Source organism: Pseudomonas sp. C8002 (assembly GCF_013385765.1).
Taxonomy (GTDB): domain Bacteria; phylum Pseudomonadota; class Gammaproteobacteria; order Pseudomonadales; family Pseudomonadaceae; genus Aquipseudomonas.
On the sequence record NZ_JACAPJ010000038.1, the window covers coordinates 1 to 56755 of the forward strand.

Annotated in this window: 53 protein-coding genes; 22 read left to right on the plus strand and 31 right to left on the minus strand. The window is 62.8% G+C overall.

Going from position 1 to position 56755, the window contains the following annotated elements:
- Positions 1–165: 165 nt before the first annotated feature.
- On the minus strand, positions 166–6447 hold the full coding sequence (locus HX814_RS28820; RefSeq protein ID WP_177009734.1) for a non-ribosomal peptide synthetase: 6282 nt from the start codon (positions 6445–6447) through the stop codon (positions 166–168).
- Positions 6448–6933: 486 nt separating this feature from the next.
- Between HX814_RS28820 and HX814_RS28825 the strand changes: the two genes are divergently transcribed.
- Together HX814_RS28825 and HX814_RS28830 are read left to right on the plus strand one after the other, a co-directional pair.
- Positions 6934–7728 (plus strand): helix-turn-helix transcriptional regulator, encoded by a 795-nt coding sequence (locus HX814_RS28825; RefSeq protein WP_008430236.1) that lies wholly within the window; start codon positions 6934–6936, stop codon positions 7726–7728.
- Positions 7728–9209 (plus strand): efflux transporter outer membrane subunit, encoded by a 1482-nt coding sequence (locus HX814_RS28830; protein WP_256344141.1) that lies wholly within the window; start codon positions 7728–7730, stop codon positions 9207–9209. Before HX814_RS28825 ends, HX814_RS28830 begins: the two co-directional genes overlap by 1 nt.
- Before the next feature lie 186 nt (positions 9210–9395).
- On the opposite strand, the gene HX814_RS28835 is transcribed toward HX814_RS28830, so the two are convergent.
- Entirely contained in the window at positions 9396–10736 is a 1341-nt protein-coding gene (locus HX814_RS28835; RefSeq protein WP_177009733.1) for a sorbosone dehydrogenase family protein, read from the minus strand.
- Positions 10737–10921: 185 nt separating this feature from the next.
- Between HX814_RS28835 and HX814_RS28840 the strand changes: the two genes are divergently transcribed.
- Positions 10922–11509 carry an Sbal_3080 family lipoprotein gene (locus HX814_RS28840; protein ID WP_003208266.1) on the plus strand — a complete coding sequence of 196 codons (588 nt, stop codon included), beginning with the start codon at positions 10922–10924 and terminating at the stop codon, positions 11507–11509.
- 244 nt (positions 11510–11753) lie between these two features.
- On the opposite strand, the gene HX814_RS28845 is transcribed toward HX814_RS28840, so the two are convergent.
- The 5 genes from HX814_RS28845 to HX814_RS28865 all read right to left on the minus strand — a co-directional run bounded on the left by HX814_RS28845 (position 11754) and on the right by HX814_RS28865 (position 16324).
- The gene (locus tag HX814_RS28845; protein WP_177009732.1) at positions 11754–12719 is read right to left on the minus strand and encodes a pyridoxamine 5'-phosphate oxidase family protein; all 966 of its coding nucleotides are present in this window, start codon (positions 12717–12719) and stop codon (positions 11754–11756) included.
- A 2-nt stretch (positions 12720–12721) separates the two neighbouring features.
- A complete protein-coding gene (locus tag HX814_RS28850; RefSeq protein WP_177009731.1) occupies positions 12722–13621 on the minus strand; it encodes a LysR family transcriptional regulator in 900 nt (299 codons plus the stop codon).
- The gene (locus tag HX814_RS28855) at positions 13621–14538 is read right to left on the minus strand and encodes a LysR family transcriptional regulator (protein ID WP_003208270.1); all 918 of its coding nucleotides are present in this window, start codon (positions 14536–14538) and stop codon (positions 13621–13623) included. Before HX814_RS28855 ends, HX814_RS28850 begins: the two co-directional genes overlap by 1 nt.
- 167 nt (positions 14539–14705) lie before the next feature.
- Positions 14706–15326, minus strand: a complete 621-nt coding sequence (locus tag HX814_RS28860; protein ID WP_003208271.1) for a glutathione S-transferase family protein — start codon at positions 15324–15326, stop codon at positions 14706–14708.
- 125 nt (positions 15327–15451) lie between these two features.
- Positions 15452–16324 carry a LysR family transcriptional regulator gene (locus HX814_RS28865; protein ID WP_177009730.1) on the minus strand — a complete coding sequence of 291 codons (873 nt, stop codon included), beginning with the start codon at positions 16322–16324 and terminating at the stop codon, positions 15452–15454.
- 191 nt (positions 16325–16515) lie between these two features.
- Between HX814_RS28865 and HX814_RS28870 the strand changes: the two genes are divergently transcribed.
- Positions 16516–17289, plus strand: coding sequence for a glucose 1-dehydrogenase (locus HX814_RS28870; RefSeq protein WP_087692542.1), 774 nt, complete (start codon positions 16516–16518; stop codon positions 17287–17289).
- 13 nt (positions 17290–17302) lie between these two features.
- A complete protein-coding gene (locus tag HX814_RS28875) occupies positions 17303–18349 on the plus strand; it encodes an L-idonate 5-dehydrogenase (RefSeq protein ID WP_177009729.1) in 1047 nt (348 codons plus the stop codon).
- A gap of 61 nt (positions 18350–18410) precedes the next feature.
- Here the strand turns inward: HX814_RS28875 and fetB are convergent, their stop codons facing one another.
- The 3 genes from fetB to HX814_RS28890 form a co-directional block, all read right to left on the minus strand.
- Positions 18411–19205, minus strand: a complete 795-nt coding sequence (gene fetB / locus HX814_RS28880; protein WP_003208279.1) for an iron export ABC transporter permease subunit FetB — start codon at positions 19203–19205, stop codon at positions 18411–18413.
- On the minus strand, positions 19202–19879 hold the full coding sequence (locus HX814_RS28885) for an ATP-binding cassette domain-containing protein (RefSeq protein ID WP_177009728.1): 678 nt from the start codon (positions 19877–19879) through the stop codon (positions 19202–19204). The genes fetB and HX814_RS28885 overlap by 4 nt, the downstream gene beginning before the upstream one ends.
- Positions 19880–20110: 231 nt before the next feature.
- On the minus strand, positions 20111–20575 hold the full coding sequence (locus HX814_RS28890; RefSeq protein ID WP_003208282.1) for a metallophosphoesterase family protein: 465 nt from the start codon (positions 20573–20575) through the stop codon (positions 20111–20113).
- Between the two features lie 193 nt (positions 20576–20768).
- Between HX814_RS28890 and HX814_RS28895 the strand changes: the two genes are divergently transcribed.
- The 12 genes from HX814_RS28895 (at position 20769) to pnuC (ending at position 33681) form a co-directional block, all read left to right on the plus strand.
- A complete protein-coding gene (locus HX814_RS28895; RefSeq protein ID WP_177009727.1) occupies positions 20769–21974 on the plus strand; it encodes a DUF1835 domain-containing protein in 1206 nt (401 codons plus the stop codon).
- A 59-nt stretch (positions 21975–22033) separates the two neighbouring features.
- Entirely contained in the window at positions 22034–22960 is a 927-nt protein-coding gene (locus HX814_RS28900) for a LysR family transcriptional regulator (RefSeq protein WP_003208286.1), read from the plus strand.
- A 111-nt stretch (positions 22961–23071) separates the two neighbouring features.
- Entirely contained in the window at positions 23072–24355 is a 1284-nt protein-coding gene (locus HX814_RS28905) for an NAD(P)/FAD-dependent oxidoreductase (RefSeq protein WP_177009726.1), read from the plus strand.
- 13 nt (positions 24356–24368) lie between these two features.
- Positions 24369–25082, plus strand: coding sequence for an SDR family NAD(P)-dependent oxidoreductase (locus HX814_RS28910; RefSeq protein WP_003208289.1), 714 nt, complete (start codon positions 24369–24371; stop codon positions 25080–25082).
- A 91-nt stretch (positions 25083–25173) separates the two neighbouring features.
- Positions 25174–26523 (plus strand): MFS transporter, encoded by a 1350-nt coding sequence (locus tag HX814_RS28915; protein WP_008433139.1) that lies wholly within the window; start codon positions 25174–25176, stop codon positions 26521–26523.
- An 8-nt stretch (positions 26524–26531) separates the two neighbouring features.
- Entirely contained in the window at positions 26532–26924 is a 393-nt protein-coding gene (locus tag HX814_RS28920) for a Rid family hydrolase (protein WP_003208292.1), read from the plus strand.
- Positions 26925–27071: 147 nt separating this feature from the next.
- Entirely contained in the window at positions 27072–27992 is a 921-nt protein-coding gene (locus HX814_RS28925) for an ABC transporter substrate-binding protein (protein ID WP_177009725.1), read from the plus strand.
- Positions 27989–29107, plus strand: coding sequence for a phosphotransferase (locus HX814_RS28930; RefSeq protein WP_177009724.1), 1119 nt, complete (start codon positions 27989–27991; stop codon positions 29105–29107). Before HX814_RS28925 ends, HX814_RS28930 begins: the two co-directional genes overlap by 4 nt.
- Positions 29104–29976, plus strand: a complete 873-nt coding sequence (locus tag HX814_RS28935; RefSeq protein WP_177009723.1) for a sulfurtransferase — start codon at positions 29104–29106, stop codon at positions 29974–29976. Before HX814_RS28930 ends, HX814_RS28935 begins: the two co-directional genes overlap by 4 nt.
- 126 nt (positions 29977–30102) lie before the next feature.
- Complete coding sequence (locus tag HX814_RS28940; RefSeq protein WP_177009722.1) at positions 30103–32250, plus strand: TonB-dependent siderophore receptor; 2148 nt, start codon at positions 30103–30105, stop codon at positions 32248–32250.
- Positions 32251–32262: 12 nt separating this feature from the next.
- Complete coding sequence (locus tag HX814_RS28945) at positions 32263–33099, plus strand: 5'-nucleotidase, lipoprotein e(P4) family (protein ID WP_177009721.1); 837 nt, start codon at positions 32263–32265, stop codon at positions 33097–33099.
- Between the two features lie 15 nt (positions 33100–33114).
- Positions 33115–33681, plus strand: coding sequence for a nicotinamide riboside transporter PnuC (gene pnuC, locus HX814_RS28950; protein ID WP_177009720.1), 567 nt, complete (start codon positions 33115–33117; stop codon positions 33679–33681).
- 27 nt (positions 33682–33708) lie between these two features.
- Here pnuC and HX814_RS28955 read toward each other — a convergent pair whose 3' ends face one another.
- Entirely contained in the window at positions 33709–34197 is a 489-nt protein-coding gene (locus HX814_RS28955) for a type VI secretion system tube protein Hcp (protein WP_003208303.1), read from the minus strand.
- 188 nt (positions 34198–34385) lie between these two features.
- Between HX814_RS28955 and HX814_RS28960 the strand changes: the two genes are divergently transcribed.
- The 4 genes from HX814_RS28960 (at position 34386) to HX814_RS28975 (ending at position 40226) form a co-directional block, all read left to right on the plus strand.
- A complete protein-coding gene (locus tag HX814_RS28960; protein ID WP_177009719.1) occupies positions 34386–35300 on the plus strand; it encodes an NAD synthetase in 915 nt (304 codons plus the stop codon).
- Positions 35297–35857 carry a hypothetical protein gene (locus tag HX814_RS28965; RefSeq protein WP_177009718.1) on the plus strand — a complete coding sequence of 187 codons (561 nt, stop codon included), beginning with the start codon at positions 35297–35299 and terminating at the stop codon, positions 35855–35857. The genes HX814_RS28960 and HX814_RS28965 overlap by 4 nt, the downstream gene beginning before the upstream one ends.
- A gap of 60 nt (positions 35858–35917) precedes the next feature.
- Positions 35918–36649 carry a UTRA domain-containing protein gene (locus HX814_RS28970; RefSeq protein WP_177009717.1) on the plus strand — a complete coding sequence of 244 codons (732 nt, stop codon included), beginning with the start codon at positions 35918–35920 and terminating at the stop codon, positions 36647–36649.
- A 106-nt stretch (positions 36650–36755) separates the two neighbouring features.
- Positions 36756–40226, plus strand: a complete 3471-nt coding sequence (locus HX814_RS28975; protein WP_177009716.1) for a hypothetical protein — start codon at positions 36756–36758, stop codon at positions 40224–40226.
- Between the two features lie 146 nt (positions 40227–40372).
- Here the strand turns inward: HX814_RS28975 and HX814_RS28980 are convergent, their stop codons facing one another.
- The 13 genes from HX814_RS28980 to HX814_RS29040 all read right to left on the minus strand — a co-directional run bounded on the left by HX814_RS28980 (position 40373) and on the right by HX814_RS29040 (position 49378).
- Complete coding sequence (locus tag HX814_RS28980; protein WP_003208311.1) at positions 40373–41419, minus strand: EscU/YscU/HrcU family type III secretion system export apparatus switch protein; 1047 nt, start codon at positions 41417–41419, stop codon at positions 40373–40375.
- Between the two features lie 3 nt (positions 41420–41422).
- Positions 41423–42235, minus strand: coding sequence for a type III secretion system export apparatus subunit SctT (sctT, locus tag HX814_RS28985; protein WP_177009715.1), 813 nt, complete (start codon positions 42233–42235; stop codon positions 41423–41425).
- A gap of 6 nt (positions 42236–42241) precedes the next feature.
- Positions 42242–42511: a type III secretion system export apparatus subunit SctS gene (sctS, locus tag HX814_RS28990; RefSeq protein WP_003208314.1), complete on the minus strand. Its 270-nt coding sequence runs from the start codon at positions 42509–42511 to the stop codon at positions 42242–42244.
- Positions 42512–42521: 10 nt separating this feature from the next.
- On the minus strand, positions 42522–43175 hold the full coding sequence (sctR, locus tag HX814_RS28995; protein WP_003208316.1) for a type III secretion system export apparatus subunit SctR: 654 nt from the start codon (positions 43173–43175) through the stop codon (positions 42522–42524).
- The gene (sctQ, locus tag HX814_RS29000; protein WP_102369489.1) at positions 43172–44173 is read right to left on the minus strand and encodes a type III secretion system cytoplasmic ring protein SctQ; all 1002 of its coding nucleotides are present in this window, start codon (positions 44171–44173) and stop codon (positions 43172–43174) included. Before sctQ ends, sctR begins: the two co-directional genes overlap by 4 nt.
- Entirely contained in the window at positions 44170–44619 is a 450-nt protein-coding gene (locus HX814_RS29005) for a hypothetical protein (protein ID WP_102369490.1), read from the minus strand. The genes sctQ and HX814_RS29005 overlap by 4 nt, the downstream gene beginning before the upstream one ends.
- 192 nt (positions 44620–44811) lie before the next feature.
- Entirely contained in the window at positions 44812–46134 is a 1323-nt protein-coding gene (locus HX814_RS29010) for a FliI/YscN family ATPase (RefSeq protein WP_102369491.1), read from the minus strand.
- A complete protein-coding gene (locus HX814_RS29015; protein WP_177009714.1) occupies positions 46131–46709 on the minus strand; it encodes a FliH/SctL family protein in 579 nt (192 codons plus the stop codon). Before HX814_RS29015 ends, HX814_RS29010 begins: the two co-directional genes overlap by 4 nt.
- Complete coding sequence (locus HX814_RS29020) at positions 46702–47319, minus strand: hypothetical protein (protein WP_003208324.1); 618 nt, start codon at positions 47317–47319, stop codon at positions 46702–46704. The genes HX814_RS29015 and HX814_RS29020 overlap by 8 nt, the downstream gene beginning before the upstream one ends.
- Complete coding sequence (gene sctJ / locus HX814_RS29025; RefSeq protein ID WP_177009713.1) at positions 47316–48098, minus strand: type III secretion system inner membrane ring lipoprotein SctJ; 783 nt, start codon at positions 48096–48098, stop codon at positions 47316–47318. The genes HX814_RS29020 and sctJ overlap by 4 nt, the downstream gene beginning before the upstream one ends.
- A 4-nt stretch (positions 48099–48102) precedes the next feature.
- Positions 48103–48540 carry a hypothetical protein gene (locus HX814_RS29030; protein ID WP_003208328.1) on the minus strand — a complete coding sequence of 146 codons (438 nt, stop codon included), beginning with the start codon at positions 48538–48540 and terminating at the stop codon, positions 48103–48105.
- A 9-nt stretch (positions 48541–48549) separates the two neighbouring features.
- The gene (locus HX814_RS29035; RefSeq protein ID WP_003208330.1) at positions 48550–48780 is read right to left on the minus strand and encodes a hypothetical protein; all 231 of its coding nucleotides are present in this window, start codon (positions 48778–48780) and stop codon (positions 48550–48552) included.
- Between the two features lie 31 nt (positions 48781–48811).
- Positions 48812–49378, minus strand: a complete 567-nt coding sequence (locus tag HX814_RS29040; protein WP_102369493.1) for a type III secretion protein — start codon at positions 49376–49378, stop codon at positions 48812–48814.
- A gap of 48 nt (positions 49379–49426) precedes the next feature.
- Here HX814_RS29040 and HX814_RS29045 point away from each other — a divergent pair, with 48 nt between their 5' ends.
- Positions 49427–50191: a tetratricopeptide repeat protein gene (locus tag HX814_RS29045; protein WP_134326973.1), complete on the plus strand. Its 765-nt coding sequence runs from the start codon at positions 49427–49429 to the stop codon at positions 50189–50191.
- A 473-nt stretch (positions 50192–50664) separates the two neighbouring features.
- On the opposite strand, the gene HX814_RS29050 is transcribed toward HX814_RS29045, so the two are convergent.
- The 7 genes from HX814_RS29050 to HX814_RS29080 all read right to left on the minus strand — a co-directional run bounded on the left by HX814_RS29050 (position 50665) and on the right by HX814_RS29080 (position 56362).
- Positions 50665–51045, minus strand: coding sequence for a hypothetical protein (locus tag HX814_RS29050; protein WP_003207261.1), 381 nt, complete (start codon positions 51043–51045; stop codon positions 50665–50667).
- Positions 51046–51059: 14 nt separating this feature from the next.
- Positions 51060–52340: a type II and III secretion system protein family protein gene (locus HX814_RS29055; protein WP_008433173.1), complete on the minus strand. Its 1281-nt coding sequence runs from the start codon at positions 52338–52340 to the stop codon at positions 51060–51062.
- Positions 52337–54475: a type III secretion system export apparatus subunit SctV gene (gene sctV / locus HX814_RS29060; protein ID WP_008433174.1), complete on the minus strand. Its 2139-nt coding sequence runs from the start codon at positions 54473–54475 to the stop codon at positions 52337–52339. Before sctV ends, HX814_RS29055 begins: the two co-directional genes overlap by 4 nt.
- Positions 54472–54807, minus strand: a complete 336-nt coding sequence (locus tag HX814_RS29065) for a lipopolysaccharide assembly protein LapB (RefSeq protein ID WP_003207267.1) — start codon at positions 54805–54807, stop codon at positions 54472–54474. Before HX814_RS29065 ends, sctV begins: the two co-directional genes overlap by 4 nt.
- The gene (locus tag HX814_RS29070; protein ID WP_177009712.1) at positions 54807–55163 is read right to left on the minus strand and encodes a hypothetical protein; all 357 of its coding nucleotides are present in this window, start codon (positions 55161–55163) and stop codon (positions 54807–54809) included. The genes HX814_RS29065 and HX814_RS29070 overlap by 1 nt, the downstream gene beginning before the upstream one ends.
- Before the next feature lie 28 nt (positions 55164–55191).
- Positions 55192–56085, minus strand: a complete 894-nt coding sequence (locus HX814_RS29075; RefSeq protein ID WP_102606208.1) for an FHA domain-containing protein — start codon at positions 56083–56085, stop codon at positions 55192–55194.
- Positions 56086–56200: 115 nt separating this feature from the next.
- Positions 56201–56362, minus strand: coding sequence for a hypothetical protein (locus HX814_RS29080; RefSeq protein WP_003207273.1), 162 nt, complete (start codon positions 56360–56362; stop codon positions 56201–56203).
- Positions 56363–56755 lie beyond the last annotated feature (393 nt).

Genomic DNA, 56755 nt, shown 5'->3' on the forward strand with positions numbered 1-56755 from the left:
GAACCGGGCCGGAGTGCGGGCATGCCGAGCCTAGGCGAGGCACCGAGTGGTGGGGCAGAGCCCTTTGCTTACTTTGGGGCTTTTCCAAAGTGAGCCGCTGTAAGAGCGGAACCATAGGTGGCCGTTACCGAAGAAACGGATATGCACACCACACCACACCACCACTCAAATCCTGCGTCTACGCCCCAACTGCGGAATCCCCAAAGCAGGCACCACCTCCACCCGCTCCACCCGCCTCCCAACCACCCCCGCCAACCCCACCACCGTCGGCTGACTGAACAACGAGCGCGCATCCACCTCCAACCCCGCCTTACGCATCCGCGCCACCACCCCCACGGCCAACAACGAATGCCCTCCCAACTCAAAAAAGTGATCCTGACGCCCCACCCGGTCCAGCTTCAACACCTCAGCCCAAACCCCCGCAATCACCGCCTCCACCTCCCCCCGAGGCGGTTCATAGGCACGACTCAAAACCGCCTCCACCCCAGGCTCCGGCAACCCCTTGCGATCCAGCTTCCCCGCCGGATTAAGCGGCCACGCCTCCATGTGCACAAACGCCGAAGGCACCATGTACTCAGGCAACCCCTCCACCATGTAACTGCGCAACGCCTCAAGCCCCGGCACCGCATCACGAACAGTGAAATACGCCACCAACCGCTCATCCCGAATCAACGCCGCCACCTCGCGCAATGCAGGATGCGCCGCCAACCGCGCCTCAACCTCCCCCAGCTCCAGCCGCACCCCACGCAGCTTCACCTGAAAGTCATTGCGCCCCAGAAACTCCAGGTTCCCGTCCGGCAAATACCGCACCAGATCCCCCGTGCGATACAACCGATCCCCCGCCACAAACGGGCTATCGATAAACCGCTCCGCCGTCATCTGCTCCAACCCCAGATACCCGCGAGCCACGCCCACCCCGCCGATATGCAACTGCCCACTGCACCCCAGCGGCACCGGCCGATCATGCTCATCCAATACGTAAAGCCGGGTATTACTGATGGCCCGCCCAATCGGCAACTGCAACCCCGGCACCGGCGCACCCGGCTCCAGCGTCCAGGCACTGCTGTCCACCGTCGCCTCGGTCGGTCCGTAGACGTTATGCAAGCGCACCTTGGGCAACCGCGCCTGAACCCCACGGGCCAAGGCTTCTGTCAGCTCCCCGCCACCGCATAAAACGTCGGTAAGGCTGGTACAAAGCGCAGACTCCTCCAGCTCCAGAAACTGCTGCAACATCGCCGGCACAAACTTGATCACGCTGACCTGTTGCTCACGAATCACCTGCGCCAGGTACGCCGGCTCACGGTGCCCATCGGGACGCGCCAGGACCAGGCGCATGCCATTGGTCAGCGGCCAGAACAGCTCCCACACCGAACCGTCAAAACTGAACGGCGCCCGCTGCAACAACGCGCCACCCTCGGCATTCGGGCACAGTTGCGAGCCCCAGTGCATCAGGTTGCCCAGGCCCCGATGCTCGATCATCACGCCCTTGGGCGTGCCGGTGGAGCCGGAGGTGTACATCACGTACGCCAGGTTGCGTACGCTCAGCCCCGGCACTCGCGGGTTGCCTTCAGGCGCCTGCTGCCAGGCGCCGTGGTCGAGGTCGATCACCGGTATCGACACCTCCCCCGGCAAATCGCGGGTCGCGCCGTGTACCAGCAAGGCGACCGGCGCGCTGTCTTGCAGCATGTAGGCGAGACGCTCGCGAGGGTAGCCCGGGTCCAACGGTACATAGGCGCCCCCCGCCTTGAGGATGGCCAGCAAGCCCACCACCAGGTCCAACCCGCGCTCGACACACAAGGCCACCCGCGAATCCGGCTGCACGCCGCGCTCGCGCAGGTGATAGGCCAGGCGGTTGGCGCGCTCGTTGAGCTGGCGGTAAGTCAGTTGCTGCTCACCGGCCTGCACCGCCACCGCGTGAGGTGTGTGCCGGGCATGGGCTTCGAACAGGGCGTGGACGGTCTGGTCCTCGGGGTAGTCGGTTTCGCTGGCGTTGAAGTCCACCAGTTGCTGTTGCAGTTCGGTCGCGGGCAGCACCTGCACATCGAACAGCGGCGCCTCGGGCGTCTCCACCAATCCCGCCAGCACCGTGCCAAGGTAGTCCAGCAGGCGCTGGGCACCGACCTTGCGGGGCGCCTTGGCCTTGAGCCGGAAACCGCTGGCCAGGTCGTCCACCGTCAGCATCAGTGGGTAGCTGAGGATGTCTTCGCTGCTCAGCAATTCGATGCCGGGCTGCAGCACCTCGAGTGCCTCGACCGAGACATGCCGGTAATTCAGCAGGCTGTTGAACAGCGGTGTGACGCCGCTGCAACGCTGGGCCAACGCCAGGGACGCTTGCTCGTGGGCGAGCAAGGCGCTGAGTTGCTGCTGCGTCTGCCTGATCGCCTCGCGCACCGTCACCCCGGCCAGGCGTACCCGCAGTGGCAAGGTGTTGATGAACATGCCCAGGGCACGGTCCGCGCCCTCACCGGCCTGCAGGCGTCCCAGCAGAACCGTACCGAACACCACATCGTCACGGCCCGAGACGCGACCCAGTACCTGGGCCCACGCCAGATGAAACAGGCTCGCCGCGCTGACACCCAAGGTGCGGGCCTGCTCGCGCAACAACTGGCCGAGTGCGTCGGGAAGCAGCACGTCGGCTTCCTCGGTGTCACGGCGATCCGCCTGGCGTTCCTGTAAACCGAAGGCCAGGGTCGGCTCGTCGACATCCGCCAGCCGCTCGCGAAAGAACGCTTCGTGCCCGGCCTGGCGTTCCGCCGACCGGGCCTGGGCGACCACGTTGCGATAGGGCACCGGCGCCGGCAATTGCTGTTGCTGGCCAAGCAGATGAGCCTGGATTTCCGCCATCAGTACTTGCGTGGAAGTGGCGTCGTTCACCAGATGATGGAAACGCAGCATGCCCACCCAACGGCGGTTCTGCCGGTCTTCGGCGTAATCCAGGGCCATCAGCGGCGCCTTGCGCAAGTCCAGTGGCCGCTGGCGTTCGCGCAGTTGTTCGAGAATTGAGTCCCCCTGGAGGGCCACCGGTTGCACGTCCAGAATCGCCTTGCGCCACACCACTTGCATCGGTTGTTCGAGGGCATCCCACGCCAGGCTGGTGCGCAGGATGTCATGGCGGTCGATCACCTGTTGCAGCGCCTGGGCGAACGCTTCCAGCTGTTCACGGCGGGCAAAGCTGAACATCGCGTGTTGCTGGTACGGATCGCGCTCGTCGGTGATGTGGTGATACAGCAGGCCTTCCTGCAACGGCGCCAGCGGGTAGATCTCCTGCACATTGGCGGCGCCGCCGGGGATCGCGGCGACGATGCGTTCTATCGTCGGCGGGTCCAGTTCGGCCAGCGCCAGCAGGTCCGGAGTAATCAATTGGCAACCTGCCGGAACACGGTTGGCCGGCACATCAAGCTCGGTGCCCTGGCCGACCGCTGCCGCCAGTGCGGCCAGGGTCGGCTGGCCGAACAGCACCTGCACGTCGGCCTGCAACCCGACCTGGCGCATGTGCTGCACCAACTGGACCGCCAACAGCGAATGGCCGCCCAACTCGAAGAAATGGTCATGCCGCCCCACCCGCTCGACGTGCAGCACGTCGGCCCAGATCTGCGCCAGGGCGATTTCCGTAGCACCTTCTGGGGCCTCGTAGACTCGACTGATAAATGCATCGGCACCGGGTGCCGGCAAGGCCTTGCGGTCGAGTTTGCCGTTGGCCGTCAGGGGCAACGCGTCCAGCTTTACGTAGGCCTGCGGCACCATGTAATCCGGCAAGCGTGACTTGAGATGGGCGCGAAGCGCTTCAATCGCAACCGGCGCGTGCTCGGTGAACCAGGCCAACAGCTGCCCCTCGCGTACCAGCACCACCGCTTCGGTGACCCCTTCATAACCCGCCAGGGCGGACTCGATTTCCCCCGGCTCGATACGCACGCCGCGAATTTTTACCTGGTCGTCGTTGCGGCCCAAATATTCAATATTCCCATCCGGCAGCCAACGCGCCAGGTCGCCGGTGCGGTACATGCGGCCTGGGTTGAATGGGTCATCAAGGAAGCGCTCTGCGGTCATGTCCGGGCGGTTCAAATAGCCCCGCGCCACGCCTTTCCCGCCGACGTACAACTCGCCTGCAGTACCGATGGGCACCGGCCGCTGTTGCTCATCCAGCAGGTAGACCGCGGCATTCGCGATGGGTTTGCCGATGTGCAGCGCCTGCCCGGCCTCAACGAGGCCCGAGGTGGCAACCACGGTGGCTTCAGTGGGACCGTAGTTGTTGATCACCGTGAAACTGCGCGCCTGGTTGAACTGGCGCAGGCGGTCGCCACCAATCAGCAGCGTGCGCAAAGTCGGGTGTTCGATATTCTGGCTGAACGCATACTCGGCCACCGGCGTGGGCAGGAAGCATACGTCCAGTGGTTGCGCGCGCCACCAGGCCAGCAGCGCGTCGATGTCTTCGGCGCCGTCGTGGGCCGGCGGCAAGTGCAAGGTCGCGCCCACGCACAGCGCTGGCCAGACCTCCCAGGCCATGGCGTCAAACCCGAAACCGGCAACGCTGGCGGTATGGCTGCCCGCGTGCAAATCGAAGGCCTGGCAATGCCAGTCCACCAGGTTGGCCACGGTGTGGTGCTCCACCATCACGCCCTTGGGCAGGCCGGTGGAGCCCGAGGTGTAGATCACATAAGCGAGGTTGGCGGGTGTCATCGCCACTTGCGGGTTGCGCGCCAACTGCGCCGTGGCGTGATCCAGATTGATGACCGGCACGCTCAATACCGGTAGACGCTCGAGCAAATCCGTCTGCGTCAGCACCGCCACCGGCGCGCTGTCATCGAGCAGGTAGTGCAGGCGCTCGGCAGGATGGGCCGGGTCCACCGGGACATAACAGGCACCGGACTTGAGAATCCCCAGCAAGCCCACCAGCGTCTCCAGGCCGCGCCGGGCGACGATCGCCACACGGTCGTCGGGCTTTACCCCCAGCACCAATAGCTGCCGCGCCAGGGCATTGGCCCGTTGATTCAATTGGTCATACGTCAATCGCTGCCCCTGATACACCGCCGCCACCGCATGCGGGGTCACCGCGGCCTGGGCCTCGACGCGCCCATGCAGGGTTTGCGCTGCGGGATAGGCCTGGGCGGTGGCGTTCCAGCGTTGCAACTGCGCGGTTTCCTCGGGCGTTATCAGCGAGAAGTCAGCCAGGGGCAACGCGGTGTTTTCCAGCCCCTGCTCCAGCACATACACCAGGCGATCAGCCAGGGCCTGCACCTCGTGTACCTGGAAATACGCCTCGTTGTAGACGCAGTGCAGGCACGCCGTGTCGTGGTAGCGATTGCTGCGCAAGTGAATCGCCAGCGGCAACGGCTCATGGTGGTTGGACACCTTGATCGCCCGGGCCGATGCCTGGCCGTAGCGAAATTCATGGTCGTCCTGCTCATAGGACACCGACAGGTCGAACAGTTGGCCGCGGTCGGCGCGCAGCAAACCCAGCTCGCGATTCATCTCGCTCAGCGGGAAACGTTGATGTCGGAAATCCTGCTGGAGCTGGTCGCGCACGCCACGCACCAGGGCGCTGAAAGGCAGGTCGTCGCTGAACTGCAAGCGCACGGCACTGACCTGGGTGAACAGCCCCAGGGTCGAACGAAAGCGTGCATTGGAACGGTTGAGTATCGGCAGCCCCACCACCCACTCCTGGCGCTGGCCGGTGCGGCTGAAGTACAGGTACATCGCCGCCAATAACACATGGAACGCCGACGCCTGGTAATGGTTCGCCGCCCGCGCCATGCGATTGAGCAGCGCCGCCGGAAACGGTGCTACCAGGGTGTTGCTCGGCGCATCGCCCTTGGCCTGGTAACGGCGCGTCAGCAGCGGCTCTGGCAGCGCCTGGTATTTGTCCAGCCAGTAGCTGCGGTCCCGGGCGTAACGGGCCGACTCGCGATAGCGTTCATCGTTGTCGATGAAGTCGATATAGGACGGCGCCGACAGGTCCGGTTGTCGGCCCTGCTCCAGGGCGCTGTAGATCCCGGCAAGGGATTGCAGCATCTGGCCAAAGCCCCAGCCATCGAGAATCAGGTGGTGAGCCTGGGTGCCGAGGCGGTAATGCTGGTCATCGAGCTTGACCAGGAAGAAGCGGAACAACGGCTCGTCGACCAGCGCATAGGTTCGCGCCATCTGCGCCTGCAACAAGGCCTCGGCGGCCGCGCGGGGATCCGGCTGGCGCGAGACGTCATGCTGCGGCACCGATACCGCCATGGCCCCGGCAAACGCCTGCCGTGGCAAGCCATCGGCCGCCACTTGCAACACCGTACGCAATGCGTCGTGCTTGGCCACCAGGTGCTCGATGGCTCGCTGGATCAATGCGGGATTCACGGTGCCCGTGAGTTCGATATAACCCCCGATGTTGTACAGCGGCGAGTCACCGAGGCGCAGTTGGTCGAGCCAGATATCCCGCTGGGCGGCGGTCAGGGGGAAATACGTCATAAGATCCTTCTCATGTGAGGTGTCGATAAGGCGCACAACGCCCCATTGAGGCGAAATCAACGGGATTTAAGCATCGCCCCGGAGGGCCGTATGTCACCCGAAACCCGGACAGCCCGGGTACCGCGCCGGGGTTGGCTGATGGTTCAGTGCTGAAACGATTAAATGGATGTAGGAGATTGGCTACATCTGGCCGATGCCATATAGCCGGGCATGTCGAGAAAATTGAGTAAATATGTTTTATATCAACTAGTTAACAAACTCTAAAATCCTTTTACCCTGCAGCTTCAGCCTATATCCCTGTCGGAAATGACGAAATAATGGCGCGCTTTTTATGGCAGGTTGTGTCCCTCGTTTCCGCTACATACGTAGGACAAATCCACGTGGCTAAATGAAGCCTCGAGCACCGACCCAGGTTCAAGGAGAACGGGAGGCCTGCACACGTAAGGGCAACCGTTGACGGTTTTCGACATCAAGGATGAGATGGCTATGAGTCTGACCAGCAGTATTCGGAATATGGAAAATCCGCATTTTTATTTCGAGTTGGGAGAGTTGATTTCAAGCACCGGCACTGAACACTTCGCAGCGAACATGCTGCAACTGGTCAACAAGCTGGTACCGGTTCACTTGGTGGACCTCAGTGAATGGACCCTCGACGAGCACCAGGCCTGCGTGCTCGATATCAAGTTACTTGGCAGCGACGGGTTGAAGCAGGACCTGCCGCCACCACGCACCCTGCATCACCGCGACGATCATCCGCTGCTGAAAAAAATGCTCGGCATGAACGACCCGCTGTTGATCCAGATGAATGCCAAGGCCGACAGCACCCACACCCGCGGCACCTCCCATCAGTGCAACCTGGTATCGCGCCAGGCCAATCGGCGCTGCGTGATTTCGTTCTACCGGCCCCACACCCAACGCGCCTTTTCCCTGGCGCAGCTGTCGTTTCTCAAGAGCCTTTCGGAAACCTTGCTGCCGTTGATCGAGCGCCACGCGCAGATCAATCGACAGGCCCCGCCGGTAGCGCCCGAGCCCTCTAAAACTCCGTTGGAGCAGTCGCAATTGCAGCGCGAATTCTATAAACGCCTGTCACTCAGTGACATCACCTTATCGGCGCGGGAACAGGAGGTTTGCCTGGGGTTGTTGACCGGCGGAACCGTACCGCAGATGGCCGAGAAACTCAGCGTGAAAAACAGCTCCATCGAAACCTACCTCAAGCGCGCGGCGGCCAAACTGGGCGTGAGTGGCCGGCATGGCCTGGCCAAATGGATGGTTGGCGCGTGATGAAAAAACTGATGCTCGGCGTGGCGTGTGTGCTTGGCGGGTGTTCGTTGATCCCGGACTATCAGCGGCCCGAGGCACCGACCCCGGCGCACTTCCCGGTGTATAACGCGGACCGGGTGGGGCCATCGGCCGCCGGGCCTGACTGGCAACAGTTGTTCCGTGACCCGGTGATGCGGCAGTTGATTGGCCAGGCCCTGGTGAATAACCGTGACCTGCGGGTGGCGGCGCTGAATGTCGAAGCGTTCCAGGCGCAGTACCGCATCCAGCGTGCCGACCTGTTCCCGGCGGTGTCTGCCACGGGTGCCGAAAACCGCCAGAAAGTCCCGCGGCGCGCCACTACCACCGGCAAGTCTGCGATCACCTCTACCTATTCGGCGACATTGGGCGTCAGCGCCTACGAGCTGGATTTTTTCGGCCGTGTACGCAGCCTCAGTGAGCAGGCGATGCTGCAATACCTGGCCACTGAAGAAGCTCGGCGCAGCGCGCAACTGAGCCTGGTGGCCAACGTCGCCAACGCTTACCTGACCTGGCGCGCCGACCAGGAACTGCTGGCCCTGGCCCGGCAGACGCTGGCCTCGGACGAGCACAGCCTGCGTCTGACGTCGCGCAGTAAAACGGCGGGCAAGGCGACGTCGATTGATGTGATCCAGGCCCAGACCAGCGTCGAAAGTACCCGGGCAAGCATTGCGCGCTACCAGCGGCAGGTGGCCCAGGACCTCAACAGCCTGGCGTTGCTGGTGGGTGGGCCGGTGCCGGATTCTTTGCCGGCACAGCCGCTGTCCGACGACCTGGTAGCCCGGGTGCCGGCCGGGTTGCCGTCGGACCTGCTGCAACGGCGGCCGGATATTGTGCAGGCCGAGTATCAGCTTCAGGCGGCCAACGCGAATATTGGCGCGGCGCGGGCGGCGTTTTTTCCTTCGGTTACGCTGACGGCCAACGCGGGCACCTCGAGTAAGGATCTGTCGGGATTGTTCCAGGGGGGCTCGGGGAGTTGGGGGTTCCAGCCGCAGATCAATCTGCCGATCTTCAACGCGGGCAGCCTGCGGGCCAGCCTGGATTACGCGAAGATTCAGAAGAACATTTATGTCGCGCAGTATGAGAAGTCGATTCAGACCGCGTTCCAGGAAGTCTCGGACGGGCTGGCGGCGCGGCAAACGTATAACGAGCAACTGGCGGCGCAGCGGGATTTTGTTCGGGCCAACCAGACGTATTACGACCTGGCTCAGCACCGGTATCGCAGTGGGGTGGACAGTAATCTGGTGTTTCTGGATGCGCAGCGCTCGTTGTTCAGTTCGCAGCAGGCGTTGATTGTTGATCGGTTGGCGCAGTTGGTGGCGGAGGTGAATTTGTATACGGCGTTGGGTGGGGGGTGGGAGGGTGATTCTGCTGGGGGTGGGGGTGGGGGCATATCCGCTTCTTCGGTCACGGCGGCTTATGGTTCCGCTCTTACAGCGGCTCACTTTGGAAAAGCCCCAAAGTAAGCAAAAGCAAGAGCACGGCGGCCTGAAAGCCGACCTGAGTGTTAAAAGCAAAAGCAAAGCCGCTTTGCTGTAGGAGCTGGCTTGCCGGCGATGCAGACACCTCGGTGCATCAGGTACACCCAGTTGATGCCATCGCCGGCAAGCCAGCTCCTACAGTGGACCGTGAGCCGCTGTAAGAGCAAAACCCTAAGGTCTTACCCGTGCCACCCGCCACACCTTGTTCCCCACATCATCCGCCACCAGCAACGCGCCCTGCCCGTCCAACGCTACACCCACCGGGCGCCCCTGAGCCTCTCCATCACCATTTAAAAACCCAGTCAGGAAATCAACAGGCACACCCGACGGCTTTCCGTCCCGGAACGGAATAAACACCACCTTGTACCCCGCCTGCGGATTACGGTTCCAGGATCCATGCTCCCCCACAAACACCCCATCGGCAAACACCGCTGGCATCCCCCGCGCATCGGAAAAAGTCAGGCCCAACGGCGCAACGTGAGTCCCCAGCGCGTAGTCCGGTGCAATCGCCTGGGCGACCTTGTCCGGACGCGGCGGCTGCACCCGGCTGTCAACGTGAGCCCCGTAATAACTCCACGGCCAACCGTAGAACGCGCCGTCCCGCACCGACGTCAGGTAATCCGGCACCAGATCGCTGCCGATCTCGTCGCGCTCGTTGACCACCGTCCACAACTGCGTAGAGCCGGGTTTCCACGCCAGCCCATTGGGATTGCGCAACCCACTGGCGAACAGACGCTTCTGCCCACTGGCAAGATCCAACTCCCAGATCGCAGCACGCCCTTCCTCGGCCTCAAGCCCATTCTCACCCACATTGCTGTTGGACCCGACGGTCACATAAAGCTTGGTACCCTCAGGATTGGCCAGGACGTTTTTGGTCCAGTGATGATTGATCCCGGCCGGCAGATCAGTGACCTTCACCGGCACGGCATCGATGTGAGTCTGGCCCCGAACATAAGGCACCTTGACCACCGCATCGGCATTGCCGATATACAACTCATCCCCCACCAACGCAATGCCAAACGGCGACGCCAGCCCACCGAGAAACTCACTCTTCACCTCGGCACGCCCATCACCGTCGGCGTCCCGCAGCAGCGTGATCCGGTCGGCGCTCGGCGTATCGGCACCGACCCGCCCCATCACAAACCCCATCGCGGTACGACGCGCCCAGGCGAGCAAACCCGTGCCGCCGTCCGTGGCACCTTCAGGCATGGGCGGATGGTTACTCTCGGCTACCAGCACGTCGCCATTGGGCAAGGTGTACACCCAGCGCGGATGGTCAAGGTCCGCGGCCAACGCCGTTACCGTGAACCCATCGGGCGCCGTTGGCTGGGCATTACCGGGCCAGCCGACAGCCTTGGAAACCTTGAGTGTCGGGATCAGTGATGCAGTGGGTTCGGGCAGTTGCGGGCTTGGCCCCACACCGGCCTGAAACGGCAGTTTGGAGGAATCGCCACAGGCGCTGAGGGCAGCCGTGGCGGTGATCAGCAGCGCAAGGCGGCTTGGTGCATTCATTGGGAAACCTCGGGACAGCCCTTTATCGGGCAGGCAAAAACCGCTGCAGTATTGCGCCCGCAGGCCGCACCAAACACAGGGTACAGCGCAATTCAGATTTGCCGCAGAGGCACGAATAGTCCTTACGAGATAAGGAGGGAAAGCAGTGCTATCATCCAGCCACTATTGATGACATGGAGGCCGCTATGCGCATACCCCTCGCTCCGATACTGATCGCTATGACCCTCACCATCACGGGTTGCAGCATCAAGCAAACCGTCGCCCCGGCCACCCTGTCCAACGATCAGCCACCGGAAATTTGCCTGATTCCTGCCGAAGGCCTGCGTGCCGGATTCAATACCACCTACACGGCACAGCTGAGGAGCAAAGGTTTCCAGACACGCGAGGTGGCAGCCGGCAGTCCACCCTCTGTATGCACGCTGTCGACGACCTACATTGGCAAGTGGACATGGGACATGGCGCTGTACATGTACTACGCCGATATCCGTGTGTATGAACAGGGCCGTCAGGTCGGCCAGGCGGAATACGACGCGTCGTGGGGCGGTGGTCGCCTCGACAAGTTTATCGATGCGCAGAACAAAATCATCGAGCTGACCGATCAACTCTTTCCCAATCCGGTATACCGGGCAAGCACACCACCAGCGGCCAGTTCCAATGCACCACCCGCACTCGACAAAGCAGCCTACAAGAAGAAAAAGCTTGAGCAGTTGATGCAGGAAAGCACGTCTTACGACGATTACCAGAAACGTTATCGCGAGATCCTCGCGGAATAAATTATCGCCATGAATCAATGCAATCGAGTCAAGGAGCAGACATGCTGAATGCAGTAATGGCTGGAAAGAGGCGTGGCACCGGCCTGGAAAACCAGAAGCAGGCGCTGGGCCTGGCACGGCCTGCGTACCCATCCGATGTGACAAACTCGACAGACCTATCGGCCGGCCTCGCTAGGCCCGCCTATACACTCCCCCTCGTGCGGCTGAGTTAAAGCTCAACTGCGCGAGGGGTGCAGCCCCCCACTCAGGCTTTCCACGGCCCCAACGCCAGGCTGTAGGGAGAAAACCCCTCGAACTGCCAACGCAGCGCCAGCGCCGCATCCCTTCGGACCACGTGTTCCACGGTCACCTTCCACAACCGCTCAGCCCCCTCGAACGTGGCCACTTCATCTCCTTCAAGAATCACCTCGGCCCGCCCGGCCACCTGCAACACATCACCCGTAGCAAAATCCACAAACAGCAAGCCCGCAACCGGGTTGACCTGCACATTGCCCAAGGTGTTGAAAAACGAGTTGCCGGTAAAATCGGGAATCGTCAGCACCTCTCCCTCCAACCGCACAAACCCACTGTTGCCGCCTCGGTGTGAAACGTCCACCGAACGCTTGGCCGCATCTCCTTCCAGGTCCACATAGCTGGCGACGAAAAACGTATCAGCGCTGCGAATCAGCGCCCGGTCAGCGTCATCGAGCGAGTTCGCGCGCCGCACAATACCTCCCGCAGCGCGCTGCCCCCGGGCACCCGGATCCACCGCACGCAACTGGATGTACTTCGGGCAATTTCCAAACGTGTGCACCACCGCCACGGTAAAACCGTCGACGCCGGCAGCCCCGATAACCCCGTTCATGCGATTACGCCGCCGCGTATTCAGGTCAATGCCCAACAGCCCGACCGACGCGCCTTGTTTCAGCCCGCTCCCGGCGGGGTCACTCTCCGCAGGCAGGCTGTCGATACGCAAGCTGTAGGGGTCCGGCGAATACGCAAACCCCGGCGTGCCCTCCAGCAGCGTGGCCCAGGGCAGCCCCTGCTCATCCACGGCCCCCACCACCAGATAGGGCAACAACTCATAAAAAGCCCGATGCTGCTCCGGCAAGTGATCCCGTATCACCTTCGCGCCGATCACCTCCATGCGCCCGGCCACGCCGGCACTTTGCTGCAACTGCCGCTCGCCGGCATGCCATGGCGAAACGGGGGACGCGTCCTGGTGATTCATGATCAAGCCCTCGGTGAATGAAACGCCGGATGTTCACGCAATGCCGCCACGCTGAAATCGACAAAACTGCGCACCCGCATCGAAGCGTTGCGCCCTTCGCGGTAGACCACATGCACCGGCAGCGGCGGCGGTTCATGGGCCTGCAATACTCGACACAGTTGCCCGCTCGCCAGGTGCTCGTGCACCGGGTAGCTCAAGCACCGGATCAACCCTGCGCCCTGCACCGCCGCATTGATCGCGCCCTGCACCGTGGTGCAACCGAGACGCGCCCGGGCCTTGATGCTGGCGCCCTGGAAATCCCACTGCACCCAATTCGAATACGCCTGGCTGGCGACCAGCCGATGCTCCTTGAGCGCCTCCGGTTGCATCGGTTCGCCATGGCTTTGCAGATAGCCGGGGCTGGCGCAGACGATGTTGCGCACATGGCCCACGGGCCGGGCAATCAGGGATGAACCGGGCAGTTCTCCCACCAGGACTGCCACGTCCAGGCCGTCTTCATTCAGGTTCGGATAATGATCGTGGTAATGGGCAAACAGGCGGACTCCGGGATAGCGCTCCAGGTAGCCGGCCAACAGCGGCGCCATCACATAACGGCTGAACAGCAACGGAAAAAACACCCGCAGGTTTCCCTCGGCCTGCGCGTGCGCACCCTGGGCAGACGCTTCGGCGGCGCTCACGCCGTCAAGGATCCGCGAACAGTCGGCCATGAACGTCGCCCCGGCTTCGGTGAGGCGAATGCCCCGGGTGCTGCGCTGTACCAATGGCACGCGCAAGCGCACCTCCAGCCGGTCAATCGCGCGGATCACAGTGGGTCCCGAGATGCCCAGGCAGCGGGCTGCCGCGGCCAGGCTCGGCTGCCGGGACAGCGCCTGGAAGATCTGCATGTCGCGATAACGGTCCATCAGGCCGGCCGCTGCATCGATGGGTTGAGCGCAGCATCCTGCCCCAGCCGGCTGACCAGAAAATCCACGAACGTGTTGACCTTCGCCGGTACCCGGGCGTTGTTCTGGAACACCACATGGATCGGCAAGGCCGGCGGTTCGAAGTCTTGCAGGATGATCTCCAGTGCGCCTGCACGCACATCGCTGGCCACCTGATAAGACAACACCCGTGTGACGCCCCAGCCCAGGCGCGCGAGGTTGATCGCCGCGTTGTTGGCGGTGACTACCAGGCGCGGCTCAACGGCCACGCTCAACGGCTGGCCGCCTTCCCTGAACTGCCATTCGCTGACCAACTGGCTGGAAGACGACGTGACAATCTTCGCCTCACGCAGTTGCCCGGGGTGCAGTGGCCGGTGCCGCTCAAGGTAAGCCGGCGCCGCGCACACTACGCGACGCACCTCGCCGACCTTGATCGCCTGCTGGCCGGGTTCCTGCAAATGCCCGATGCGCACGGCCACATCGACGCCTTCATCGGTCATGTTGACCACACGGTCCACCAGCAAGGCGTTGATGCTGACCTGGGCAAACAGGTCCAGGTACTCCCCCAGGATTGGCGCGACGAACAACTCGCCGAACAACACCGGCGCGGTGACCGTCAGGTGCCCCCACGGGATCGAGAAGCTGCCTGCTGCCGCTTCTTCGGCCTCAGTCAACTCCGCGAGGATGCGCCGGCAATCGTCCAGGTAACGCTGGCCGGCCTCGCTCAGGTGCAGGCTGCGGGTGGTGCGCGAAAGCAACTGGGTGCCAATACGCGCCTCCATCGCGGCAATCGCGCGGGTCACGCTGGGGGGCGAGATATTCAGGCGCCGGGCCGCCGCGGCAAAGCCCTGTTCTTCGGCGACGGCGAGGAAAATCTGCATTTCCTGGAAACGGTCCATGAGTCCCCTTAATCGAATGGAGTACACCAGCCCAGTGGCTTCGCAGCTGTGGTGGCGAGGGAGCTTGCTCCCGCCGGGCTGCGTAGCGGCCCCAAAATCCTGGGAGCGCTGCGCACTGGCGCGCCAACCCGGTCCAGCGGGAGCAAGCTCCCTCGCCACAAAAATCTTCAAGCCTTGGCCAAGCCCACAGCCGTGCGTTGCATACCGATAAAACCCGGCAGCGCCTCGATACTGCCCAGCCAGGCGCGAACCTGCGGATAGTCGTCCAGCGCGACATTCCCCTCCGGCGCATGGGCGATGTAGGTGTAGTGCGCGATATCGGCAATCGTCGGCAGGTCACCGGTGAGAAAACGGCTCTGCTCCAACTGGTGCTCTACCACTTTGAGGAATGCGTGGGAGCGGCTGATGGTCGCCTCGGCATCCAGCGCGGCACCGAACACAGTGATCAATCGCGCCGCAGCCGGCCCGGTGTGCAGCGGCCCTGCCGCAGCCGAGAGCCAACGCTGCACACGGGCCTGGGCCAAAGGCTCGGTCGGCAGCCACTGGGCGGTGCCATATTGGCCGGCGAGGTACACCAGGATCGCGTTGGAGTCCGCCAGCACCACACCGTTATCATCGATCACCGGCACCTGGCCGAAGCTGTTGAGGGTGGCCAGGAACTCAGGGGTTTTGTGCGCGCCTTGCTTCAGATCGACGTGCACCCGCTCAGCGGGCACGCCCAGCAGCGACAGCATCAACTCAACCCGGTGGGAATGGCCAGACAAGGGGTAACGGTACAGTTTGATCATGACGGGCTCCGCGATGTGCCAGGGACTCGACCCGGTGATCGGGTCGATAACGCTTATGTTCCACCGCTACGGCACGCAGCAGAATAGCCAGTTTTTACAATCCAGCATTTCACCGGATGAAACAATCAATCGCCAAACAACTCGTCGATCAGGTTGAACAGGGTGGTTTTCACCGGGCTGTCGAGCTCGGTCCACGCCAGGCCGGTCCTGGCCCGGAACGCCCCCAACGCCAGGTGCCTGGACACGCAATTGGCCGGCAGCGCCCGGGCCGCCTGCAGCGGCAACACACCCACACCCAGCCCGGCCGAGACCAGCGCCAGCATGGTGGTGAACTCGCCGAGTTCGGAGGCGATCTCCAGCGGCACGCCCATCGCCTGCACGAATTCATCGTAGAAACCCGGTGCATAACGCCGGGCCAGGATGAACACCGGCACCTTGAGCAAGTCCGTCGGCTGAATGGTTTCCTGGGTCGCCAACGGATGCTCGCCGGGCAAGGCGACCACGAAGCTTTCCTGCAGCACCTCAAGGGTCTGCACGCCGGGATAGGCCGCCGGCAAACGCATCAGGCCGAAATCCAGCTGGCCGTTTTTCAACGCAGCCGCCTGATCCGGGCCGGGCATGTCCTTGAGCTCCAGTTCAATTCGCGGGTAGCGCTGGTGCACCGCACGAATCAACCCGGGCAGCAATTGCGGCAATACCGACGAGACAAATCCCAGGCGCACCCGGCCGATCTCCCCGCGGTTCGAAGCCCGGGCGGCATCGGCGGCGCGGGCAGCCTGGTGCAGGGTGGCGCGGGCTTCCGGCAGAAACACCCGCCCGGCTTCCGTCAGTGTGACCGAGTGCCGGTTGCGGTCGAGCAGGCGCACGCCCAGGCCGCTTTCGAGCAGTTTGATCTGCATGCTCAGCGCCGGTTGCACGATCGACAACTGCGCGGCCGCCCGGCCGAAATGCAGTTCCTGGGCGAGCACGACAAAGGCGCGCAGGTGCTTGAGTTCCATCAGGTTGGCTCCGGTTATCACGATTATTGATCACCCCATCACAAATGAAAATTGGACGCCGGGCCCGGGCTGCGCTGAAGTAAAGCCCGTGATGCACGATATGACAGGGTTTGACGTATAACAATGAGAGCGGCGCCCCGCACTCGGATTGATAGTGTTGATCACCTGTCTCAGTCTTCGGAGATCGCCCCATGCAGCGTGTTTTAGACAGTTTCCGCCTCGACGGCCGCCTGGCCTTGATCACCGGCTCCAGCGCCGGCATCGGCCTGGCCATCGCCCGTGGCCTGGCCCAGGCTGGCGCACGGGTAGTGCTCAACGGGCGCAACCGCAGCACCTTGCGTGACAGTGCCGCGTTGCTGGCGGCGGAAGGCCTGGAGGTGCATACCCAGGCGTTCGATGTCACCGACGGCGCGGCGGTGTTGGCCGCCGTGGCGGAGATCGAAGAGCGCCTGGGCCCGCTGGACATCCTCGTCAACAACGCGGGCATGCAACGTCGCGGGCCGCTGGAGGACTACAGCGAAACCCACTGGCGCGAGTTGATGAGCACCAACCTGGACAGCGCCTTCCTGGTCGGCCAGGCCGTGGCCCGGGCGATGATCCCGCGCAAGCGGGGGCGCATCATCAATATCTGCTCGGTGCAAAGCGAACTGGGGCGCCCGGGCATCGCCCCGTATGCCGCCAGCAAAGGCGCGCTGAAAATGCTCACCAAAGGCATGGCCATCGACTGGGGCCCCCACGGGCTGACGGTGAATGGCATCGGCCCCGGCTATTTCAAGACCGAACTGAACGCCAACCTGGTGGCCAACCCCGAATTCAGCGACTGGCTGGTGCAGCGCACACCGAGCCGGCGCTGGGGTGACGTCGCCGAACTGGCGGGCGCTGCGGTATTCCTTGCCAGCGACGCGGCAAGTTTCGTCAACGGTCATATCCTGTACGTGGACGGTGGCATCACCGCCTCGCTGTAACCTGGAGAATTTCATGCACGCGATTGTCTGCCATGCCTCGAAAGACCTGCGGGTAGAACCGCAAACCGAACCCCAGGCACTGACGCCCGACCAACTGCGGGTGCGCATTGCCCGGGGCGGGATCTGCGGCTCGGACCTGCATTACTACCAGCACGGCGGCTTCGGCACCGTGCGGTTGCGCGAGCCGATGGTGCTCGGCCACGAAGTATCGGCGGTGATCGAGGCGGTAGGCCGTGAAGACGGGCCGTTCAAGATTGGCCAACGCTTGTCGGTCTCGCCGTCGCGGCCTTGCGGGCGTTGCCGTTATTGCCATCAAGGGCTGCCGAACCATTGCCTGAACATGCGTTTCTACGGCAGCGCGATGCCCTTCCCTCACGTGCAGGGTGCGTTTCAACAAAGCCTGGTGATCGAAACGCACCAGGCGCACCCGTTGGCCGATCATGTGAGCCTTGCCGAGGGTGCAATGGCTGAACCGTTGTCTGTGGGTTTGCATGCCATCCAGCGTGCCGGGGTGGTGTTCGGCAAACGGGTATTGGTCACCGGGTGCGGGCCCATCGGCAACCTGTTGATCGGCAGCCTGCGGGCAGCGGGCGCGGGGGAAATTGTTGCGGTGGACCTGGCCGCCGGGCCCTTGGCCTGCGCCGAAAAAATGGGCGCCAGCCGTACTCATAACCTGGCGGAAGACGCCGACGCGTTGAAGCGGTATACCGCCGAAAAAGGCTACTTCGACGTGATGTTCGAAGTCTCCGGCAGTGCCCAGGCCCTGCGCAACGGCCTGGAGTGCATGGCCCCGCGCAGCGTGCTGGTGACGGTAGGTCTGGGTGGCGAGGTCTCGCTGCCGTTGAATATGCTGGTGAGCAGGGAGATCGACTTGCGGGGCACCTTCCGCTTCCATTCGGAGTTTGCCCAGGCGGTGGATTTGCTCAATCGCCAGGTGATTGATGTGCGTCCGGTGATCTCCCACACCGTGCCGTTCAGCGAGGCGGTGCAGGCGTTTGAACTGGCGGCGGACAAGAGCCAGGCGATGAAGGTGTTGCTGGATTTTGGTGTGGGTGATTGAACCGGATCTCGACAGCTCCCACAGGGTTGCGGTGCATTTTGGGGATCCGATGGTGCCTGCGCTACACCCGCTCTTCGAGCCTGAACCGCAGGAATCGATGGCTGGCTGAAAACAGTCGACGGTAGGTCAGCAACACTGCACCTACCGTGCCCAACGCCGACGACGCAGCGATCAAAAACATAATCACAATCTGATAACGCACCGCGTCCACCGGACTTTCCCCGGCCAGCACCTGGCCAGTCATCATCCCCGGCAAGCTCACAATCCCCACCACCGTCATCTGGTTCAGCGTCGGAATCATCCCGGCCCGCACAGCCTGGCGAATCGCATCCTGCGCCGCCTCCCAGCGTGAACCACCGAGGGCCAGAATCATCTCGATGGTATTGCGACCGGAGGTCAGCTCCTGAGTCATACGCTCAATCCCCAGAGACACCCCGGTAAGCGTATTACCCAGAATCATCCCAAGGATCGGAATCGCATACTGCGGCTCGTACCACGGGTGAATCCGGATAATCGCGAACAGGCCAACAGCCGTCACCAACCAGGAACTGCCCCACACCGACACAATACTGTCGGCCCGCTGCCCCGCATAGGTCCGCTTCCCACGCCCGGCAGCCGAGAGCCCGGCGATCAGAGTCATCAGGCACATCAGCGGCAGCACCACATACCAGTAGGCAAATTCAAAGACCCAGCCCAGCAGGTAACCGATCGCCAACAACTGCACCACCGTGCGCACAGCCGCCCAGAACAGCTGACGCTCCAGCCCCAGCCGCAACAACAGCGACAGCGCACCGTTGATCAGGATCAGCGAGGCGGCGATGGCCATGTCCAGTGCTGTGAGGTCGTGATAATTCATGGCTGCACGGCCCCCGTCAGCACGCCGGCGTCCATATGCAAATGGGTGGTGCTCATGCGTTGCGCCTGCTCAAGGTCGTGGGACACCCAGATATAGGCGTGAGCGCTATCCGCTTCGGCCCAGGCACTGATCAACGCCTCGACCTCCCCGGACGATGCCGGGTCGAGAGCGGCGGTAGGTTCGTCCAGCAACAGCACATCGGGATTGAGTTGCAGGGTACGGATCAGTGACACCACCTGGGACTCACCACCGGATAAATCCCCGGCATTTTTTGCCAGAAAACCCGATTCCTTGCCCGCGTGGGCCAGCAGCGCCTTGACCGCCTGCGGGTCGAAACTCAGGTGATGCAAGGCCTTGAGGCTGTAGGGGAAACGCAAGTTGTCTTCCACCGTGCCTTCGATCAGCGCCGGGCGTTGGGAGAGGTAGCTGATGCGGCTGCGATACTGCGGGACTTGCGCGTTGGCGATGACCTTCCCGTTCCAGAGGATATCCCCTGAGGTCGGCGCGTCGAGCAAGGCGAGTGCCCGAAGGAATACACTTTTGCCGGAGCCGGACGAGCCGGTGATGGAGATGCGGTCGGCGCGGTGCAACTGGAAGTTCGTGGGCTGCAGCAGTTGCAGCTGGCGGCGCTCGTCCATCCGCGTGAGCGCCCGGGTTTCGACTAATACGCTCATGGCGTTGATGATCCTTGTTCCTGATTCAGACGCAAATGGTAAGACAGGGCACGTCCCCCGTGGCGAGGGAGCTTGCTCCCGCTGGGCGGCGAAGCGGCCCCAATAAAGCCACTGCGATACACCTGAAAAAACACCGTTAATTTCTTGGGGCTGCTGCGCAGCCCAGCGGGAGCAAGCTCCCTCACCACAGCAGCTCCCTCACCACAACAAGCCCCCTCGCCTCAGCGTTCTTCAGCGCTTGGGTTCCAGCGACACCAGGCGCGGCTTGATGGATTTCTCGCGCACCTCAAGCAACGCCAGGGTCACCGGCAACTTGAAACGTCGCCGCCCTGCACTGCCAGGGTTGAGAAACAGCCGCTCGCCGTGCCACTCGATCAATGGTTTGTGAGAGTGGCCAGTGATCACCAGCCGGATGCCCGGATCAAGCTCCTTCGGCACATCGGCAATGTCATGCACCAGCAACGCCCGCCAGCCGTTCAAGTCAAAATCCAGCCGGTCAGCCAAATGCTCTGCCCACGCGGCGTCGAGGTCGTTATTGCCGCGCACCACATGCAATGGCGCAATCGAGGCCAGCAACTCAAGGATCTCCGGGCTACCGATGTCCCCGGCGTGAACAATCTGCTCGCACCCTTCCAGGGCCGCCAGGGCCTCGGCACGGAGCAAGCCGTGGGTATCGGAAATCACACCAACTTTCATGAACGTCTCCCGTGCAAAACCCCGGCGCTATCCACCGGGCGGCTTGCAATCAATCATTGCACTGCCTATATTTCCCGCCTGGCGCCATCTACGCCACCATCCGCGGAAAGGGCTGCGCCCAAGACCTTGACTGAATATCACATTTCTACGACTCCCAACCTTAAAGCGGACAAGGTTTGTACAAGGAGATCGTATGTCGCAATCATTCTCGTCCACTAACGGCCGTATCAACCTTGAGCAGCAACGCAAGCGCGCCAAGGAACTTTTGCAGCGCCTGAAAAGCGCCGATGCCGCCGCAACCCCGACCTTATCCGATGCCCAATGGTCGATCGCCAAGGAACTCGGTTTTCCCAGCTGGCCCAAGCTCAAGGCCCACGTCGATGCGGTGGATTTTGCCGCCCGCCATCCAGGTTTCGACGCCAGCGATGAAGCCCGCACCACCCACTGGCGCTGCGGCAACGATATCGCCCACAGCCTGGGCGTGGCGGGGTTCAAGGGCCGCTTCCGGATGCTGATTGACCCATTGTGCATGGGCCCGGTGCAGGACCTGCCTGCCGAGCAATACCAGGCCGTTCGCAGCCGCTATATCAGCCAGGTGTTTGCCATGGATGAGACCGAAGTGGCGCGCCGGCATGCGGACGAATATCACCATCTTGAACAACTGGGCAGCGCCGGCCACAGCGTGTTGTGGTGTGAGGCGGATGCGTACGATCAGTTGTTCCTGATTCGCGCGCTGGCTGGGCTTGAGCATCTGCCTGAAAAACTGGAGTTGATCGAAGTCGATCGTATCCCCGGCGTGCAGCGTTTTATCGGCATCGGCCAACTGGCGCCTGAAGTATTGGCGTGGTTGTGGCCGCAGCGCCGACAGGTCGACGAGGACATGCTGCAACTGGCGCGACAGGCCTGGCTGGCGTATTGCGCCAGCTCGCCGATCAAGCTGGCGGAACTGGCCCGGAGTAGCTCCACCTCCCTGCCCTTCCTGGCCCCGGCATTGCGCCGACAGTTGCAGGAGTTACCAGGTGTGCAGGACGGTTTGTCCCTGACCGAGCGCCTGTCCCTGCAATACGTGGATGAAGCCGGGCCGGTGCCGTTTGGCCGGGTGTTCGCCGAGCTGATGGGCAAGCGTGAACCGCTGCCGTACCTGGGAGAAATGATGTTTCATGCGCTGATGCGGCCGTTGATCGATGGCGAGAATCCCCTGTTGATCGAGTCCGGGGCCCAGTTGCCATGGCCGCAGCGGGTGTTGGCGCTGACTGCGCTGGGTCGCCAGGTTCTGAACGGCGCAGCCTACTGGCCGGATCATGCAACGGAAGAACGCTGGGTGGGTGGCGTCTGCCTGCGACCGCGCCACCCGCACTGGACAATTGACGAACATGGCATGCCCGTGTGGCGTGATTGATTCTTCGCGACAGCTTTGATCTGTGTCATGTTGAGCCAAACAGGTAACGGTTCAGCGCGATGACCTTACAACAGCTCAACTACTTTCTCGCCGCCATCGAGCACGGTACGTTCTCCAAGGCGGCGGAAAGCCTGCATATTTCCCAACCCTCATTGTCCGAGCAGATCCTGCGGCTGGAGGAGCACCTGGGTACCCACGTGTTCATCCGCACCAATCGCCGACTGATGCTCACCGAAGCCGGACGCCGCCTGCAGCCGTTTGCACAAGGCATGGTGACGTCAGCACGCCAGGGCTATGAAGCGGTGCAGGCTGTGCGTGAACTGTCCGGTGGCGTGGCCAGTTTTGGCACCTTCGGCACCGCCCACCACTATTTCCTCACGGACCTGATCGAGCAGTTCCGCACCCAGCACCCGGATATGCGGATCAAGATCGTCGGCTATAACTCCTCGGAAATCGCCGAGCTGGTGAGCCAGGGCGAAATTGAAGCGGGGCTGGTGATGCTGCCGATCAAGCAGCAGAACCTGACCGTCAGCGAGCCGGTCTGGTCGGCCCAGGTCGGCTATATCAGTGCCGACCCGGAGCGACTCAAGGGCCCGAAAACCATCAGCGACCTGGCGGTGGCACCGTTGATTCTCACCGAGGCGCGCTGGCGCACCGCCGACCCGATTCGCCGGTTGTTGGGGCAATTGGCGTCCAAGGGCGGCGAGGTGCTGGACCCGATCATCGAAGTGGAGCACCAGATCACCGGCTTCGAGCTGGCTGCGCGCGGGCTCGGCGATGTGATTGCCACGCGCCCGATCCTGCATCAGCTGGGCTTCAATGATCGCTTGGGCTGGGTGCCGATCAGCCCGGCGATCTTCGAGGTATTCGGCTTTATCCATCGCCACGACACGCCTATTTCGCCGCCCACCCGGGTGCTGATCAACCTGATGCGCAGCCACTTGAGCCGCATCCAGAACCTGTATGCGCACCTGGAGACGCTCTAGCCATAGGGATCACCTATAGGAAACACATGACTTAGCCCATTCATCCACCTCTTGCCGAGCGGGATACTCCAGCCACCGACGCCACAACAGGCGCTTGAATGGGGAGCCAGCATGTCCAATCACTACTGCATCATTGGTGCCGGGGCCGCAGGGCTGGCGGCGCTGAAGACCATGACCGACGCCGGTTTCGAGGTGGACTGCTTCGAAAAGTCCGCGAACATCGGCGGTCACTGGAACAGCGACTACGATGCCTTGCACCTGATCACCCCCAAGAGCAGTTCCTTCTTTGACGGGTTCCCGATGCCCGCTGACTATCCGGTGTACCCGAGCCGCGATCAGGTCAAGGCGTACATGAACGCCTACACCGACACCTTCGGCCTGCGCGAAAAGATCACCTTCAACACCGAAGTGCGCAGCCTGAAGCCCCTGGACGAGAACGGCGAAGCGGGCTGGCAGGTGACCCTGGCAGACGGCACCCACAAACACTACAGCGGCGTGCTGGTGGCCAACGGTCACCTGTGGGATTGCAAGATCCCGCAAGTAAGCAAGGGGTTCACCGGCGTGTCGATTCACTCCGGCGAATACCGCAACGTGCAGCAGGTGCAAGGCAAGGTGCTGGTGGTGGGGTTTGGCAACTCCGGATGCGACCTCGCAGTGGATGCCGCCCAGGCTCGCCTGGACACCACCATTGCGATCCGACGCGGCCAGCTGTTCCAGCCCAAGACCCTGTTCGGCCTGCCCCGGGGCGAGCTGCCGCTGCTGGGGCAATTGCCGCCAGAACAGCAGAACATGCTCATGAACATGCTGATCATGGCCAGCGTCGGCACCCACAAGAATTACCCCGGGCTACCGGCACCGGATACCTACGACCTGGATGCGCAACCGCCGGTGGTCAACACCTTGCTGCTGTACTGGATCCAGCACGGCCGAATCAAGGTCGCACCGGGTATCGAGAGCATCCAGGGCAAGACTGTCACGTTCACCGATGGCAGCCAGGTCGATTACGACACCATCGTCTGGGCTACCGGTTTCAACACGCGCCTGCCGTTCCTCGATGAACGCCTGCTGCAATGGCGCGACGGTGTTCCGCTGCGTACCGCCGCGATGACCTTGCCGACCAACCTGGAAGGCCTGTTCTACATCGGCCTGGGCGCCCCACGTGGCCCGCAATGGCCGGTGTATTGCGAGCAGACCCGGCTAGTGATGCGCTTTCTCACCCTGCGCGAGCGTGGCATGCAAGGCCTGGCGGCGAAGTTTGCCCAGTTGCAGCCGGCCGACTCACGCATCGATATCGTCAAGCGCGAATGGCTGAGCAACTACCAGGAGACCCAGCGCCAACTGGATGTGCTGGAACTGGCTCTGCAACCCGGCACCCCTCTTCCTCAATACGCCTGATCGGATAGCCCTTATGAACACTGCACCGCACTCCAGCGTTATCGTCACCGGGACTTCCTCGGGCATGGGCCAGGCCGTCGCACAGCGCTTTCAGGCTGAAGGCTGGCACGTCGTCGCTGTGGACGTAACACCCAGCACACAGCCGGCGAGCCCCTTGTTTTCGCCAGTGGTCGGCGACATCACCCAGGAGGCCACACTGGCCCGTACCCTCGATGCCGCCCTGGACGGCAAGGCACCGCTGCGAGCCGTAGTGAATGCGGCGGGGATCTTTCCCACGTCATCCCTGGATAGCTTCAGCGAAGCGCTGTACCGCAAGATATTCGACATCAACGTGCTGGGCTCACTGAACATCGCACGTATCGGCACCCGTCACCTGAAAGCCGCCGGCGGAGGCGCTATCGTGTTCTTCGCCTCGGTGGATGCGTTCACCGTGTCGAAAAACCAGTTGCTCTACAGCGCCTCCAAGGCTGCTGTGGTGTCGATGACCCGCTCCCTGGCCATCGAACTGGCCGGCGACAATATTGTGGTCAACGCACTGGCCCCGGGCTGGGTGGACACCGAAGGCACCCGTGCCGGCGGGCGCATCGAGGCCGCCATCGAATCGATCCCCTTGAAACGCGCCGCGCGGGTCGAAGAAATCGCCGACTGGGTCTGGCAACTGAGCGCCAAACCCTCCTACATAACAGGCGAATCATTGTGCATCGCCGGGGGCGTGTATATGCGATGACCCCAGCCTCCGCAGGCCCCGCGCATCAGACGTGGGCCTGCCACTCCCTATTGACTGCTGCCTCACTACAATTATTCCAGAGGGCAATATCATGGGCGAAGTTCACGCTTCCTCGATTCATCAAGGGTTTCCCGCCGACCGTGCATCGGCTGAACCCTCACGCAAACGGCTGACCAAAGCGGTCGTCGGCGTGACACTGGGCAATATGGTCGAATGGTTCGACTTTGCGCTCTACTCCTCTCTCGCCGGCATCATCGGCAAGACGTTCTTCCACAACGACAACCCGACCACCCAGTTGATGGCGATCTACGCCACCTTCGCGGCGGGCTTCCTGATTCGGCCACTGGGCAGCCTGGTGTTCGGTCCCATTGGCGACAAGTTTGGCCGGCGCACGGCGCTGTCGCTGAGCATCACGCTGATGGCCGTCGCAACCTTCGCCATTGCCTTGATCCCGAGTTACGCGAGCATCGGCCTGTTTGCGCCCGTCCTGTTGATTCTCATGCGTCTGCTCCAGGGCCTGTCGGCGGGTGGCGAGTACGGCGGCTCCTGCACGTTCATCGCCGAGCATTCGCCGGACGAGCGACGCAGCTTTTTCACCAGTTGGCTGGAATTCGGCAATATCTCCGGGTTCCTGCTGGGCGGTGCAGTGGTCAGCCTGTTTACCCTGGGCCTGGGCGAACAAGCCATGCAGGACTGGGGCTGGCGCGTGCCCTTTGCGATTGGCGGCCTGCTCGGCCTGATCGCCCTCTACTTGCGCCTTGGCCTGGAAGAAACACCAGTGTTCAAGGAAATCCAGGCCAACGAAAAACTGCGAAAGGCGACGGGCGCCGAACCCAGCCTGTTCAGCTTACTGGTCAACGAATGGCCGAAAATCCTGCAATGCATGGGCCTGGTCACCGTGTTCAACGTGACCTACTACATCATCCTCGGGTACATCCCGGGTTATCTGGAAAACGTACTCGGGTACAGCAATACGTTCGCCAGGAACCTGGGGATGGCCGCGACGCTGTTCATGCTGGTGTTGATCCCGGTTTCAGGCTTGCTGGCCGACCGACTGGGCCGGAACCGGATGATCATTACCGGCTGCGTGCTGCTGATCGTCATGGCGTTCCCCTGCTTCATGCTGCTGCATACCCAGAGTGTCGGGTTGCTGCTGGCCGCCCTGCTGATCCTGACCCTCGCCCAGTTGTTTTTTGAAGGAGCGATGCCGGCCACCATGACTTCGCTGTTCAAGGCCCGCGTGCGCTACAGCGCCCTCGCCTTGAGCTACAACGTCGCGGTCTCGCTGTTCGGAGGCACGGCCCCGCTGATCAATACCTGGCTGATATCGATCACCGGCAACCAGATGATTCCCGCCTGGTACCTGATCGGCGGTGCCGTGGTCGGCCTGATTTCGATCCTGTTCGTCAAGGACTCCACCGGTAAACCCCTCCCAACATGAGAACCACCATGACCAGTAAAACCACAGCGCGGCAAACTATTTCCTCGGGCGGTCAGTACGAAAACGTGTTCGGTTATTCCCGCGCCGTTCGCGTGGGCAACCACCTGCACATCTCCGGCACCTGCGCCTCACCCGATTACGAACACAGCAATGCTTACGAACAGGCCCAGGCCATTCTCGTCACCGTCAACAAGGTGTTGGCCGAGGCGGGCATGGGCCCTGAAGACGTAGTGCGCACCGTGGTCTACCTGCGGGATATCAACGATGCCGCCTCCGTCGCCAAGGCACACAGCGAGGTGTTCGACGCTATTCGCCCGGCCAGCAGCCTGATTCAGGTGGATTCGATGCTGCGCCCCTGGCAGAAAGTCGAAATCGAAACGTACGCCATCGTTGCCGATTGACCCAGGCGATGAGTAAAAAACCGCGGCTTGGGCCGCGGTTTTTTTTGGTCCCGGTTATATCCATAGCAACAAACGATATTGGTATATACCAGATTGCTCCCTTATAAATCGCCCCCATCAAAAGACTGTAGGCTGGAGAAGCAAGCGATGGTGTCGGTAAAGGTAATGCTGGAGTACTTTCATCCCTGGCCGAATTCGGCGGGTTTGTACCTGGCGCGGGAACGCGGCTGGTTCGCCGAGCTGGGCCTGGATGTGGAGTTGGTGGTGCACGACCCCTACCGTGGCGACACCCTTGAGCACCTGCTGACCGGCGCGGCGGACTTCGGCATTTTCCCCAGCAACCGCCTGCTGGTCCGGCGCGGCCAGGGGCAAGCCCTACAAGGCATCGCGGCGATCAATCATGCGGGCCTTGAGTCGATTCAAACCCTGACCGACTCCGGCATCCGCCGCCCACGAGACCTGGTGGGCAAGCGCCTGGCGCTCAACCCCACGCCACGGGGTTTGGCGATGGTGCGTCACCTTGTGAGCAACGACGGTGGCGACCCTGATGGCGTGATCCTGGTGGACAGCGGCGTACGTGAGTTGCGGCCCGAACAGTTGGCCGAAGGCATCGCCGATGCCAGTTTCGGCGGCTACTGGGCCTGGGAAGCGTTGATGCACAGCCCCATCGAAGCGGAACGCCGGGTGGTGTTGCCGGTGGATCAGATTGGCGCACCGGCGTATCACAGCTACCTGTTGGGCGCCCACGAACAAACCCTCGCCGAGCAGCCCGGGTTGGTGCGTGATTTCCTCGCGGCCACCGCCCGTGGCTATCTCGCCGTGGCCGAAGAGCCAGCCATCGCGCTGGCGGCCTATGAGCACACCACACCGTATTTCCCGGCGGAATTGCTCAGCGCATCCCTGCACAAAATCGCTCCGACCTGGCTGCATGACGGTCGTTGGGGCGAGCAACGCCAGGCGCTGCTGAAACCTTATGCCGAGTGGCTGCACGAGCACGCGGTGCTCGACAATCCGCAGGTGTGGCAAGGGGCAACCAGCAACGCCTATCTGCCCGGGGCGACGGCATGAATCCACAACGCACCGCCCATGGCCTGGGGCTTGATCCGGTAGCTGCCGACTGGCCAGCGCTGCACGAAGCAGATATCCAACAGCTGCTGCACGAGTACCCGCAACTGGGTCAACTGCGCAGTTTGCATTGGCACAGCCCGCGACCGTTCTCCGCTGCCGGGCTGATCAATACCGGCAGCGCCACCCTGTTCGTCAAACGGCATCACCGGCACGTGCGCCAAGCCGCATGGCTGGAAGAAGAACACCGCCTGATCGCCCACCTGCATCGCCACGGCGCACCGGTTGCCGCAGTGGTGCCGAACCGCCACGGTGCAACGGCCACGACGCAAGGTGAATGGACCTACGAGATTCACCATGTCGCCGAGGGCCTTGACCTGTACCGCGATGCGCTGTCGTGGTCGCCCTTCCAAAGCACTCAACATGCGCAGGCGGCGGGTGTGGCGCTGGCTCGATTGCACCTGGCAGCCGAGCACTACAGCGCACCCCGCCGTCAAACAGAAGTGCTGCTGGCCAACGCCCGGGTGATCGAACAACCCGCGCCACTGGCCGCGATCGCCAACACCCCCGCGCTGACCGAGTACCTCGCCGACAAGGATTGGCACGCACGGCTGACCGAGCTGTTGTTGCCCTGGCACGCGCCCCTGCAACCCTTGCTGCACCAACAACCGGCGCTCTGGACCCATAACGACTGGCACGCCTCGAACCTGCTGTGGCATGCAGACGGCAACGTCGCCAGCGTGCTGGACTTCGGCCTCGCCGACCGCACCTTCGCCCTCTACGACCTGGCGACCGCCATCGAACGCAACGCCGTGCCCTGGCTGGACCTGGACAGCGGTGGACTGGCAGCAGCGGACCTCGACAGCGTCGACGCATTGCTCACCGGCTATCATCGGGGCCGGCCATTGAGCGCCCAGGACCTGCACACCCTGAGCGCCCTGCTGCCGTTGGTGCATGTGGATTTTGCCCTGTCCGAAATCGCGTACTACCAAGGCGTAGTGGGTTCCACCCGCAGTGCCGACGTGGCCTATCACGCCTACCTGCTGGGCCATCTGCAGTGGTTTACCGGTGCCCAGGGGCAGCGATTGCTCAACCACCTGCGGCGAAAATCCGTATGAGTATCCTGGTCGATACCGATTGGCTGCATGCCCACCTCGGGGAGCCCGGGCTGGTGATACTGGACGCCACCGTCGTCCTGCCGTCCCCGCGTTTTGACGGTGATTACCGGGTCGCCAGCGGTCATGCCGGTTGGCTGCACGCACATATCCCCGGCGCACGGCATGCCGACTTGCTGACCGATCTGGCCGACGTTCAAGCGAGCTACAGCTTCGCCCTGCCAACACCACAAGCCCTGATTCAGGCTCTGGCGAATCTGGGTGCAGGCGCCGGCAGCAACGTGGTGATCTACGATCGCGCCGACGGTTTCTGGGCCGCACGCCTGTGGTGGATGCTGCGCGGGCTGGGCATTCACGCCGGCGTGCTGGACGGTGGTTTCAACGCCTGGCAACGGGCGGGGTTACCGCAGCACAGCGGGCAGCCTGCGAACACACCCGTCGTCGAACCCTGGCCGATCAGCACCTACGCACCACTGTGGATCGACCGCGCAGGCGTTGAGGCGGTGGCCGCAGGACAAGCACCCGGCGTACTCGTCTGCGCGTTGGGCAGCGCCTTGTTCGACGGCACCGCAGCCACCCGCTACGCCCGGCGCGGGCACATTCCCGGCAGCCACAACCTGCCGGCACGCACGCTGTTTGATGCACAGGGTCGCTACCTGCCCAAGGACGCCCTGGCCGTGGCTATCGGACCCACGCTGCTGCACAGCGACGGTCCATTGATTCTGTACTGCGGCGGCGGAATTTCCGCGGCGGCCAACGCCCTGGCCCTGACCCTGCTGGGTCGCCAGGACCTCGCACTCTACGACGGCTCGCTGCAGGAATGGGCCGCCGACGCACGCTTACCAATGACTACCGGAGCAGCTCCGGCCTGACGCCTTTTGCGGCGACCCCGGCTTTTTAATTTCGTACTGGCAACCCGTCCGTTGCGCAGCGCAGGGCCCCTTTGCGCCCAATAAAGCGCGAGGCGCCAGCGGGCAGGCCCTTGGAGCGCTCCTTTTATGGCAACACCGTACCGTCACACCCTGCTCGCCCTGAGCATCACCCTCGCCGCCACGGCCGCCCACGCCCAGGACGCGACTCTGGACACCGTCACCGTAGTCGGTGAACAGGCCACCGACTACCAGGCGAAAAAGGCCGCTGTCGCCGGCTTCGATAACGCCACGCTGCTGGACACCCCGGCCTCGGTGGCGGTGATCACCGAGGCTCGCCTGAAAGACCAGCAAGCCCGCCTGCTCAGTGAAGTATTGAAGAACGACGCCTCGGTCGGCGACAGCTATGCGCCGGTGGGTTATTACGAGAATTTCGTGGTGCGCGGTTTCTCGTTGAACCCGGCCAGCAGCTACAAGATCAACGGTCGCACCATCACCGGCGAACAGAACGTCGCACTGGAAAACAAGCAGCAAGTGGAAGTGCTCAAGGGCTTGTCCGGGCTGCAAAGCGGCGTGTCCGAACCCGGCGGCTTGATCAACTACGTAAGCAAGCGCCCGGAGAACGTGCGCTCGGTGACTGTCTCCACCAACGAACACGGCGAGCGCTACCTGGCCACCGACGTCGGCGGCTGGCTCGGTGCCGAGCAGCAGGTGGGGGTGCGGGTCAACCTGGCCCACGAAGACATCCGTTCCTACGTCGACCACGCCGACGGCCAGCGGGATTTTGCCTCCCTGGCCCTCGACTGGAACATCAGCCCCAACGCCCTGCTGCAACTGAACGCCGAATACCAGAACCGCGAGCAACGCTCGGTGCCCGGATACCAATTGCTCGGCGGCACCACCGTGCCCCACAACGTGTCGCCACGGGATCTGCTGGGCTACCAGAGCTGGTCGAACCCGGTGGGCATCAAGTCGCTGAACCTCGACGGCCTGTTCGAATACCGCTTCAACGAGGCCTGGAAAGCCAGCTTCAGCGCCTCCCGCAGCCGCGTGGTGATCGACGACTACAGCACCTTCGCCTGGGGTTGCTACGGCGCCGCCAGTTGCGCCAACACCGCAGTGCCCAACCACTTCAGCGCCGAGGGTGACTACGACATCTCGGACTACCGCAGCCCCGATGACACCCGCAGCAACGAAGAAGCCCAGGCCGCCCTCAACGGCCAGTTCGATACCGGTTTTCTCAAGCATGACCTGACCTTCGGCACCACTGCCTTGCGCCGCCTGGTGGACCGGCGTGAATCAGTCAACGAATACATCGGCGAGGGCAATATCTACGAAAAGCCGCCGGTGCTTGACCCCTACGAGGGGCCGCTGGGCCATACCTACCGGCGCCTGGACAGCCGCCAATACGGGCTGTTCGCCACCGACCGCATCAGCTTCAACGAGCAGTGGCAAACCATTCTCGGCGGGCGCCAGGTGCGCCTCGACGAAGAAACCTACGACCAGGCCGGCGACACCACCCGCCATACCCAGCGCAGCGTATTCCTGCCCCAGGTGGCGCTGATCTACAAGCCGCGCCCGGACACCACCCTATACGCCAGCTACAGCAAGGGCCTGTCCCTGGGCGGCACCGCGGCATGGTTCAGCAGCAACGCCGATGAGGTCTTGCCACCGACCACCTCGCGCCAGCTGGAAGTGGGGATCAAGCGTGACTTCCAGCGCCTGAGCCTGACCGCCGCGCTGTTCCAGATCACCCAGGACCTGCAATACAACCGGCCCAACGATGACGGCAGCATCACCTTCGTACAGCAGGGCCAGCAGAAGAACGTCGGCCTGGAGCTTTCGGCCAATGGTCGGGTGACCGACAACCTGCAAGTGTCCGCCAGCGTGGCGGCGATTCGCGCCCGGGTGAGCGGCAGCGGTACCGACGACTACGACGGCCACCAGGCGATCAACGTGCCAAAGCTGCGCGCCAGCCTGCACGGCGACTACAGCATTCCCGGAATCAAGGGCCTGGCCCTGCTCGGCGGCGTGCAATACAGCGGCAGCAAGTACGCGAACCGCGAGGCCAGCGTGAAGGTCGACGACTATGCGGTGTTCGATGTCGGCGGACGCTACAGCACCAAAGTCGGTGATTACGATACTGTGCTGCGCCTGACCGTCGACAACCTGTTCGACAAACGCTACTGGCGCGATGTGGGTGAATCGGCGGGCGATGGCTACCTGTTCCTGGGCGCGCCACGCACCGCGCGGTTATCCGCCACCGTCAATTTTTGAGGCTGACTGTTCATGCGTAATCTGATTTTTGCCAGTGTGTGCCTGCTCTCCACCGCCCTCGTCGGCTGCCAGCAGCAACCGCCCGCCAACGACCAGCTGGATGCGGTGCTGTGGACCCAGACCTCCATCGAGCACGAGCTGATCTACCGCCAGGTGTTCGCCAACGCCACTCGCCAACTGGACGTGGCCCTCAAGACCCCAGACTGGGACGCCCTGCCCTTGCCAGCGCGCAATCTGGCCGGGCTGCCGCCAGCGGTGATCGTCGACATCGACGAGACCGTGCTCGACAACATCCCGCTGAATGCCCGGGACGTCGTCAACAACCAGGTCTACTCCTACGACCGCTGGAACACCTGGGTCGACCAGGCCAAGGCCCAGGCGCTGCCGGGCGCCGTGACGTTCCTGCAGGCCGCCAAACACAAAGGCATCACGGTGTACTACATCACCAACCGCGAGCAAAGCCAGGTCCAGGCCACCGTCAAAAACCTGCGCCTGCGGGGCTTTCCGGTGGACAGCGAGCAGCAGGTACTGGCTGCCGGCACGCCCATTGGCGGCTGCGAACACGCCGGCTACGGCAAGAACTGCCGACGCCAATGGGTCGCCCAACACGCCCGCGTGCTGATCCTGGCGGGTGATTCCCTGGGGGATTTCGTGCAGGCCGAACACAACACCCTGGACGCCCAGCGCAAGGCCGCCGAACCCTACCTGGGCTGGCTCGGCCAGCGCTGGTTCGTGCTGCCCAACCCGACTTACGGCAACTGGTACAGCGCGCCGTATGGCGACCAGGAAAAACTGCCCTTTGAACGCAAGCGCCAGCTCAAGCAACAGGCGCTGCACCTGCAAAACTGACCCTGAGGGGACCGTATGACGCCGCTGGAAATAGTCGCTGTGATCTTCAATATTGCCGGGGTGTGGCTCACCGCCCGACGGGTGCGCTGGTGCTGGCCGGTCAGCGTGGTCGCGGTGTTGCTGTACGGCTGGATCTTCTTCGACGTGAAGCTGTATTCCGACATGCTCCTGCAACTGGTCTTCGCTGTGTTGCAGGGCTACGGCTGGTGGCGCTGGAGCACCGGGCGCATCGACGCGGGCAAGGTGCGGGTGGAACGGCTGCCGGTCCAGGAAGCATGGCGGCACCTGCTCGCCGGGATGATCGGCGCGCTGCTGCTGGGCGCCGCCATGCACCACTTCACCGATGCCGCACTGCCGTGGCTGGACTCGCTGCTCACCGCTTTCAGCCTGGTGGCCAGCCTGTGGGCGGCGCGCAAGTATGTGGTGAGCTGGTGGCTGTGGATCGTGCTGGATACAGTCTACGTGGGGCTGTTTGTGTACAAGGACCTGCAACTGACCGCTGCGCTGTATGCCGGGTTTGTGGTGCTGGCGGCGTATGGGTTGGTGTCGTGGCAGCGTGACCTGCGCCAACAGGAGCAGTGAGTGAGCGGGCCAAGCCCGCTTCACCCTTTAAATCTTGACGTTCTGCCGGATGTTCCAGCCAAATTTTACCGGGCCACCTTCCTTGCCACCGTCGGTTTTTTGCGCCTGGTAGCTGACTTCCACACTGGCAAAATTCAGGGCAATGCTTTCCTGAAGTAGTTCACTGTCATCTTCAGTACGGATGTCGTAGCCGCACACCAGCACCTCCTTCAGGGTGATGATCAAATACTCCACCGCGCTTGGACCACCAGCCTTGCGCACCACCAGACGCGCCTCCGGATAATGCTTGCCACTGGCACACGCCATCATCAGATTGGGGCTGGATTTATCCAGCGCTTTCTTGAGATTGAGGTTGGCAACGCTGACCTTGCCCGCCCCACCGCCGGTGCCGGCATGCATGGAACCCTCCTGAGATAAACCCCATGCCCAGTTGGCGATATCGATCTCGTCGCGATGGGTCTGGTCCCGCGACTCACCCTTGATATCTCCCAGTTTCAAAAACATATCAGTGGCCATGCTTACTCCCTGTCTTGGTTTTCGCCGTTAGTGGCGAGGGGGCGCACTCTTCCTTATGCGGTGTGGTATTCACAAGACGCCCAAGAGGGATCAGGAAGCGCCTGTCCTGAAAAGACGAACGCTCCTACATTCATTTGCGTCACGCCCTCTCTACTCTCTCGGCTCTCGCAAACTCCAGGAGTTAAGGAATGGCTGCCTCCCTGCTGAAAGACGGATTCCCTTCAGCCCATCTCACCACCCGCCAACGGATTGAAAGCAGCCTCGACCTGCACCGGTTGTTCTTCGCCATCGACAGCGATCCGGCACTGATCGGCGCCGGTGTGGTGTACATCGATGAGCAGTTCAACGTGGTGACGCTGCGCGAATTCCAGCCGATTTGCAGCGTAGTGCCCAAGAAGGTGGTATTGCGCGAAGCGCCCAGGTACGTGGGGCCTTCAGAGTTCAAGCGGATGCTGGCCCATGAACCTCGGGAGTCAAAACGGATGGCCGAGGCGCTGAATACGGCAGTGACGTGCACCGGAGCGATACTGAGCTGGGTGGTGATTTCAAGTGGGATTGCGCTGATGCCGTTTACGGCCGGGACCAGTGCGGTGATTACGTTTATTGGCAAAGCCGCTACCGCAGCCAGCAGTGTCCAATGTCTTATCGGGTTAGGTCGGACGGGTGCTGAAGCATTCGCTCCACAGGCTCTTGATCGCCTGGACAGCAACACGTGGTTTGAAGCGGTAACCGTTGCTCTGGATGGGGTTGCTATGCTGGGAGTCGCTACGTCGACATTGACCACAGTAAAGGCCATCCAGGTCACCACGAAAGTAACCGGAAAACCCATTCAACAGGTACTGAAAGGCCTTACCCGACAAGAGCGGGTCAAGCTGAATGATGAGTTACTCAAAATCCGGGACCCGCGGCTGACGTCAAAACTGCTCAAGTTGAAACAGGCTTCCGGTGCTGCCACCAAACGCATCAGTGCTACGCAAATGCAGCAAGCGACCACCAACCACATCAGAGACGCCTTGGCTGCAACGCTGGGTTTCACCAGCAGCGCGGTATCGGGAAACGTCAAGACGCTGGCAATCGGAATCTATGAAGAGGTCAGCCAGTGAACATACGCAAAAAGACAAAAGATCTGAGCAATGTGAACGGCGACGTTAAAGACTGGAAAACAATGAGCGGAAAAGACCTCTACTATTCATTTTTTTTCATTGAGGATCCGCGACCACTGCTGAAGCGCTATATGCCGACCATTGCGAGCTGGATGCTTGCAGGATGTTTTTCCATCGCAATGATGGGGATCCTGGTTTTAGTGACCTACCTTGACAGTGCCCTCGAGGATCGCTCGCTACGTAATTGGTTTTTTGGCGGATTGGCTGTGAGCATATTGTTTTCCCTGGCGCAGATTCAGGTTGTGTACGGGCGGCCTCATTGGGTCTGGATAAACGTAGGGATCTATTTCGTCTGTCTGCTGATATCTCTCCCTGCCATCACCTACCGCCCCAACACCTACCTCTACTCCATGGCCCTTCTTGGCCCTCTGGTGGGCTTGCTTATCCTCAACAGCAACCGCTGCCGGGAAATGCGCCAGAAAATGCTTGAGATCCGGCACAAACGTGAAGCGATCATTGCGACGCTCAAAGAACAGGGAAAATGGAAGTGGTGGTGACCTGCGCCAACAGGAACGGTAGAGTCACGCCCACGCCAGGCCTGCACACGGAACCCCAGGATGCCTTTCGACCCGATTTCACCGCACTACCAGCGCATTCGCGAACAGATCGCCCACGATATCGCGGCGGGTGTGCCGCAGGCGGATGAGAAATTCCCGTCCGAACGGGAGATGATCGAGCGCTTCGGCTGCACCCGGGTCACCTTGCGCCAGGCCTTGCAGCAACTGGAAGCCGAGGGCCTGGTGTACCGGGAAAACCGTCGCGGCTGGTTTGTCAGCCCCCGGCGCATCCGCTATGACCCGACGCGCATCAGCGGCTTCATGGATTACGTAAGTGCCCAAGGCCGTACGCCGCGCACCGAATGCCTGCACGCAGAGCTGCGCCCCGCGGGCGACTGGCTGGCCAGGCGGATGGGCCTCGCGTCGACGGATGAGCCGATGTTTTTCCTGCAACGGCGGCGCTGGATCGACCGACGGCCGGTGTTGCTGGAGTTCAACGCGCTGCTGGCCAGCTGGTGCCCTGGGCTGCTGGAGGCTGACCTGAATACCTCGCTGACCCAACTGCTGCGGGAGCGGTTTTCCCGGGTGCTGTCGCGGTGTGAGCTGGAGATGCACATTGGCACGGTGAATGAAGAGCAGGCGGAGTTGCTGCAATTGTCCACCGGTTCCACCAGCGTGTATCTGGAACGCTTGAACTTCGGCGAGGATGACCAGCCGGTGGAGTTTGACCAGGAATTCTGGCGTCCGGATGCATTGTCCGTCGTGATGGAGACGCGCTACCCCGGGACGTGAATTTCACACCTGTGAAAGCTTGTGACTTGTTGCCAACGAACCCGTTTTCACTCGCTTGCAGCCCCTACTATCGAGTCCTCGTGCGCCCCTCACATGGACTGAACCGATGATCACCCGCCCCGAAAAATCCGCGTCGCCCCGCGTCGATCAACCCAACGCTCCCGAGCGGGTTTTCGACGCCGTCCTGAACAAAGCCAAAATCCTTGCCAGCACCGGGCCGGGCGACAAAACCCTTAAGCCCGAGGACTACAAGGAAGTCACCGCCCTCCCGGCCAAGCTCGACATCGACAAGCTCAAGGTCATTTCCGAAGACAAGGACGCCGGGGTGATCTACTTCGAACAGGACGGCGCCAAATACAAGATCAGCGCCGAGGGTGCGGCCAACGCCCAGGACGGCTTCGACGTATTGAAGAACCTGCGCTTCGGCCATGCCGTAGCCCCGGTCAACCAGGGCGGGCCCGACGAAGGTACCCCGCTGTACACCTTCCTCCAGACCCTGGCCGAAACCCAGGGCACCCCGGCCGGCAAGGCCATCGTCGAAAGCCTGAAGAACCCCGACCAGCAACTGCTGCGCGAAGACGGCGACGGCGTGCGCCTGGCCAACATCAAATCCGTGGGCAAGGCTGAAGACGGCATCCTCAAGGTCAGCCTTGAAAACGGCAAGACTCTGGTCATTTCCGAATTGCTCACGCCCCAGGCGTTCAGCACCTACACCCAGGCCGGGGTGACCAAGGAAGCCCTCAATAACGGCAAATCCAAAGGTTATGAAGAAGTCACCAGCCTGCCGGGCGACCTCGATTTCAGCCAGTTGAAAGTGGTGTCCGAAGACAGCAGCGCCGGAGTGATCCTGTTCGAACACCAGGGCCACAAGTACGCGATCAGCAAGTCCGAAGCCGACCTGCCGCAGCCCGGCGCCGACCTCAGCAACCCCAACCCCAACGCGGGCGGCACCTTCTACAACTTCCTCCACGCCGTGCACGCCAGCGAAGGCTCGCAGGCCTTCGACTACATCAAGAACGCCCAGTCCCTGCCCGGCCAGGAACTGCTGCGCAAGGACGAGGCCAGCCTGAAGCTGGGCGACATCAGCAAGGTCGACGCGCCCATGGACGGCATCCTGGTGGTCAACCAGGCCGACGGTAAACTGCTGGTGGTGTCCAAGGACATCACCCCCGAAGCCTTCGCCGCCTACACCAGCAAGGGCCAAACCCTGGCCGGCATCGAAAAGGCCAAGGGCGACGGCTACACCCTCGCCGCCCCGGACGCTTACCTGGCCTCCACCGAAGACATCATGAGCGTCGGCGGCGCCGGTGATTATGGCCCGGGCCTGATCGCCTTCACCCAGCACAAGCCGGGGGGCAGCGAAGAGAAAATCGTGGTGTCGCAAGACAGCAATCCACAGATGTTCGAGCAGATTTCCGGCTACCGCAGCGACATCGCCGCGCAAACCACCGACGTCGACAAGCTGCGCACCGACAACGGCCTGCCGCCCCTCAAGGACGTCTCCGTCGACAACCTGACCACCACCGAGAAAGATGACAGCGGCAACCCGCTGTCGGTGCAGGACCTGTCGATGAAGACCCTGGTGGACAGCTACCGCGCCGGGGTCAAGGACGGCAGCATCGGCAAGGACGACCCGCGCGCCAAGTTCCTGCGGGCGGTGGAAGCCAGGAGCATGGCCGACAATGGCATGTCGATCATTCCCGAGCACGGCTTCGGCAACCAGGGCATCGCCACCACGCCCATCGACGTGACCTCGCGGGATGTACGCGACAACATCTTCGACACCAAGGCCATCGACCAGACCATCAACGACCTGCTCGGCGACTCGACCATCCAGCACGACATCAAGGCCAACCACGACGCAGCCCTGGGCAAGGTCGACGGCGGCCAGGCGAAGGTCGATGAGACCAGGCAGCGCCTGATCGACAGCACCTCCTCGGAGAACTTCACCCAGTACATCAAGTCCCTGCAGGACAGCGGCAAGACCGAACTGGCCACCCAGGAAATCCAGACCGCCTACACCGCCCTGGCCGATATCGACCCGGCCAAGGCCGACAACTTCCTGCAAAACCTGCAGATCGACGGCTACACCGATGCCGTTGAAAAGCTGATGGACGATCCCACCAAGATCTCCGACGACAACACCGCCCTGGCCACCACCGACAACACCATGGCAATCCTGTCGATGCTCAAGGGCAGTGCCGACGGCCTGCCGCGCCAGGCGCTGGGTGTGTATTCGAAGTTCGTCGACCAACTGCTCAAGGACAAAAACGCCGCCGCCGATTTCGGCAAGGCGATGATTTCCCTCGGCGACACCTGGCAGAAAAACGGCGTGATCAGCTTCAGCGACATCGACAAGGCCGTGAGCAAGGAGATCATGCCGGGCCTCAGCGAAGAGAACCGCAGTTCGTTCGTGAAGAACCTCAACTTCCTCAAGGACAACGGCGTACTCGGCTCTGTGGGCGGCGCAATCGGCATGGGCCGTATCGTCTACCAACTCGCCGGGCAAGGCGGCAAGCTGGCGGATACGCCGATGAAGCGCCTGGGCATCGCCAACGACTTCCTCGGCTTCCTCGGCACCGGCTCGCACTTCGCCACGCTGGGCCTGAAGGTCTACGACAAATTGCGCGGCACCAACGCCTACAAGCTGATGGGCTTCGACCGTTCCCTGCCCGACCTGTGGGCCAAGCCTGGCGAGGGGTACCACGCGCTGCCCAAGGACGCCGAGGCGGTGCAGAAAAAGTACTTCGAGATCGTCGACCAGGCCATGGACGACGGCAAGGACGTGGGCAAGGCCCTCAACAGCGGCGGCTGGAGCGACGAAGGTGCGGCGAAGATCCAGGAAGGCATTGAAAAAGGCATTGCCAGCCGCGGCGGCGTGGCCGGGGCCGGTTTTGGCGCGAAGTTCGCCAGCAGCGCGATCAAGGTGATCGGCATGGCCACCGACGTGGCAGGCGGCGTGATCAGTGTGGTGCAGGCGGCGTTTACCTTGCGTGATGGTGTGCGCGAGAAAGACCCGGTGAAAATCGCCTCGGGCTCACTGTCGATGGCCGGTGGTGTCAGCAGCCTGGTGGGCGCGGCCGGCGGCGTGCTGGGCACGCTGGGGGTGACCGGGCGGATCATTCCGTTCCTGGGACCGGTGGGTTTCTTGATCTCCGGCGCGTTGTCGTTTGTCGGGGCGATCTTGAGCACGGTGCAGTCCCACAAGCTGCACAAGATCTCGATGCAGAACTGGGACCAGATCCAGGACTTCAAGCAGGACGGGCTGCTCAAGCCCAACGGGGATGAAGCGTACGTGTGGTTGCAGACCTACCTGTCCGACTGGGGCCAGCGGGATGCACCGCAGGACCAGAGCATTTTTGATTTCCGCAAGGAAGAGTGGGATGCGCGGTCGAGTATCCGCGGGGGCGACCATCGGCGGGACCACCCGGACTTTATCGGGGACGGGAATAACCGTAACTCAGAGGACTACAAGTACTCGCTGAAACCGTCGGAATGGACCAATGAGAACCACGACATTATCTGGCGGGTGGGGGATGGGTATGGGGGTGAGTACCATGATGTGGACAAGCCATAACTGAACTTCCTGACACCCGGCAGAACCCATGTGGGAGCGGGCTTGCTCGCGAAGGCGGTGTGTCAGTCACTGAAAATGTTGACTGACCCACCGCCTTCGCGAGCAAGCCCGCTCCCACATTTTGATCGGTGTTCGGCTCAAGATCGTCAGATCAACCGCGCCGCCACCAACCAGTCCGCCACCGCCTGGAACGAAGCATCCGGCACCGGATCCCCCGGCACCGTCTTGCGCGCAATCGCTTCCGCCAAGCCCTTGTCCGGCGCTTGCGGTATCCCTAAATCAAACGCCTCCTGCAACATCCCCAACGCTTCCTCCGGCGAAGCGCGGCACACCACCACCGGCACCGGCGTTTCACCACGCACATAACGCACGCCTATCACCCAGCCATCGGTGGTGCCGATCATCATCGACGCCCGGCCCAACCCCAGCTTGGTGGCCAGCGCCTGCATCTCCTGGCGCTGGCGTCGCCGTTCGCTCTTGATCAACGGGTCGCCGTCAATGTCCTTGCGCTCGCGCTTGGTCTCGCTGCGGGTCATTTTCATGTCGCGGCCGAACAGCCAGCGTTGCATCAACACATCCACCCCGCCCACCAGGATGAAGGCCGCGAGTACGGTAAACACCAGCGGCTTGAGCACCAGGAAAAACGTCGACTCGATACACCCCGCGCCACACCGCGACGACTCCATCAACGCCTGCAACGCATGCCGCCCCACCACGTAGAACGCCACAGCCAGCACATGCACCTTGATCAGGCCCTTGATGAACTCCACAAAGTTGCGCAGGGCAAACAGCTTCTTGAAGCCTTCCGCCGGGTTGATACGCTTGAACTCCGGCTTGATCGGCTCCACGGAAAACACAAAGCCACGCATGGTGATGATATTGGTCAGGATCACCACCCCGGTGGTCACCGCCATCACCGGCAGGGTAATGCCGATCACCAGTTGCTCGGCATGGTCCAGCACCCGTGGCCAAACCGTGGCGAAGGGTTCGATGTAGATCTGCGCAGTCAGGTCGATCAGCGCCGTGACCTGGGCCTGGGCCCGGGGCGCGAGGATGGAAATGCACAGGGTGCAGAACAGGATGACCATGCCCGAGACCAAGTCCTGGCTCTTGGCGACCTGGCCTTTCTTTCGCGCGTCCTTGAGTTTTTTATCCGTGGCCGGCTGGGACTTCTCTTCGCTGGTATCGCCCATGCGCTACTCCATGCCCGCGAGGGTTTTCAGCAGCTCCACCGTGCCGCGAAATTCCGCCAACTGGTCCAGCATCAACGGAATCAGGAAGCCGATATAGATCACCATCAGGATCGAGAAAAACAGGTTTTTCACCGGTAACGACAGGTCGAAAATATGCAGGTTCGGCGCCATCCGCGACAGGTACGCCAGCATCAAATCAGTGACCAGCAGCGAGATGATCAGCGGCGACACCATCAGCACTCCGACGCGCAGGATCTGGTCGAGAATCGACAGCACCGCCAGCAACGCCGAGCTGGCAAACACCGGGGTAAACGCGGTCACCGGCCACAGCTGGTAGCTGTGGTAATAACCGTCGACCATCAGGATAAAACCGCCGGACATGAAGAACAGCGTGATCAACATCACCGTCAGCAAGGTGGACATCACACTCGACTCCCCGGTGGACAACGGGTCCACCAGTTGCGCCATGGTCGAACCGCGCTGCAGGTCGATCAACTCCCCCGCCACTTCCGCCGCCCAGAACGGAATGCCGAACAACAGGCCGATCAGGATGCCGATCAGGAATTCCTTGATCAGCAACCCGGCGATAAACAGGCTGCCGTGGTTGGGCATCGAGGTCATGGCGTCGAACACCGGCATGAACATCGGGATCGAAATCGCCACGGCCACGCAGCCGCGAATCATTCCGGTGAGCCCGAGGCGGTTGAACGCCGGGGTGATCACCACCACGCCCATGGCCCGGCAGGCCGCCAGCGAGGCCGAGCTGATCACCGGGTAGGCGACTTCGAGAAACTGTGCGGTAAGGCTGGCATCCATGGGCGGTCAGCGCGTCCACAAGGGAAAATTGTCCAGCACCTGGCTGCCGAGTTCCGCCACTTGCCCGGCGAGCACCGGGCCGAGGAACACGATAGTCAACAACACCGCCACCAGCTTCACCACCTGGGGCAGGGTCTGGTCCTGGATCTGGGTCAGCGCCTGGAACAGGCCCACGCTCAAACCCACGATGATCGCCACCCCCAATGCCGGCGCGGAGAGCATCAGCACGGTCATCAGTGCCTGTTTCATCAATGACAGGAAAACGTCCTGGCCCATGGGTCGTGCCTCAGCCGTAACTCAGAATCAAACCGTGCATCAGGCGCGACCAGCCGCTCAATGACACGAACAGGAAGATTTTCAGCGGGATCGAAATCAGGTTCGGCGAGACCATCGACATGCCCATCGCCATCAACACGTTGGACACCAGCAAGTCCACCACCAGGAACGGGATGTACAGCAGGAACCCGATCTCGAAGGCCCGGGTCAGCTCCGAACTGACAAACGCCGGGATCAGCACCACGAGGTCGTCATCCCGCAGGTCGGCACGGGCTTCCGGCGACCAGATGGTCTCGGTGGCCTGCACAAAAAAGCCGCGCTCGGACTCGTTGGCAAACCGTGCCAGGTGCGCCTGTAGCGGCGGGCGCAAGGCGTCGCCGAGGTCCTTGAGTTGCTCGACGTGCTCGATATTCAGGTCGCGGCCCTCTACCTGGCGGTACATGTCGCCAATCAACGGCGTGGTGACGTACACCGAGAGAATCAGCGCGATGCCGTACAGCACCAGGTTCGGCGGCGTCTGCTGCACGCCCAGGGCGTTGCGGATCAGGAACAGCACCACCGAGATTTTCATGAAGCCGGTAAGGGTCACCACCGCCAACGGGATCAACCCGATGGTGGCAACCACCAGGATGATCTCGATCAGGTTCGGCTGATAACCGGTCATGGGGTGGCGAAACTCAGCAGGCGCACGCCCAGGCCGTCACCGATTTTCACCAGTTGGCCCTGGCCGACGCGACGGCCGTTGACCATCAGGTCGACGCCATCCACGGTCGGCGTATTCAGTTGCAGCAGGCTGCCCGCCCCCAGTTCCCGCAGTTGCGCCAGGGTCAGTTCCAGGCTGCCGACCTGGCACACCAGCTTGAGGGGCAAATCGTCCAGGGCCGCGGCGGCATCGACGTCAGTCATTGTGTTCTCCATGTCCAAAAGGGGCGTGTTCAGAGGTTCCTGCACCTGCAGCGACGAGCCGTCGCGCTGGCAGCGGGCTTGCAGGCGGCCCTCAAGGTCCAGCAGCCAGCCGCTGCCAGGTTCGAGCATCAGCACATCGCCGGGCTGCAGGCTGCGCAGCTCGCCGAGGCTCAACCATTGCCGCCCGGCCACTACTGACAGCGTGTGGCGCAACGCCGGCAACGGGTCGGCGTCGATCTGGCCGTGCTGCTCCAGCAACTGGCCCACCAGCACTGCAGCGCTTTCACTCAAGTCCAGTTGGGCGGCCATTGGCGGGTTGTTGCCGAAGGTCAATGTCAGTGCCAGATGCACTGCATAAGGCCGCAGGTCGTCACTGGTTTCGAGCAGTTGCACGGGGTGGCCGAGCAACGGTTCGAGGCGCTCGATCAGGTCCAGCACGGCCAGTTCCAGCAGCAGCGAACGCGGTAATGCCGGCAGCACTTGCGCGTCGAACTGCAACGCCAGCGGCACCAGTACTTGTTCCAGGGCGGCAGCCGAGAGTCGCAAGCGCACCGGTGACTGGCCGAGCAACAGCAACACATCCCGGGGTGTTTTCAGCGGCTGGGGATCGGCGGCCCAGGCGACGCTCAGATCCTGCCCGGCGCAGCGGCCCTGCCACGCATGCCGCCGGCGGTGCAATTGGTTATGCAGCGTGAGCAGCGCCGGGTCGTAGTGCTCAAGCCAGGGCGCCAACGGGTCGGCAAGGGCCACGATCATGTGCCGAGTCCTTGTTCTTCACGCAGCTCGCCGGCCACCCGTTCGCTGCTTTCACGCCCGTCCAGCAGGCTTTGCCAGGCATCGGACTGGCGCTGGCGGCTCAGGCGCTCCTGACGGAACAGGTCGCGCTCACGCTCCTGGGTTTGCAGGGTACTGGACACGTGGCTGACGTCGCCTTCAAGCACCTGCTCATCGTCGGCCAAGCCACGCAGGCGATCCTGGGCGGCCTGCCAACTGGCCACCGACAGGCCTTCGGTCAGCGAGGCGTAAATCTCGCCGGCTTCATGAGCAACGGCCTCACGGTGCAGGCGCAGTTGTTCCTTGGCGTCGGTCAAGGCGCCGTGGGTTTGCGCGCAGCGTTGCTGTTGCGCCGCCAACTGGCTCGCCGCCCGCTGTTCGCGCAGCACCCGCAGGGTTTGCAGGGTGCGCAGTTGTTCAGTCTTCATCGGTTCTTTTCTCCATCGTCATACCAACAGCGCACTCACTGAGTGCATGAAGATCGAATGTGGGAGCTGTCGAGCCCCGGCGAGGCTGCGATAGCGGTGGGTCAGGCAACATTGATGTTGGCTGTGCTGACGCCATCGCAGCCTCGCTGAAGCTCGACAGCTCCCACACTGGAGCTTGCTGCGCTTTCGGGCTCATGCCAGCACCTGGCGCATGCGGATCAAGGTGTGTTCGGGGCTGCTGGGTTCGTCGGCGTTCTGGCGCAGGAAGGCTTCGATTGCCCCATGGCGGGTGATCGCTTCGTCGGCCAGCGGGTCGCTGCCGGCGGAGTACTCGCCGACGCGGATCAGCATTTCGATCTCGCCGTAGCGCGCCATCAATTCACGGATGCGCATCGCCAGGCGCTTGTGTTCGTCACCGGCGACCTGCTCCATCAAGCGGCTGCGGCTGCGCAGCACGTCCACCGCCGGGAAATAGTTGCGCTGCGCCAGTTCGGCGCTGAGGGCGATATGCCCGTCGAGGATCGACCGCGCTTCCTCCGCCACCGGATCGCTGGCGGCGTCGCCTTCGGTGAGCACGGTGTACAGCGCGGTGATGCTGCCGGCAGGGCCCGGGCCGGCGCGCTCGAGCAACTTGGGCAAGGTGGCAAAAAACGACGGCGGATAACCGCGGCGGGTCGGCGGTTCACCCACGGCCAGGCCAATTTCGCGCTGGGCGCGGGCGAACCGCGTGAGGCTGTCCATCAACAGCAGTACATTGCGGCCCTGGTCGCGGTGGTACTCGGCCAGGGTGGTGGCGACAAATGCCGCGCGCACCCGCTCGGCGGCCGGGCGGTCGGAGGTGGCGACGACAGCAACGGTGCGCGCGCGGGCCGTGGCGTCCAGTTGCACATCCAGCAGTTCGCGCACTTCCCTGCCCCGCTCGCCGATCAAACCGATGACAATCACATCGGCCTCGCTGTTGCGGATGATGCTCGCCAACAAGGAGGATTTGCCCACACCGGGCTCGCCGAAGATGCCCATGCGCTGGCCCTGGGCGAGGGTCAGCAAGCCGTCGATGGAGCGGATGCCCAACGCCATGGAGCGCACGATCAATTGCCGGGAGAACGGGGCCGGTGGCTCGGCATGCAAGGGGTAGGTCTGCAGGTTCAGGGTTGGCGGTACACCGTCACCGTCGAGAAACTCGCCCATGGGGCTGATCACTCGCCCCAATTGCGCATCGCCCACGGCCACACCCAGGCTTTCGCCGGTGGCAGTGATTTGCGTGCGGGTCGACAGGCCTTCCATGGAACCGATGGGCGACAGGATCGCTTCGTCGCCATCAAAACCGATCACTTCGGCGCTGAGGCTGCGACCACTGACCGGGTCGCGCAGGTGGCATAGCTCACCGATGCTCGCGCCCGCCACGCTGGCCCGCAGCAACACCCCGCGAATGCTCAGCACCGTGCCCTGCATCGGACGCAAGCGGGCCTGGGACAGCCGCTCGGTCAGGCGCGGCAGCAGTTGATCGAGGTTCATGCGACGCCTTCTTCGGCAAAGGGCAACAGGCTGCGGCGCAGGCTTTGCAGTTGCGCCTCCAGCCCCAGCTCAACCGAACCCGCCGGGCTGCTCAGGCGGGCCTGGCCGGCGCCCAGTTGCGCATCGGCCTCCACGGCGATGCCGTCCTTGAGCAACTGTGGGCGCAGGGCATTCACGTCGGCGGGCGGCACCCACAACGTCAAGGCCTGGCCCTGGCGAAACGCGCTCAGGGCCTGGCGTGTACAACGCACCACGCGGTCGGTGTCATCCAGTTCGCCGAGTACTTCACGCACGATGCCCAGGGCCAGGTCCGCTAGCGACGCCTCAAGCCCGGCCAGGTAATGCTGGACTTGGGCCTGGGTTTCCAGCAGCAACTGTGCAACCTGTTCGGCACCTTCGCGGCGCGCACTTTCAAAACCCTCGGCGCGGGCGGTGTGCAGCCATTGGTCGCTGTCGGCCTTGATCTGCTCGGCGTGCGCCCTGGCGGCTTGCACAAAGGCAAAGCCATCGGTCCATAACGCCGCTTCATCGGCGCGCAAAATCCGCGCGGCCGGACGGCTGGGTAATTCACTCATGGGCAAGCTCCTCGGCGAGTAACCGGGCGGCGACGGTCTGGACGATCTCCAGGTCGCGGGGCAAGCGCCCGCTGTAGCCCTTGGGTGCGACAAACCGCAGGGGCAGCCAGCCTTGCAACTCGGCAGGCTGGGCTTGCAGCCAGGCGGCGACACAGGTGAGGCCATCGCGGTCGATGGCGTCGATCAACTCGGCGGGCTCGCGCAGCAGGTCGGCCGCGCCGCCCAACTGCCGGTGCGCGAGGGCCAGGGCAAAGGCTTCCTGGCCAAGGCCCTCGCGCAATTCATTGACCACTTCGCGGCGGATCTCCCGGCTCAGGGTCGAGCCATGCCAGATCGCACCACACAGCCTGGGCAGACGCGCAAATTGCGCCGGGCTCAGCAGCAGCACCGGCAAATCAGCGGCGGGCGGCGTGACCAGATGCGCCAGCGGCGCCAGCTGATAATGGCTGGCCAGCAGTTGCTCCAGCCGCGAGCGAAAACGCGGCTGCCCATGCAGGGCTTGCAGCACCTCGACCGGCAGGCCTTCGCCAAAACACTCGCCAAGGCTTTGCTCGCGCACAAACTGCAACGGCTGGGCGATCAGCCCCTGCCAACGCTCAACCAGGCTCATTCACCCTCCTTGAGCACATACAACGCCTGGGACTGGCGCCGCGCCCATTGCTGGCGGGCCAACACACCACCCGCGCCGAGGGCGAGCAGCAGCAAGCCACCGAACAGCAACCGCGCCTGGTTGAGGTTGTCTTCCAACAGCCACAGGCCCATGAAACGCGCGAGTCGCGGTTGCGCCGGGTTCTGGCTGATGGACACCGCGGCCTTGATCGCGGTCACCGACACACCGTCATAGCTCAGGCCGGAAATGCCGTTAGCCACCAGGGTCTTGATCTGCGGAATCAGCGTGTTGATGTCGGTGCCCGGGTCGTAGCGCACCAGCACCGAGGCCGACGACGGCGAAATCACCCGCTTGAGCAGGTCATTGTCCGGCAGCACCACGTGCACCCGCGCCGAGACGATGCCGTCGATCTGCGACACCGAGTGGGACAGTTCTTCGCTCAAGGCATAGATCATCTGCGCCCGCTCCTGCACCGGCGACGACACCAGGCCATTGCCCTTGAACACCTCGCCCATGTTGGAAAAGCTCTGCTGCGGCAGGCCGGCGTTGTCCAGCAGGGTCATGGCCTCGGCGAAGCGCTGTTCGTCGACCACCACTTTCAACTGGCCGTTGTCCTGCACCTTGCGCGTCGCCGGGATGCCGTCGCGCAGCAGCACCGCGACCATGGCGTTGGCGTCGCGCTCGCTGAGGTTGGTGTAGAGGTCCATGTCGCAGGCCTGCAAGAGGCTGGCGAGCACGCCGATCAGCAGCAGGCGCAGGGCACGATTCGGGCTTGGCATGGCGTTATTGACCCTTGAGCAGCGTGTTGGCGGAACCGGAAATCTGCGTCGCACCGCGCACCACCATCTGGGTTTCGATGGAGTAGTCGAACATCTTGCCCAGTGAATGGACGATCTGGTCGACCTGCTGCTCGGCAACTTTCTTGCCCGGTTCTGCGGTGGGCGAGGCACCCGAGGTGCGGATATCCGCAGCGGCCACTTGCGGCGGCGCCGAGGGGTTATTGGTGAGCAAATCGGCGCGCTCGGAAAAGGTCCGGGAGCGGTCGATAAAACTGTTCAGGCGCTCCATCAGCCCCGAGCCGATCTGATGGGGGCTGGCGCCCTCGGGCATGCCCTTGGCCGTATTGGCCATGTGCTCGAACAGATTCTGCGAGGCCCCGGCGGGCCCCGCGCCGGCGGACGGCGGCAAGGCCGTGGCGCTGGCAGCGAGACTGATGGTCATGGGTGCGCCCTACTCTTCGTCGTCATCGGACATGGCGTCATTCAGCATTTCCTGGGCCTTGGGCATGATGATGAATTGGCCGCCGATGGTGACTGCCTGAGTGATCAGGGCATCGGTGAATTCGGCGTCGGTCATCTCCGGTTTATCGGCGCTCTTGGCGTTGTCCACCGCGGCGTTGAACTTGGCTTCAGGGCTGGCGCCACCGGGGGCGAGGTTGCTGTCTACGGCGGTTACGGACATGGTCATGCTCCTTTACTGGGGTTGGGGTGAATCAAGGGGTTTCAGTGCTCACCTGGGCGCCGCGAAACACCCGCACGCCGTGCTCGCGCGCCACCACCGGCGCGGCGGCCTTGGGCTGCAGGTGATCCACATGCTGCTGGACCAGCGCCAGGTACGGCGGCGGCCCGGAGACGAAGACTTCATCGCCCTCGGGGCCGTTACGCATCGATAACTGCTGGCCGAACACATCGAGGTTGTTCAGATAGGCCTGCAACTGATCCAGGTTCAGGGCGTTGGCCTTGAACAGCCTGGTGGTGATTTCATCGCTGGCATTGAGGTACAGCAGGTTGCCGTCGAAATACCAGGTCAGGCCATTGGTGCTGCACAGCGTCTGCAAAAACTCCCCGGCGGTGGCTGCACGCACGGTGCTGCGGGCCTTGCCGCGGACCTTGTCGGAGAGCACCAGCGGGATATCGAGGTTGTGGCCGAACTCTTCGAGGGCGGCGCGCACGTCCTGGTCCACCAGCACATAGGCGTAGGGTTTGGCGAACCATTCGGGCTCTTCGTCGGCGTGGGCGATCGAGGCACCCAACAGCACCGACAGACATAGGAGCGCCATGGAAAATATGCTTACATGACGTCCGCCTTCGCCCAACGAGTTGTGACGATGACCAAACACTTTTTGCTTGCCGGCAGCCTGTTGCTGGCTGCCTGTTCCAATACTGCGCCGAGCGATTCCGACCGCTCGCTGAAGCTGGCCGACGACCTGAACAAACGCGGCGACTACGCCAGCGCGGCGGCGCTGTACGAACGTGCGGCCCAGCAACCGGGCGCAAGCATCGACTTGTGGCTCAAACTCGGCCAGGCACGGCTCGACGGCAACGACGCGGTCGGTGCCGAGCGCGCCTTCCAACAGGCCCTCGGCCTTCAAGCCCACAACGCCGACGCCCTGCTGGGACTGGGCACCGCGCAACTGCGCCTTGGCAAAAGCCAACGCGCCGTGACCGCCCTGGGCCAGGCCGCCGAGGCCAGCCAGTCGCCGGTCGCCTACACCCGACTGGGCATTGCCCAGGTGTTGAACGGCCAGGCCGTCGCGGCACAAACCGCGTTCGCCAAAAGCCTGAGCCTGCAACCCGACGACCTCGACAGCCGCTGCAACCTGGCCCTGGCCTACGCCCTTGGCGGCCAGGCGCAGCAGGCCTTGGACACCATCGCCCCCGTCACCCAATCGCCCCGCGCGTTGCCACGGCATCAGCGTAATGAGCTGCTGGTGCTGGTATTGGCGGGATACGAACAACGAGTGGCCAGCTTGCCGCTGGACGATATACCGGCGGCTGAGCGCGCACGCCTGATCACGGAGGCCAACCGCATCAAAGCCATCAGCGATCCGATTGCGCAAGCGCGGGAATTGGGGCTGGTGGATACGCACTAAATCCAACTGCTTTTGATCTTGCTGTTGCCCTGCTTTTGACGTTGCTTTTGATCTATCAGGCCCCGTTAAACCACGCTGGCCGAACGCAGGCTTTGGAGCGTGGGTAACCCGGCAGGACGCCGGGTTAGCCGCGCTGGGCCAAGGATGGCCCATCGCGGCGGCCCACGGTCCAAAGCCGGAGTGAGGGCACACCGAGCCTGAGCGAGGTGCCGAGTGGTGGGGCAAAGACCTTTTGGTTACTTTTGGGGCGTTTGCCAAAAGTGACCCGCTGTAAGAGCGGAACCCTAAGTGGCCGTTACCGCAGGAATGGATATGTACGCGGTAAGCTTCAAGATCCGGGTCGCCTATCAGTCCGCTTTCGCGAGCAAGCCCGCTCCCAGATTTGGATGGTGGTGTGGCAGATGGATCTGCTGGGCCTGGAATACCGCTATCGCAGGCAAGCCAGCTCCCACAGAGGACATGTGAACGCAGGTTCATTGCTCCGCTCCCGGAGCGCCCGCCTTGGCCTCTTGCTGAGCCTGACGCCGCTGCAACTGCTCCCGATCAAACCCCTCGATATACACCTGCGCCGCCCGCCCAACCGGCGCCGCCATCGCTGGCCCGGTGGCCCGCCCCTGATTCAAATCCTGGCGCTGCTCCACCATCTGCATCAAATTCAGATTATTGGCGCAGCCTAACGGCAAGGTCGCCTTGAAATCCTCGTCCAGTCCAATCTCGTCCTTGGCCGGCGGCTGCTGGCACTGGCTTGGCACCCCGTCCGCCTGATACTGCGGCGAGTAATACACCGGCGCCAGATGCGTCTTGCAGCCCACCACCAACAGGGGCAAACACATCAACAAACGCGAAACTTTCATGTCATGCCCCCTCATCAATTCATGTAGAAACCAAACGCCCCACCACTGCGCGGCCCCGCCGCTGCGGCGGTCGCAGGCTGTGCATCCAGCGGCGTGGCCAGGGTGCGACTGCGCACCGGCTCCACCAGGTACGGCGTAATCAAAATCACCAACTCGGTTTCATTGCGCTGAAAACGCTTGGAGCGAAACAGGTTGCCCAGGATCGGCAAGTCCCCCAGCAACGGCAGCTTCTCGATGTCCTGGCTGCTCTCACGCTGGAACAAACCGGCAATCGCAAACGTCTGCCCGCTGCCCACTTCCACCCGCGTATCGGCGCGGCGCACACTGAACGACGGCACATGGAAATTGCCGAAATCCACCGTGCCGCCACTCACCACACTGCTGACCTCCGGGCGCACTTGCAGGGCGATCCGGCCGTTGGGCAGCAGCGTCGGGTTGAACAGCAGCGACACGCCGAACGACTTGTATTCGATCCCCACCAGGTCCCGATTCACCGGTACCGGGATCGCCACTTCGCCGCCCGCCAGGAAGCTCGCGGTTTGCCCGGTCATGGCGGTGATGTTCGGCTCGGCCAGGATTTGCAGGATCCCGTTGGCCTGCAACGCGTCGAGCATGCCGTCGATATTGGTATTGCCCGAACCGCTGCCCGCTGCCGCCAGGCCACCGGCGGTGGCGGCGGCCAGCGGTCCGCCGGTGATCAGGCCAAAGGAGAACGTGCCGTTGCTGAACATGGCGTTCCAGTTAACCCCGTAATGCAGCAGTTCCGAGCGGGACACTTCAGCAAAGCGCACACGCAAGTTGACCTGGGCGGCACCGGCGTACTCAGTGGTGTTGACCGCGCTCTGGAAGCCCTGGCCCTGTGGGTTGAGCAAGGCATTCAAATCCGTCGCTTCTCCAACCGAACGCACCGTGCCCTTGGCGATCAATCGGTTACCGGCACCGCTGATCTGCGCGCCATTGCCGGGATGCAATTCCTGCATCGGCGCAGTCACTGCCTGGGTCGCGCTACTGACCGCCAGGCTCAGGCTGGCAAGCTGTTTGCCGTCGCTGCCGAGGGCAATCAGGCTGGTATTGCCCGGCGCCTTGCCGAAGATATAGATCACCCCGGGCGACACCACTTGCAGGTCGGCAATCCCCGGCTCGGCCACCAGTACCGACTCCACCGGGGCCACAAAATGCAGGATCCGGCCTTCACCGGAGGCCAGGTTGATAGACCCCTGGGCACCGTTGGCGATGTCCTGGGCACTGCAGAAAAACGAGGTCAACGTCAGCAACAGCAGACAAAAACGGATCATGAGGCAGACGCCAGGGAAGTGACGGAAGCCGCGGCAGGTGCACGGCGGTTGGAGATATCGGTAAGGCTGATGGTCACCAGCGCTTGCAGGTTGTATTCGGTGGCCAGTTCGCGAAACGACAACACCGCCAGCTCCAGTTCACCGCGCAGCACCAGGCGCCGCAGGCTGCGGCGCAGTTCCGGGTGCACCAGCAATACCGCACTGTTGGCTTCAGTGGTTTTGTCGCAGGCCTGGCGCAGTTGGGCGAGCAACGCGCGGTTGACTTCCTCGGGGATCACTTCACGGCTGGGCTCCTGGCGACGCAGGGACGCACGCAACTGGTCTTCCAATCCCGGCGCCAGCACCAGGGCGCCAATCACCCGATTGCGGTCGGCGTACTGATGGCTGATCTGCCGCGCCAACCCTGCACGCAGGTGTTCGGCCAGGCGGCCGGCATCGGTTTCCCGGGCGCCCCACTCCACCATGGCTTCGAGCAAGGCCCGCTGATTGCGGATCGACACGCCCTCGCCCACCAGCAGGCGCAGGGTCTCGGCCACCCGCTGCAACGGCACCAGGCGCAGGGCTTCCTTGACCAGTTCGCCGTAGGTGGCTTCGGTGCGTTCGAGCAGCAGGCGGGTTTCCTGGATGCCGAGGAAGTCTGCGGCATAGCGGCGCAGGCTGCGTTCCAGCACGCCACGTAGGACTTCGTCCGGCAGCAGGAAACCGATGCCGGCGTTGCGCAACGCGTCTTCGTGCTGACGCTCGATCCAGTGCGCGGCACGACCGTTGAGGGGCGAATCGGCTTGCAGGGTGGCGATGTCCAGCAACTGCACATGCACCGGATCGTCCTGCAACAGCAGGCAGTTGATCGGCATCTCGCCTTCGCTGACGGGTACGCCTTCCAGTGACACGCGGTAGCTGCCCGGCGTGGCCTTGGCGTCCATGTGAATGCCCGGCACCGGCATATCGACGCCGAGGTCGCTGCGAATGTCGTGACACAGCGCTTCGATGCGTTGGCTCAGTAGCTGGCGCGGGGCGCTGAGGGCCAACGCACTGCCGAGGGTCAGCAATACCCGAGTGTCGGGGGCCACGCCATAATCCTGCTCGGCCTGCACTTCAACCACCGGTTCCAGGGTCTCGACCAGCGCTTCAGGCTCTACCTGGTTTTCACGGGTATGGCGACGGTACATCACGAAGGCCGCACCACCGAACACCAGCGACAACCCGAGGAACACCCAGGTCGGAAAGCCCGGTATCACGCTGACGCCGACCATGATCAATGCGGTCAAACCGAGGGCGCGGTAGCTGGCACCCAACTGCTTGAGAATCTCGCTGCCGAGGTCACCCGCTTCGCCGTCGCTGTTGACCCGCGTCACCACGGTGCCCGCCGCTACCGAGATAAGCAGCGCCGGGATCTGTGCGATCAAACCGTCGCCCACGGTCAGCAGCGAATAGGTGTGCACCGCCGCGCCGAAGGCCATGTCGCGCTCGATCATGCCGATCAGCATGCCGCCCAGCAGGTTGACCGCGAGGATCACCAACCCGGCAATCGCATCGCCCTTGACGAACTTCATCGCCCCGTCCATCGCGCCGAACATCTGGCTTTCGCGCTCCAGGCGTGAGCGCCGGCGGCGGGCTTCGGCCTGGTCGATATCGCCGTTGCGCAGGTCGTTGTCGATGCTCATCTGTTTGCCGGGCATCGCATCCAGGGTGAAGCGCGCCGCCACTTCCGCGACCCGCTCGGCGCCCTTGGTGATCACCACGAACTGCGCCACGGTGATGATCAGGAACACCACCATGCCCACCACCACCTGGCCGGCAATCACGAAGTCACCGAAGGCCTTGACGATATGGCCGGCGTCGCCGTGCAGCAGAATCAAGCGGGTGGTGGTGATCGAAAGCGACAGGCGAAACAAGGTGCTGAGCAGGATCAGCGGCGGCAGCGCGGAGAATTCCACCGAGTGGCCGATGTAGAACGCCACGATCAGGATCAGGATGCTCAGGGCGATGTTCAAGCCGATCAGCATGTCCACCAGGTAGGTAGGCAGCGGGATGATCATCATCACGATCGCCATCAGCATGAACGCGACGATGATCACGTCGGTACGCTGGGCGGCCATGCGCGCGATGCCGTTCAGGCGATTGAGCAGGTTCATGGCGCGGCTCTCCGTGCAGCGAGGTAGCGTTTGAAGCACTGGCGCGCTTCGTCCTTGCGTTCGCCGTACCACAGCGCCCGGGCACGCAGCAGCAACAGGCTGGCAGACTCACCCTCCAGCGCGACCAGCCGATCCAGGGCCGCGAGTGCGCGGGTGAAGTCGCCGCTGTCGGTGAACGCCAGCACCAGCGAGCGCAGCAGCAGGCCATCGTCGGGCGCGACACTCACGGCAATCAGCAACATCACCAGCGCGCGCTGGGACTGGCCGTTGCGCCGGTACAGCTCGCCAATGCCCTTGAGCAATTGCACCGCGTCGTCGTTGTCCCGGGGCATCAGGCCTGGACCTCCGAGCGTTGTTGTTCGAGGGTGCGGCGCATCTCGATTTCCTCGCTGATCAGGTCATGGGCCAGCGCCTTGATCTGCGGCTCGGCGTCGAGGTTCGGCAACAGGTGCTGCATCACGTGTTCCAGCAGTTCCAGGGAACGTGCGCTGCCGAACAGCAGCGAGTCGACGCCAGCGGCGCTGGTGAGTTCTTCCAGGTCACTGCGCAGGGAGCGGCGGGACTGGACCTTGCGGGTTTTCAGCAACGCTTCGAAAGCCGTGGCCTGGCGCGAGTTGACCGGGCGGATCGCATCGACCGGCGCGCTGCGCACGTCACTGGGAATCAACGGACGGGGTTCGACTTTCATCCCGGGGCCTTAGCTGAAAAAAGCAGCGTCATAGGGTGAAGGTGAAGCGTTCTTCGCCACGGGCGAGGATCACCTGGTTGTTCTCGATGCGCTCCAGTACCCAGTTGTCCGCCAGGGCCGCGCCGGGGTACAGGCGCTTGCCGCTGTCATTGATCACGTAGGGGTTGGCGCCGAACCACACGGCTTGAAAGCGCACCCGTGGCCGGGCCGCATCTGCACGCACGGCGACCCGCGGGTTGAGCACGATCTGCTGGCCGTAACGCTGGTCGAAGGCTTGTTGCAGGGCGACCCATTGAGGCTTTTGCGCGCGCTCAAAGGAGCCGACGGCGTTGAGTTGGCCGTCGATGTCGTTGACCTTCACGGCGTCCAGGTGGGCGGCCTGCAATTGCCCTTCGAACCAGGCCTTGGCCTCGGCACGGGAAGGCTTGGCTGCGGTTGTTTCGGCAACCGGCATTACGGTTTGCGCTTGCGGTGGATCGTTGCGAAATGCCAGGGCGCCAGCGCACACAAAGAGCAACGCGGTGGCGATGATCCAGGGCGTTAACGTGCGTGTCGTCGCAGGGATTTTTTCAGGGCTGCCCGGCAGCGCCAGGCTCACACCCGCCGTGCCGATACGCAGTTGCAGCGGCAGCCGCGCGCGATGGCCGCTGCCTTGGGGAATACGGATATCGCCGGCAGTGCCGGTGATCAGTACATCGCCGCCGAGGGCCTCGACGGCCACCTGGGCCCCTTCAAAACGCAGGCGCAGGTGCAACTCGGCAATCCCGGGATCGCTGAGCTGGAGGTCGGCCGCCAGGGCGGCGCCAAGGGTGTAGACCGGCTGGTCGAGCATCAGGGAACTGCCCTGGTGCAAACCGTGGGTCACAAGCAGGGTCGGCGCGCCGTTCGCGGCGGGCAGGCCCAGGGAAATCAAGGCTGTCATGGTTGGGTTTGCCCCCTTGAGAATCACAGGCCGCAACGACGCCTGTGCCGATCAACAACGGTGCAACGGGGTAAGGCAGGTATACGGGCAGCGCCGGCGCTGCCCGCATGGCGAATCAGTTCTGCGGACGCTGTTTGGTGGCGTCGAGCTCTGCTTTTTTCGCGGTGCTGATCTCGGTGATCTTGGCCGACTTCTCGATGGCCATGTTGAAAGTTGCTTCCATCTTCGCGATAGCGTCGTCGGCGCCGCCTGCACTTACTGGTGGAGTAGTAGCCATGTTCAATCTCCTTGCATCGATAGGGAAGTTAAGCCGCATGCAAACCGAAACAAACTCCCAGCGTCAGACAGTGAGTTGGCCATGCAGCCGTCGGTTTGCATGGGAACCATACTACTCACGAACAAAACGCCTTCGCTGTGAAAGCTTGTGAAACGTTCATGGCAGGTGCTGTGAAAAATCCGGCTCAACGTGCCGTTGAGAAAATCTCATCGCCGCGCGGGCGTGGAACTTTTGTTAAAAAACCAATACACGACGAGACCCAATGTTTACGGGGGCAAAACCTGAAAAACGAACCAACTCGAACAATTTACGAGCCCGTTACCCCTGGGTAAAAATGTTGATCACTCAGCAATTCCAGAAAATAAACACGACAACTTCACACTTTTAACTAAT

What these genes read in the sequence shown, in the direction of transcription:
- HX814_RS28820 (WP_177009734.1), bottom strand. Translation starts at nt 6,447, where the DNA reads ATGACGTATTTCCCCCTGACCGCCGCCCAGCGGGATATCTGGCTCGAC.
- HX814_RS28825 (WP_008430236.1), top strand. Translation starts at nt 6,934, where the DNA reads ATGAGTCTGACCAGCAGTATTCGGAATATGGAAAATCCGCATTTTTAT.
- HX814_RS28830 (WP_256344141.1), top strand. Translation starts at nt 7,728, where the DNA reads ATGAAAAAACTGATGCTCGGCGTGGCGTGTGTGCTTGGCGGGTGTTCG.
- HX814_RS28835 (WP_177009733.1), bottom strand. Translation starts at nt 10,736, where the DNA reads ATGAATGCACCAAGCCGCCTTGCGCTGCTGATCACCGCCACGGCTGCC.
- HX814_RS28840 (WP_003208266.1), top strand. Translation starts at nt 10,922, where the DNA reads ATGCGCATACCCCTCGCTCCGATACTGATCGCTATGACCCTCACCATC.
- HX814_RS28845 (WP_177009732.1), bottom strand. Translation starts at nt 12,719, where the DNA reads ATGAATCACCAGGACGCGTCCCCCGTTTCGCCATGGCATGCCGGCGAG.
- HX814_RS28850 (WP_177009731.1), bottom strand. Translation starts at nt 13,621, where the DNA reads ATGGACCGTTATCGCGACATGCAGATCTTCCAGGCGCTGTCCCGGCAG.
- HX814_RS28855 (WP_003208270.1), bottom strand. Translation starts at nt 14,538, where the DNA reads ATGGACCGTTTCCAGGAAATGCAGATTTTCCTCGCCGTCGCCGAAGAA.
- HX814_RS28860 (WP_003208271.1), bottom strand. Translation starts at nt 15,326, where the DNA reads ATGATCAAACTGTACCGTTACCCCTTGTCTGGCCATTCCCACCGGGTT.
- HX814_RS28865 (WP_177009730.1), bottom strand. Translation starts at nt 16,324, where the DNA reads ATGGAACTCAAGCACCTGCGCGCCTTTGTCGTGCTCGCCCAGGAACTG.
- HX814_RS28870 (WP_087692542.1), top strand. Translation starts at nt 16,516, where the DNA reads ATGCAGCGTGTTTTAGACAGTTTCCGCCTCGACGGCCGCCTGGCCTTG.
- HX814_RS28875 (WP_177009729.1), top strand. Translation starts at nt 17,303, where the DNA reads ATGCACGCGATTGTCTGCCATGCCTCGAAAGACCTGCGGGTAGAACCG.
- fetB (WP_003208279.1), bottom strand. Translation starts at nt 19,205, where the DNA reads ATGAATTATCACGACCTCACAGCACTGGACATGGCCATCGCCGCCTCG.
- HX814_RS28885 (WP_177009728.1), bottom strand. Translation starts at nt 19,879, where the DNA reads ATGAGCGTATTAGTCGAAACCCGGGCGCTCACGCGGATGGACGAGCGC.
- HX814_RS28890 (WP_003208282.1), bottom strand. Translation starts at nt 20,575, where the DNA reads ATGAAAGTTGGTGTGATTTCCGATACCCACGGCTTGCTCCGTGCCGAG.
- HX814_RS28895 (WP_177009727.1), top strand. Translation starts at nt 20,769, where the DNA reads ATGTCGCAATCATTCTCGTCCACTAACGGCCGTATCAACCTTGAGCAG.
- HX814_RS28900 (WP_003208286.1), top strand. Translation starts at nt 22,034, where the DNA reads ATGACCTTACAACAGCTCAACTACTTTCTCGCCGCCATCGAGCACGGT.
- HX814_RS28905 (WP_177009726.1), top strand. Translation starts at nt 23,072, where the DNA reads ATGTCCAATCACTACTGCATCATTGGTGCCGGGGCCGCAGGGCTGGCG.
- HX814_RS28910 (WP_003208289.1), top strand. Translation starts at nt 24,369, where the DNA reads ATGAACACTGCACCGCACTCCAGCGTTATCGTCACCGGGACTTCCTCG.
- HX814_RS28915 (WP_008433139.1), top strand. Translation starts at nt 25,174, where the DNA reads ATGGGCGAAGTTCACGCTTCCTCGATTCATCAAGGGTTTCCCGCCGAC.
- HX814_RS28920 (WP_003208292.1), top strand. Translation starts at nt 26,532, where the DNA reads ATGACCAGTAAAACCACAGCGCGGCAAACTATTTCCTCGGGCGGTCAG.
- HX814_RS28925 (WP_177009725.1), top strand. Translation starts at nt 27,072, where the DNA reads ATGGTGTCGGTAAAGGTAATGCTGGAGTACTTTCATCCCTGGCCGAAT.
- HX814_RS28930 (WP_177009724.1), top strand. Translation starts at nt 27,989, where the DNA reads ATGAATCCACAACGCACCGCCCATGGCCTGGGGCTTGATCCGGTAGCT.
- HX814_RS28935 (WP_177009723.1), top strand. Translation starts at nt 29,104, where the DNA reads ATGAGTATCCTGGTCGATACCGATTGGCTGCATGCCCACCTCGGGGAG.
- HX814_RS28940 (WP_177009722.1), top strand. Translation starts at nt 30,103, where the DNA reads ATGGCAACACCGTACCGTCACACCCTGCTCGCCCTGAGCATCACCCTC.
- HX814_RS28945 (WP_177009721.1), top strand. Translation starts at nt 32,263, where the DNA reads ATGCGTAATCTGATTTTTGCCAGTGTGTGCCTGCTCTCCACCGCCCTC.
- pnuC (WP_177009720.1), top strand. Translation starts at nt 33,115, where the DNA reads ATGACGCCGCTGGAAATAGTCGCTGTGATCTTCAATATTGCCGGGGTG.
- HX814_RS28955 (WP_003208303.1), bottom strand. Translation starts at nt 34,197, where the DNA reads ATGGCCACTGATATGTTTTTGAAACTGGGAGATATCAAGGGTGAGTCG.
- HX814_RS28960 (WP_177009719.1), top strand. Translation starts at nt 34,386, where the DNA reads ATGGCTGCCTCCCTGCTGAAAGACGGATTCCCTTCAGCCCATCTCACC.
- HX814_RS28970 (WP_177009717.1), top strand. Translation starts at nt 35,918, where the DNA reads ATGCCTTTCGACCCGATTTCACCGCACTACCAGCGCATTCGCGAACAG.
- HX814_RS28975 (WP_177009716.1), top strand. Translation starts at nt 36,756, where the DNA reads ATGATCACCCGCCCCGAAAAATCCGCGTCGCCCCGCGTCGATCAACCC.
- HX814_RS28980 (WP_003208311.1), bottom strand. Translation starts at nt 41,419, where the DNA reads ATGGGCGATACCAGCGAAGAGAAGTCCCAGCCGGCCACGGATAAAAAA.
- sctT (WP_177009715.1), bottom strand. Translation starts at nt 42,235, where the DNA reads ATGGATGCCAGCCTTACCGCACAGTTTCTCGAAGTCGCCTACCCGGTG.
- sctS (WP_003208314.1), bottom strand. Translation starts at nt 42,511, where the DNA reads ATGGGCCAGGACGTTTTCCTGTCATTGATGAAACAGGCACTGATGACC.
- sctR (WP_003208316.1), bottom strand. Translation starts at nt 43,175, where the DNA reads ATGACCGGTTATCAGCCGAACCTGATCGAGATCATCCTGGTGGTTGCC.
- sctQ (WP_102369489.1), bottom strand. Translation starts at nt 44,173, where the DNA reads ATGATCGTGGCCCTTGCCGACCCGTTGGCGCCCTGGCTTGAGCACTAC.
- HX814_RS29005 (WP_102369490.1), bottom strand. Translation starts at nt 44,619, where the DNA reads ATGAAGACTGAACAACTGCGCACCCTGCAAACCCTGCGGGTGCTGCGC.
- HX814_RS29010 (WP_102369491.1), bottom strand. Translation starts at nt 46,134, where the DNA reads ATGAACCTCGATCAACTGCTGCCGCGCCTGACCGAGCGGCTGTCCCAG.
- HX814_RS29015 (WP_177009714.1), bottom strand. Translation starts at nt 46,709, where the DNA reads ATGAGTGAATTACCCAGCCGTCCGGCCGCGCGGATTTTGCGCGCCGAT.
- HX814_RS29020 (WP_003208324.1), bottom strand. Translation starts at nt 47,319, where the DNA reads ATGAGCCTGGTTGAGCGTTGGCAGGGGCTGATCGCCCAGCCGTTGCAG.
- sctJ (WP_177009713.1), bottom strand. Translation starts at nt 48,098, where the DNA reads ATGCCAAGCCCGAATCGTGCCCTGCGCCTGCTGCTGATCGGCGTGCTC.
- HX814_RS29030 (WP_003208328.1), bottom strand. Translation starts at nt 48,540, where the DNA reads ATGACCATCAGTCTCGCTGCCAGCGCCACGGCCTTGCCGCCGTCCGCC.
- HX814_RS29035 (WP_003208330.1), bottom strand. Translation starts at nt 48,780, where the DNA reads ATGTCCGTAACCGCCGTAGACAGCAACCTCGCCCCCGGTGGCGCCAGC.
- HX814_RS29040 (WP_102369493.1), bottom strand. Translation starts at nt 49,378, where the DNA reads ATGGCGCTCCTATGTCTGTCGGTGCTGTTGGGTGCCTCGATCGCCCAC.
- HX814_RS29045 (WP_134326973.1), top strand. Translation starts at nt 49,427, where the DNA reads ATGACCAAACACTTTTTGCTTGCCGGCAGCCTGTTGCTGGCTGCCTGT.
- HX814_RS29050 (WP_003207261.1), bottom strand. Translation starts at nt 51,045, where the DNA reads ATGAAAGTTTCGCGTTTGTTGATGTGTTTGCCCCTGTTGGTGGTGGGC.
- HX814_RS29055 (WP_008433173.1), bottom strand. Translation starts at nt 52,340, where the DNA reads ATGATCCGTTTTTGTCTGCTGTTGCTGACGTTGACCTCGTTTTTCTGC.
- sctV (WP_008433174.1), bottom strand. Translation starts at nt 54,475, where the DNA reads ATGAACCTGCTCAATCGCCTGAACGGCATCGCGCGCATGGCCGCCCAG.
- HX814_RS29065 (WP_003207267.1), bottom strand. Translation starts at nt 54,807, where the DNA reads ATGCCCCGGGACAACGACGACGCGGTGCAATTGCTCAAGGGCATTGGC.
- HX814_RS29070 (WP_177009712.1), bottom strand. Translation starts at nt 55,163, where the DNA reads ATGAAAGTCGAACCCCGTCCGTTGATTCCCAGTGACGTGCGCAGCGCG.
- HX814_RS29075 (WP_102606208.1), bottom strand. Translation starts at nt 56,085, where the DNA reads ATGACAGCCTTGATTTCCCTGGGCCTGCCCGCCGCGAACGGCGCGCCG.
- HX814_RS29080 (WP_003207273.1), bottom strand. Translation starts at nt 56,362, where the DNA reads ATGGCTACTACTCCACCAGTAAGTGCAGGCGGCGCCGACGACGCTATC.